This window comes from Rathayibacter sp. AC451, assembly GCF_979253095.1.
This window is the reverse complement of record NZ_CEEDBD010000001.1, coordinates 3406897-3462089: the sequence shown is the minus strand read 5'-3', so window position 1 is coordinate 3462089 and position 55193 is coordinate 3406897. Positions and strand designations below refer to the sequence as shown.

Genomic DNA, 55193 nt, shown 5'->3' with positions numbered 1-55193 from the left:
CGGTCGACACGGTCCGCCGCATCCTGAGCCCGTCGACCCCGACCCCCGGGACCTCGCGGCGCGCTGAGCTGCTCTCGGATCTGCTGGCGCCCGACGAGGCACGGCGCCGGGCGGCGTTCGCCGAGGCCGTCGAGCGCCACTGGCTGCGCCGCGATCAGCGCACCGTCGTCCGCGCCGTGCTGCTGGAGGGTGCGGGCGGAGCACTGCGGAGGGCGTCGCTCGCGCACCGTCTCGACGCCTCCCCCTCCACCGGCCTGGTGCTCCTGGGCGACGAGCGGGGGATGCTGCTGTTCGTCGGCACCGAGGAGCCGGGAGCGGGCCCGGCGGACGAGACGGACGCGGTGCTCCGCGCCGAGGCGCACCGCCACGGCGCGCGGGTCCTCGCCATCGGCTCGGCCCGCCATCGGCGGGAGGACGACGATCTCCGACCGACCGCCGACCACGCCTCGCTCGCGGCGAGCATCGTCAGCTCGCTGCCCGACGGCCGCGACCGCGGCGACATCGCCGACCTCGGCGCCTGGGTGCTCCTGTCCTCCGTCGCCGCCGACAGCTCCCAGCTCGCGGTGCTGTCGCCCGCCGCGGCGACGCTGCTCGAGAAGGGCGACGACGTCCAGCGGCAGACCGTCGAGGCCTACCTCGACGTGCGCGGCAGCGTGCGGGAGGCGTGCGCGATCCTGCACATCCACCGCACCACGCTCTACTACCGGCTGGACAACCTGCCGCCCACCGTCCGGGCCGCGCTCGACGACGGCCTCGCCCGCAGCGCGCTGCACCTGTGCCTGAAGCTGATGCGGTTCCGCGGCGGCCACGAGCGGCGGCGGGCCTCGTGACGACACCGGTTCCGGGCCGCTCGGCGCTCGATCCCAGGCTGCCGCAGGTCCGCCTGTACGGGCGGCGCGAGAGCCGGGACGCGTGGGAGATCCGCGACTTCCTCTCGCGCAGTGTCGTCTCGTTCACCTGGTCGCCGCTGGACACCGACGAGCAGTGCCTGGCCGTCGCGGGCAGGCCGCTCGCCGAGGCGGCCCTCCCCCTCGTCGTCTTCCCGGACGGGACGCGGGCGTGGGACCCGGGCATCGCCGAGGTGGCCGCCCGGCTCGGCTGGATCAGTGCACCGAGGCTCACCGAGTACGACCTCTCGATCTACGGAGCGGGGCCGTCGGGCCTCTCGGCCGCCGTCTACGCCGCCTCCGAGGGGCTGCGGGTGGTGGTCCTGGAGCGGTCCGCGATCGGCGGGCAGGCCGGCTACAGCAGCCTCATCGAGAACTACCTCGGCTTCCCCCACGGCATCGCGGGCGCGGACCTCGCCGAGCGCGCCCGGCAGCAGGCCGTCGACTTCGGCGCCGAGCTGCTGATGATGCGCGAGGGGATCCGGGCGCGCTTCGCCGACGACCGGATCCACGCCCGGCTCGCCGACGGGTCGACCGTCGTCGCCCGCTCGAACATCTGCGCCACCGGCATCGAGTGGCGCCGACTCGGCCTCGACCGCGAGGACGAGCTCCTCGGCGTCGGCGTCTACTACGGAGCCGGGACCAGCGAGGCGCCGCTCTGCGAGGGCGCGGACGTGGTCGTCGTCGGCGGCGGCAACTCGGCGGGCCAGGCGGTGATGAACCTCGCCGCCCACGCGCGGCACGTCACCATGCTCGTGCGCGGGCCCGATCTGGCCGACAGCCTCTCGTCGTACCTCGCCGACCGCGTCGTCCGGCAGCCGAACGTGACGGTCGCGCTCGACTCGCGGGTGAGCGCTCTGCACGGCGACGCGGCACTCGAGTCGATCGACGTCGAGAGCACCGCGACCGGTGCGCGCAGAGCCCTCGCCACCTCGCACCTGTTCGTCTGCATCGGCGGCGCGCCCGACACCTCCTGGGCCGAGGGGACCGGGATCGTCCGCGACGCCTCCGGGTACCTCGTCACGGGCCCCGACCTCACGGGTGACCACGCGGCGGCCGACTGGCCGCTCGAGCGGGCCCCGTTCTACCTCGAGACCAGCGTCCCCGGGTCGTTCGCGGCGGGAGACGTGCGCCGCAGCTCGGTCAAGCGCGTCGCCTCCGCGGTCGGCGAGGGCGCCATGGCCGTGACCTTCGCCCACCGCCACCTGCAGGAGACGTCGTGAACCGCGATTCGGGCGATCGCGTCGACGAGCCGCCGTCGGACCCGCTGTCCGAGGCGGCGGTGTCGGCCGCGTCGCTGCCCGACCGGCCCGCCGCGTTCCTCACCGCGCTGGTCACCGAGCACTTCGTCCTGGAGTCCGCCAGGGGCATCACCGTGACGGAGTCGAGCAGCAGGGCGTCCCTCTACCTGACGATGCTGTCGAGCTCGCTCGTCGCGTTCGGCTTCCTCGCGCCCACCCCGTACGCGCTCGGATTCCTGGCGGTGATCATCCCGGTCGTCGTCCTGCTGGGCGTCTTCACCTACGAGCGGCTCGTGCAGACCTCGATGGAGGACATCGCCGCGCTCACGGCGATCCAGCGCATCCGCCGCTACTACGGCACCCTGCTGCCGGGCGCCGGCAGCTACTTCACGATGCCGCGCGGCCCGCATGCTCCGAACGAGCTGCTCGAGATCGGCCGGAGGCGCAGCTGGCGCGGCATCTTCTTCACCATGTCGTCGGCGATCGGCGTCGTGAACTCGATCGTCGCCGGAGCGGGAGCGGCCCTGGCCCTGGCCGTCGGAGGCGGAGACGAGTCGCGCGCGATCGCGGCCGGGATCGCCGCCGCCCTCCTGCTGGCCGTGCTGCACGGCGTCTACCAGTTCCACCGCTACCGGCAGATGCGCCTGCGGATCGCCGAGGCGGAGGCTCTGGACGGCTTCGAGCAAGCGTGAGCCCGCGGCCCCGCGCACCCGGGCTCAGCCGCGCTCCGCGAGGCGCTCCTGCCAGTCGCGCGGCACGCGGTCGGCCGGCCCCGGAGTGCTCTGCCCCGCCGGACGGCTCTGCGGGTCGGCGAGGCGCGGACCCGCCGTCCAGTCGTCGGCGCCGAAGTCCCAGAACCAGTCCTCGCCGGGCTCGAAGCTCTGGATGACCGTGTGGCCGGTCGCACGCCAGTGGGCGGTGGCGTGCCGGTTCAGCGAGTCGTCGCAGCAGCCGATGTGCCCGCACCGCGCGCACCGGCGTAGGTGCAGCCACCACGAGCCGGTCCGCTCGCACTCGACGCAGCCCGGGCCGCTCGGGGGGACGGAGGGGTCGATCATCCGCGAGGTCATGCCCCCAGGGTGCCGCGGGGCGCCCGGTCCGTCCTCCTCGGATCGTCGGAACCCCTCCGGGGCACTCCGATTCCTGCGCCCGGCACGACTCGGAGCCGACCGCCCTGGCACGACTCGGGGCCGTCCGCAAGTGCCGACGCGAACGGCGGGACTGTGGTCGCATGAGAGTCCGGGTGAGCGAGCGGTCCGCCTCGGATCCCCCACCCCCTCCCACCCCACCAGGAGCCCCATGCCTTCGAGCGCAGCACTCGCGCGCGCCACCCTCTTCGTCGTGCTCGATCCGGGCGTCCCGGGAGTCGGCCGTCTCACGGAGGAGCTCGCCGCGGACGTCGACGTCGTCGCCCTCGAGGCGCCCGCGACCACTGCCGCGGTCATCCGCGCGATCCGCGAGCACGGCTCGCCCCGATGGATGATCGCGGGCGGGGGCCGAGCGGCGCGGACCGCCTCGGTCGTCGCCTCCCGCACGCTCTCGGGACGATCGGGGCTCTTCGGACTCGCCGGGCTCGTGCTGCTCCCCGGCGCCCGGGAGGACCCTGCGAACGCCGAGGACGACGTCCCGGCCGCCGTGCCGACGCTGACCCTCGAGGCGGGCACGCCGTCTGCCGGGGCGGCGATCCGGGCGTTCTGGCTCGAGCGGGCGGGCACCGGTCCCGCCGTGCCGACCGACGTCTCCCGCGTCATCGCCTCGGCCCGCACCAGCACCCGCGTGCGGGCCCTGCTCGCCCAGCGCCTGCTGGCCGACGATCCGGGGTACGCGCCCCGCTCCCTCTCGGACGACCGGCTCGCGACGCTGCGGGCGGTGGCCGACCGGGTGGTGCCGCAGGACGACCGGCCGGGCCGCATCGACCTCGCCGCCCGCGTCGACACGCAGCTGGCCGACGGTCTCGGCGACGGCTGGCGCAACGCCGCACTGCCCGCGGACCCGATCGCGTACGCGCACGGGCTCGACGCGCTCGCCTCCCTCGCGTCGCTCCCCGCTGCGGAGCAGGACGCTCTGCTGACCGCGGTCGCCGACGGCTCCGGCCCCACCGGCACCCTCACTCCGGAGCAGCTCGCCGCCTGGTTCGAGGACTGCCGCGTCGACCTCGTGCGCCAGTGGCTCGCCCACCCGGCGAGCATGGCGCGCGTCGGCTACGACGGCTACGCCTCCGGTGGCGACACCCTCCCCCTCACGGGCTTCCGCTCCCTCGGTGCGGATCAGCGCGACGACTGGGAGCCGACGGCGAGGAGCCCGCGATGAACACCACCGGCATGCGCCGCTTCGATCTCGACGAGACGGTCGACGTCGTCGTCGTCGGCACCGGCGCCGGAGGGGCCCCGCTGCTCGCGACCCTCGCCGCCCGGGGCCTGCGCGTCGTCGCCCTCGAGGCCGGCCCGAACCTCGACGCGACGAGTCACACGTCCGACGAGACCGTGGCGACCGAGATCAACTGGATGCAGGAGCGCCTGAGCGGGGGCGACGCTCCCACCGCCTTCGGCCCGAACAACAGCGGCCGCGGCGTGGGCGGATCGACGCTGCACTGGGGCGCCTTCACTCCGCGCCCCGACCCGCGCGACCTGCTGCTGCGGACGGAGTCGGGCCTCGGCCGCGACTGGCCGATCGCGCACGCCGAGCTCACCCCGTACCTCGAGCGGGTGGAGGCGACGATCGGAGTCTCGGGGCCCGCCGACTACCCGTGGGACCCGTCGCGGCGCTATCTGCAGGGTCCCGTCGACCGCAACGCGTCCGCCGACATGATGCTGCGCGGCTGCGCAGAGCTCGGGATGCGGGCGGTCGACGCCCCGGCGGCGGTCCTGAGCGAGAGCAGGCACCAGCAGGACCACGGCGAGCGTCCCGCATGCGTGGGCTGCGGCCAGTGCCACCAGGGCTGCCGCACGGGCGCCAAGGCGAGCATGGACACGACGTACCTGCCCGCGGCGGTGCGGGCCGGTGCCGAGATCCGGGCGGACTCGTTCGTGCACGGCATCGAGCTCGACGCCGCCGGTCGCGTGAGCGCTGTGCTCTACACCGCGGACGGGGTCGAGCGCCGGCAGCGCTGCTCCGCCCTCGTGCTGGCCGCCGGCGGCGTCGAGACGCCGCGCCTGCTGCTGCACACGGCAGTCGCGAACAGCAGCGGCCAGGTCGGCCGGAACTTCCTCGCGCACGGGGCGGTGCAGGTCTGGGGCACCTTCGAGAACGAGATGCGCAGCTACCGCGGCTACCCCTCCTCCGTCATCTCGGAGGACACCGTGCGGCCGGCCGACGCCGACTTCGCAGGCGGGTACCTCGTCCAGAGCCTGGGCGTGATGCCGCTCACCCTCGCCACGACCCTCGTGCGCGGCGGCGGGCTGTGGGGGCGCGACCTGATGGGCGCGCTCGACGATTACCGGTTCCTGGCGGGCGTCGGGATCAACGCCGAGTGCCTGCCGTCGGACGGCAACCGCCTCGAGCTGACCGGCGAACTCGACGAGCACGGCGTTCCCAAGGCGCTGATCTCGTTCTCACCGGGCACGAACGAGGAGGCGATCGACCGGCACGCGATCCGCACGCTCACCGCCATCGTCGAGGCGGCAGGAGCGACGAGCACGCGCGTGCTCGCCCGCACCGCGCACACCCTCGGCACGTGCCGGATGGGGTCCGATGCGGCCGACGCGGTGGTCGATCCGGACGGCCGCAGCTTCGACGTGCCGAACCTCTGGATCTGCGACAACTCGGTCTTCCCGAGCGCGCTGATCGCGAACCCGGCGCTGGCCACGATGGCGCTGTCGCTGCGCACGGCGGAGCGGATGCTCGCGGCCTGAGCGGGCGTCAGGTGCTGCTCGGGTCGGCTGTCGACATCAGCCGCTCGACCGCCGCCCGCAGGGCGGGGAGCTCGGAGTCGACCGTCGCCCGCACGACCGCGTGGGTCGTGTCGAAATAACGATGTGCGAGCCGGTCGCGCATTCCCGTGACCTCGCGCCAGGGCACTCCTGTCTCGGTGGCGAGGAGATCGGCGGGCAGATCCTTCACCGCCTCGCCGATCTCGACCAGGCGCATCCGCACAGCATCGAAGACGAGGCCGTCGTCCAGATCTCCGCGGGACAGATGGTCCTCGATCGCGGAGACGGCGACGAGGACGTCCTCGAGGCGGTGCAGCGGCTCCCGGCTCACAGCGGGATCGAATCAGTGTCCACCGCAGGACGCAGGTGCTCTTTGAGACCGTCGGTCGGCACGAGGTCGACCGGAGCCCTGACGATGTCTTCGAGCTCGTGCTGGAGCGACAGCAGCGCGAGGAGCCCCATCCCTGCCGGCACCTCGATCAGCAGGTCGACGTCGCTGTCCGAGCGGTCGTCGCCGCGGGCGGTCGAGCCGAAGATCCGCGCCCCGACGATGCCGCGGTCGCGCAGCACCCGCCTCATCTGCGCACGCCGCTGCCGCACCCGCCGACCGACGGGACCGGAGAGCGGCGCCGGGGAGGAGGGATCCTGCTCGAGGGCGAGGGCGAGCCCGAATCCGGCTGCGGAGAGGAGGCGGCGCAACGTCGGCAGCGTCGGCTCGCGCAGTCCGTTCTCGTAGGCGCTGATCATGCTCTGAGGGACTCCGGCCCGCGCCGCGAGCTCAGCCTGCTGCAGACCGGACCGCTGTCGCGCATCCTTCAGGACAGCAGCTGCTTCTGTCGTCATGAACGGATAATATCGACGATCGTGTGTGGGCAGGCCCCGCGTCACTCCGCTCAGGCCTGCGTCCACCGGAAGACGTCGACCACCCGCGCCGCGCCGAGCTCGTGCAGGGGTTCCTCCGACGCCCCGCGGAGGGCCTCGGCGTCGTCCGGGAGCCGCACCTCGGCGCCGCGCGCGAGGGGCAGGATCTCGACGACGACCTCCGAGTCGGGGCCGACGCCCAGGTCGTCCAGGTCGAGGACCCAGCCGTCGGCGTTCCAGAAGCGGTCGGCGCGCAGGACGCCGTCGACGAGCACCCGGGCGACGTCGCCCGCCCAGTCGATCTCGAGCTCCCGCCGGACGGCCCGCGCCGACGGGTCGGGCAGGACGAGGCGGTGAGCCGAGGCGTGGGCGGCGAAGTCGGAGTCGCGGGGCGCCGCGGCGCGGCCGTCGCGACCGCCGTAGGACGCGGGCGGCGAGCCCGCCGGGCGCAGCTCCTCGAGGACCACGGGTCGCACCGACGGCGCGTCCGCCGGGGCGTCGACGGAGCCGGTCGCCGCCACGAACGTCCCGTCGCGGTACTCGCGCGGTGCCGGGCGCACGGCGGCGCCGTCCGAGACCAGCCGCCCGTCGGCGTCCGTCCACAGCGGTTCCGCGCTGAGCACGAGCCGCACCCCCGAGTCGCCGTCGAGCGCCCAGGCCTCGGCGCCGATCGCGGCGGGCAGGACGAGGACGTCGAGTGCGCCGTCGGCGGTGACGAGCACCGGCTCGTCGCCGTCGAGACGGAGGAGCGGACCGTCGACCGCGGCACCGTCGACCGCGGTGCCGTCGACGATCAGGGCCGTCCCGTCCGCGAAGCGCAGCTCGGGGGCGACGCCTTCCTCGGCGACGAGCACCAGCGTCGGCCGCTCGCCCTCGAGCACCGTGAGCAGCGACGCGGTCGCCCACTCCAGCTCGACTCCGCCGAGCACGAGCCCGACGGGCCAGTGCGCGATCGTGCCGACCGGGATCCGCACGGGCTCGGCCGGGAAGAGCACGGTCCGCTCCTCCAGCACGACCTCGAAGCGCACCCCCGGGTGATCGGCGAGGGGCTCGTGCGGCTGGTGCCAGGTGATGAGGACGACACCGCTCGTGCCGTCGCTCCGCAGGGCCCAGCGCAGCGTCGTCGCATCGCGCACCCCCTCCGGCCGCACGTCGGGCAGGCTCGACGGCATCTCGGCGAGCGTCTCGCCGAAGGCCGCGAGCATCGCGTGCTGACGGCGCAGCAGGCCGAAGCTCGCGGACGTGCGGCCCGTCGCTCCGATCGGCGCGCGGAAGTCGTAGTCGAAGACGGCCATGTCGTTCGGGTAGCCCGTCGCCTGCGACTCCTGCAGGTCCGGCCCCGGATTCCGGCCGCCGGCGAACATGTAGTAGCCCTGCCAGGCGGAGCCGTTGCCGATCTTGTCGTGCGCCACCGCGGCGACGTCGAGCGCTTCGACCCGCGGGCGGCGCTGGTACGCGAGCGCCATGCCGCCGCCGAGCTCGCAGGTCGCGGCCGGATAGAGCTCCGACGGGGTGCGCGGCGCCTCGAGCGCGACGCCCTGCCGCAGATCGGCGCCGATGCCCGGGTCGTCCCAGACGTGCGAGAAGAAGAAGTGCTCGCGGAACGTGTCGTCCCACGGCTGGTCGTGATCGAGCCAGAAGCCGTCGGGGTAGCCGCCGAACACGGGCATGACCTCGTCGGTCGGCAGGTCCGCGGCGCCCCAGCCGGTCGCGGTCCAGATCGGAGCCGAGAGACCGGCAGCGCGCGCCATCCGCTTCAGAGTGCGCAAGTGCTCGGGCTGGTCGTAGAGCTCGTTCTCGAGCTGGATCGCGACGACCGGGCTGTCGGGACCGCAGCGGGAGGCGAGCTGCTCGCCGATCGCGGCGTACCAGGGCTCGACCAGCGCGAGGTACTCCGGGTCGTCGGTGCGGTGCGCGACCGGCGCCTCCTGCACCCAGTCGGGGAAGCCGCCGTTGCGGACCTCACCGTGCGCCCACGGCCCGATGCGCAGCACGACGTCGAGGCCGATCGCGGCGCAGAGGTCGACGAAGGCGGCCACGTCGCGGTCGCCGTCGAAGCGGCGCTCGCCGCGCACGCTCTCGTGGTGGATCCAGATGACGTAGAAGGCGACGACGCTCACGCCGCCCGCGCGCATCAGACGCAGGCGCTCCTCCCAGCGCTCGCGCGGCACGCGGGTGAGGTGGAACTCGCCCGAGACCGGGACGAAGGGGCGGCCGTCGCGGAGGACGGACCGATCGGTGAGGCGGTAGCGGGAGTGCGGGTCCTCGACGGTGCTCATCGGCGGCTCGTGCCGCTCGCGCTCCCACGGGACGTGCCGGACGGTGGCGGTCTCGGCGGGAGCCCCCGGAGCGGAGGCGGCGGTGCCGGTGCCGGCGGTGTCGGAACGGTCGGCGGTGTCGGCGCGGTCGGTCATCCCTGATGCTCCTTCGGATCGGCTCGCTGCCCGCGGTGAGCGGCGGGTGCCCGGTCAGGCTAGCTGTCATCGCTCCCAGTGTCGAAAGCCCGATTCGGTGGCGCCAGCCGTGCCGATGACTGCGCGGTGACTGTGATCGTTTCCAGGAGTGCGCCCGGTGCCTACACTGGGGCGATGACCCCCGTCGGCGATCCTCCGCGGCGCCCCACCATCGACGACGTCGCCGCCGCCGCCGGCGTCTCCCGCGGCACCGTCTCGCGCGCACTGAACGGCGGCAAGTGGGTGAGTCCCGACGCGCAGCGCGCCGTCGACGCGGCCGTGCGGCGCACGGGCTACCGGGCCAACGCCCATGCCCGAGGCCTGCGCCGCCGCCGCGCCGGAGCGATCGCCTTCGTGCTCGGCGAGGACGTCGAGCGCCTCTTCGCCGACCCCAACGTCGCCGTCCTGCTCACCCACGTCTCGAAGGCGCTGGCGGAGCAGGGCCACGCGATGGTCCTCCTCCTCGCCGCCGACGACGCCTCGAAGCGGCACGCCCTCGACTTCCTCGGCACCGGGCAGATCGACGGAGTGATGCTCGTGTCGTGGAGCCGCGACCTCACCCTCCTCGACGAGCTGCGCGCCGCGGGCATGCCCGTCGTCTGCTGCGGCACTCCCGACCGCCGCGGCGGCGGCGCGGGCTGGGTCGCGGCCGATGATCGCGAGGGCGCCCGCCGCATGACGGAGCACCTGCTGAGCCTCGGCCGCCGCAGCCCCGTCATGATCGCCGGGCCGGACGACCGCCTCGGCGCCTCCCTCCGGGTGGACGGCTACCGGGACGCGCTCGGCGAGGGGGCGGCGGGACGGGTGGAGTACGGCGACTGGTCCGAGCGCAGCGGCGCCGAGGCGATGACCCGGCTGCTCGACTCCTCCCCCGGCGTCGACGCCGTCTTCGCCGCGAACGACCGGATGGCCGCGGGCGCGATCGCCGTGCTGCTCGCGTCGGGCCGTCGCGTGCCCGAGGACGTGGCGGTCGGCGGCTTCGACGACAGCCCCGCGGCGAGCGCTGCGACTCCCGCGATCACGACGATGCGCCAGCCGTTCGAGCGGATCGCGCGCGAGATGACCCGGCTGCTGCTCGCCGAGATCGACGGCGAGCAGCCGGCCCACGTGCAGCTGGCGACGGAGTTCGTCCGACGCGAGTCGGCGTAGCGGCGCGGTCGCGGGCGTAGGGTGCGATCGCGACCCACGACGACGTGGCGAGGAGGGACGAGCATGAGCGACCAGCGCAGCAGGACGATCACCTGGCACGATCCGATGGCCACGGCGGAGGCGGCGAGGCGGATGAGCGGACTCGATCACCTCCGCGCGATGAAGGACGGCACGATCCCGCCCCCGCCGATCACCGCGCTGATGAACACCGATCTGGCCGAGGTCGAGGAGGGCCGCGTCGTCTTCCGCTGCCGACCGGACGAGTCGCACTACAACCCGATCGGGCTGGTGCACGGCGGCTTCGTCTGCACGGCCCTCGACTCCGCCGCGGGCTGCGCCGTGCAGTCGACGCTGCCCGCCGGAGTCGGCTACACCTCGCTCGACCTGACGGTCAGCTACCTCCGCGGCGTGCACCGCGACAGCGGCGAGCTGCTCGCGATCGGCACGGTCGTGAAGCCGGGCCGGCGCGTCGCGTTCGCCGAGGCGCGGGTCACCGACTCCCAGGGGCGCCTGGTCGCGACGGCCACCTCGACCCTGCTCGTCCTCCCCTTCTCGGAGGCGACGGGCTGACGGCTCTGCCGGCTCGGAGCCGCTGCTCCGTCAGTCGAAGTCGGTGCTCCGGCTCAGCTGCTCCCACTCGTCGGCGTCCGCGCGCAGCGCGTCGAGTGCGGCGCGGAACGCGTCCTGCGCATCGTTGCCGAGCAGGAGGAGCGACGGGGTCGACTCCGATCCGACGACCCGGATCAGCGCGGCCGCGGCCCGCTCCGGGTCGCCCGCCTGGGTGCCGTGCACGGTGTCGTGCTCCTTGCGGCGCTTGCCCGCCGTCTCGGCGTAGTCGGCGATCGGCTCGGCCGACTGCGTGAGCGAGCGCCCCGCGAAGTCGGTGCGGAAGCCGCCGGGCTCGACCGAGAAGGCGCGGATCCCCAGCGGCGCGACCTCCTTGCGGAGCGAGAGCGTCAGCGCCTCGATCGCCGCCTTGACGGCGGCGTAGTAGCCCGACCCCTCCGGCGAGATCCGCGCGCCGATCGACGAGAGGTTCACGATCGTGCCGGAGCGGCGCGAGCGCATCCCGGGCAGCACCGCCTTGATCGTGCGCACGGAGCCGAAGAGCTGCGTGTCGAAGAGGCGCTGCACGTCGTCCTCGTCGCCCTCCTCCACGGCCGCGCGGTAGCCGTAGCCGGCGTTGTTGACGAGCACGTCGACCTGCCCGAACCGCTCCTCGGCGGCACGGACCGCGGCGGCGACCTGCGCCTCGTCGGTGACGTCGAGGGCGACGGCGAGCGCGGTTCCGGGATACGGCTCGGCGATGTCCCGGACGGAGTCGACGTCGCGCGCGGTGACGACGACGCTGTCGCCGTGCGCCAGGACGGCCTGTGCGAGCGCGCGCCCGAGTCCAGTGGAGCAGCCGGTGATGAGCCAGGTGGTCATGCGGTCCTTCTTCCTCGCAGTGCCCGCGGAGCGCGAGCCGCAGCCAGTCGACCGCGTGCCCGCTCGCAGCGACAGGGGTGGACGGCGGATCCGATGCACCGGATCGTTACGGGATCCGATGCACCGGATCGTTACGGGATCCGGTGCCGACTTCTCCGCGACAGGACCGAGGATGAGGTCAGGGGGACGGTCCGCGCCTCCGTCGTCCGCTCCCGAGGGGTCCTCCGCCATGCACCTCCGCTCCCGCACGCTCCTGGGCGCTGCCGCACTCGCCGCTCTGACCGGCCTGACCGGCTGCACCCCCTCCGCCGATCCGGTGGCCGAGCCGACCGGCTCCGCCACGGGTGCGCCGGGATCGACCGCACCGGGATCGACCGCGACGCCCACCGCCGGCCCGACTGCATCTGCCACGCCGACCGCGATCCCGACGCCCACCGCTGCGGACGCCGCGAGCCTGCTGATCGGCCCCACCTCGTTCTCGCTGGTCGACGCCGACGGCACCGAGCTGGGCACGTGGGAGTACCGCGACGGCACGGGTGCGGTGGCCGCTCTCACCGAGGCCTTCGGCAGCGCCCCCGCGGAATCCGACGAGATCCCCTACGAGGGCTACCGCACCCGGAACTCGAGCTGGCCCGGCTTCGATTTCAAGGACACCGAGGTCTACGACGCCGGGGGTCCGGAGACGAAGTACCCCGAGCCGGACTTCCTCCTCGCCGCGAACGCCCCCGCGGTGGGCGACGTCGCGATCAGCACCCTCGCCGGAGTGGCGGTGGGCGACGCCGCCGAGGAGGTGCGCGCCGAGCACCCCGACAGCGTCCAGGAGGGCGCCCCCGGGCTGTTCGACTTCGACACCACACCGGTCGGCACGCTCGACGGCTTCGAGCTGACGCACACCGTGGGCGTGCTGGCGGAGGACGAGGTGACGGTGTCGGGCATCCGCGCGCCCTTCGTCAACTGGGGAGTCTGACCCGCGACGCCTCAGCCGGTGCCGGCGCCCGACCCGACGAGCGGATGCGTCGCCGCGACGACCACGATCACCGCGACCGCGGCGACGCAGATTCCCAGGCCCGCCCGCGAGAGCGGTCGCCGCGCGGCGAGCAGCGCGACGGCGAGGACGCCGAGCAGGGCCGACCACGCCAGCAGCGCCCAGCCGAGGATCCAGGACAGCGCGAACGCCTCGTCCGAGACGGCCTCGAGGGCATCGCCCAGACCGAACGCCAGTGCCGCGCCGGCCGCGAACACGAGCGCCGCGACGGGCAGAGCCACCACCTCGCCGCGCCGCGCCTGCTCCATGCCGCGACCGTAGCGCTGCGGAGGCCTCTCCCAGAAGGTCGGGGCGGTGACGAACGGGGGTGGCCTCGATGAACGCGGCCGGGTTTTACACATCCGAAACCCCTCAGAAACCCCCCAGCATCTGCGGGCGGTTGAGTAGGAGGCGACCCGGCCGCCCCGCCGACAGCACGGCGGGCCGCGCCATCCCCCACCTCGACGGAGCCCGCCCATGCGCCCGACCACCTCCCGCACCGCCGTCCGCGCCCTCGCGCTGGGCAGCGCCCTGGCCGCCACCCTCTCGCTCGTCGCCTGCTCCGGCGCGAGCGACGCCGGCACCGACTCGGGTGACGGAGGCGGCGAGAGCGTCACCGTGACGGTCGGCACCCTGCGCGGCCAGCCGCACTTCTACCAGCCCTTCCTCTACGAGCAGTTCGCCGAGGAGGGCGTCGAGTTCGAGGTGATCACCCTCGACACCACGCCCGCCCTCTCGGACGCCCTCGTCGCCGGGACCATCGACTTCGCGATCTCGGGTGTGACCCCGACCATCTCCTCCGTCGCCCAGGACCGCGACCTGACGATCGTCGCCTCCGCCGCCGACGGCGGGTCGGGCTTCCTCGGCGGCGAGGGCATCTCCTCCGTCGAGGACCTCGCGGGCAAGAAGGTCGGCTACATCCAGGGCAGCGCCCAGGAGGTCGCCCTGCGCTACTACCTCGAGGAGGCGGGCCTCACCGACTCCGACCTCGAGCTGACCACGATCCCCGTGCCCGAGATGGCGTCGGCCTACACGAGCGGCTCGATCGACGCCTTCTTCGGCGTCGAGATCGGCGTCTCGATCGCGGAGGCGGCCGGCGCGACCGAGATCGCCGACCCGTACGCGACTCCGATCGGCCGCGTCAACATCGGGCTCGTCACCACCGGCGCGATGATCGAGGAGCAGCCGGAGGTCGTGCAGAAGGTGGTCGACACGCACGCGGCGACCACCGAGTACATGAGCGAGAACGTCGACGAGTGGCTGCCCGACATGATCGCCGAGTTCGGCGGCGACCAGGACGTGCTCGAGTCGGCGCTCGAGAACTTCTGGCTCCGCTCCGATCTGACCGAGGAGTACCAGGGCCAGCTCGAGGCGCTCGCGGGCCAGATGCAGGAGCTCGGCTTCATCGACGAGGCGCCCGCGATCGAGGACGTCGTCGACACGACGTTCGCGCCGACGTCCTGATCGGCCGCGCGATGACCACGACCCTGGAGCCCTCGACCGCCACCGAGCGGCTTTCGACCACGAAGCGCCGGCGCCAGCCCGGGCGCGGCGGTCTGCGGACCTTCCTGCTCGGCCTGCCGGTGCCGATCCTGTTCGTCCTGCTCTGGCAGTTCGGGCGGGCCGGCGAGTGGGAGCTGCCGTTCGGCATCCGGATGGCGTTCCTGCCCTACCCGGGCGACGTCCTGGTCTCGCTGATCGACTACGCCTTCGGCGGGCTCCGGAACGACGCGTTCAGCGGGCTCCTGTGGACCGATCTGGGGGCGAGCGCCGGGCGCGTGTTCGGCGGCTTCGCGCTCGCGACGCTCCTCGCGATCCCGCTGGGCGTTCTGATGGGGCGCTACTACACGGTGAACTCGCTGTTCGATCCGTTCATCAACCTGTTCCGCCCGGTGCCCGCGACCGCGTGGGTGCCGCTCGTGGCGCTCCTGATCGGCTACGGCGACCAGGCGTCGATCTTCCTGATCACGCTGTCGGCGTTCTTCCCGATCGTGCTCGGCACCATCAGCGGCGCGCGCCAGGTGCCGCCCCGGCTGATCGAGGCGGCACGGATGCTGGGCACCGGGACCGCGGGCGTGCTCGCTCGGGTCGTGCTGCCGGCCTCCGCGGCCGCGATCGTCAACGGCATGCGCGTCGGGCTCGGGCTCGCGTGGGTGGTGCTCGTGCTGAGCGAGACCACGGGGGTGAGCACTGGGCTGGGCTCGACGATCTTCCTCGCCCGCGACGTGGTGCGCACCGATCTGATCGTGGTCGGGATGATCTGCATCGCGATCGCCGGATTCGCCTCGGACCGGCTGCTGCTGCTGGTGTTCCGCCTGCTGTTCGGCCGCCGGCCGCTGATCTCGTGAGGGGGCTGCCGACGGTGAGCGCGCTCCCGACGAGCCGTCCGACGGCCCGTCCGACGACCCGTTCGAAGAAGAGGAGTGCCCGATGACCGTCGCGACCCCCGCTGTCCGCACTGCGGACGTCCACGTGCTCGACCTCGTCAAGCGCTACGAGACGGCGAACGGCGGCGTGCTGGCTATGGCCGACGTGACGCTCGACATCCCCTCCGGCGAGTTCGTAGCCGTCGTCGGAGCGAGCGGCTGCGGCAAGTCCACGCTGCTGCGGATCCTCGCCGGGTTCGAGGAGGCGACCGAGGGCGTCGTCGAGGTCGGCGGCACCCCGGTCTCGGCGCCCGGACCCGATCGCGGCGTCGTGTTCCAGGACTACGGTCTCTTCCCCTGGCTGAGCGTGCGCGAGAACGTGGCGTACGGACCGCGGCGCAAGAAGCTGTCCAAGGCGGCCGTGCCGGAGGTGACCGACCGCTTCATCGAGGCGGTGGGGCTCACCCGCTTCGCCGACCGGTACCCGGGCGAGCTCTCCGGGGGCATGCAGCAGCGCGTCGCGATCGCCCGAGTCCTCGCCAACGAGCCCTCGGTGCTGCTGATGGACGAGCCGTTCGGCGCGTTGGACGCGCTCACCCGCTCCGACCTGCAGATCGAGCTCAAGCGCATCCACCGCGAGACGCGCACCACGGTCCTCTTCGTCACGCACTCGATCGAGGAGGCGGTCTACCTCGCCGACCGCGTCGTCGTGATGACGGGCGGCGCCTCGCACGGGGTCCCCGGGCACATCAGCGAGATCGTGCCCATCGACCTCACCGGCGAGCGCGACGTCACCGCACCGGAGTTCAACGAGTACAAGCGCCGGGTCTCGGAGCTGGTGCACGCGCCGGCGTGAGGCGCGAGCCGGAAACCGGCGGCAGACGGATCTCCACCCACGAGCACCCGCGGCCGGCTCGGCCCCGCGAGCAAGCAGGGGAGGACGCTTCCGCGCCTCGAGGCGCGTCAGAGAACCGGTGGGTCCTCACCGGCGAGCGACGGGCGCGACGCCGGCGGCGGAACGAGCGGCGCATCGCGGGCAGGGCGTAGCCCCGGCGGTCGGGTGACGACCCGCCGACCGGTCGGAGTGGTCCAGTCGGCGGTGCCGTCAGGATGCAGGACGTAGGTCCAGCGGTCGCCGTGACGGACGTGGTGGTGCGCGGTGCAGAGCGAGGCCAGGTTGTGCGGCCCGGTCTCACCCCCGTGGCGCCATTCGACGGTGTGGTCGGCCTCGGCCGATGAGGCGGGGCGAGTGCAGCCGGGGAACCGGCAGGTCTCGTCACGCAGCTGCACGAAGAGCCGCATGCGCTCGGGCGGGAGCCGATGGGTGCGCCCGACCGAGAGCACGGCGCCGGTGTCGGGCTCCGTCACCACCCGCGTGAGCGTCGAGACGAGCAGCGCACGAGCGGAGTCGGCGGGCACGGCCCCGTAGCCGTCCAGTTCGGCCGGCGCGTCGTCGAGGCCGAGGGCGGTGCTCGCCGCGACCGTGAGGCGCACCTGAGCACGGACCCCCGGCACGACGGCGCGCCGCCGGGTCTCGGGGTCGGGTGAGGGCGTGGTGTCGACGAGGTCTCCGTCGCAGACGAGGTCGGCGAGGGCATCGGCCCGCAGCTGCGCGAGGGTCCGCGGGTCGCCGGAGGCGCCGTCGGGATCGACGCCGTCGCGCAGGGTCCGGGCGATGCGGTCGAGTCTGCTGTGCATGCCCAGCGCGACCGTCGCGGGCAAGTGCGCGCACAGCATCGCCATGCCGTCGGTCTCCGGGGTGATCCACACGGCACGGTTCTCGCGCGCCCGAGCGTGACGCTCGGTGAGCGGCTCCGGGTGGAGCTCCTCGCGCAGACGGGCGAGCGCGCGTCGCAGCTGCGTCGGAGTGATTGCCACGGCCAGGTCGGCGGCGCTCTCGTCGAAGGTGGGCCGGGACTGCACGGGCAGCGTCGCCGCGATCGCGCAGATGATCTGCCCCGCCTCCCAGCGCATCCGGGCCGCCGCCAGTGCCGCCCGAGTGAGCGGGAGGTCCTCGATCAGAAGCGCCGCATGCTCGAGTTCCCGCGCGACCGCCCGCTCGGACACCCCGAGGGCGACAGCGAACTCGGCTCTGACCGATCGCTCGGCGAGATCGTCCGAGGCGGGATCGGCGAGCCCGCGGGCGAAGGACTCCGGCCGCGCCATCGCCGTCCGGTGCCCCGCGTACAGCTCCTCCGCGGAGGCGAGCAGGATCGGCGACGCCGCGCGCGCCAGTTCGGCCGCCCGATCCCCGCGCTCGCGCACCTCACCGAGCAGCGCCTCCGGCGCAGGGGTCTCTCCGTCCGATGTCATGCCCGCAGTGAAGCAGCGTCCGGCGATCCGGGCAGCCGGGTCCCCGAGATCAGTGGAGGCGGTCAGCGGCGAGCGGATGTGGAGGAGCAGCGCTCCTCCTCACGCGTACGCGCTCGCCGCCTCCTCCAGGCACTCCCGCACCACCCGCACCGCCGGTGTCGCCAGCCCCGCCTCGCGCTGCGCCGTGAAGATCGTGCGCCGGGGCGCTCCCGGCAGCTCGAGCAGGCGGCAGTCCGGCTCGCCGCCCGCCCACACCAGGTCCGGCATCAGCGCCACCGCGTTGCCCGAGGCGGCCAGGCGGATCTGCGCCTGCAGGTCGGCCGTCTCGAAGCGCACGTCGGGCTCGAAGCCGGCGACCCGGCAGAGCTGCTCGGCGAAGTGGCGGCTGGCGGTGCCGCGCGGCTCCATCACCCAGGCCTCGTCGCGAGCGTCGGCGAGGCTCCGCACGGCGGAGTCGCGGCTCACCGCGAGGCGGATCGCGTCGCTGGTCAGGTCGGCCCGCACCAGACCGGGCAGCCACGAGGTCGAGTGGCCGGGGTACTGCTCGGCGATCACGAGGTCGAACTCGCGCGCCCACGTCTCGTGCAGCGCCCCCTCCGGCTCGCGCTGCACCATCTCGACCCGCACCTCGGGGAACCGCTCGGCCGCGGAGCGCAGCGCCCGAGGCATCAGCGCCAGGGCGGCCGACTGGAAGACCGCGACCCGCACGCGTCCGGTGACCGACTCCCCCGACGCGGCGAGCGCCGCCTCCGCCCGCTCGAGCAGCGCCAGCACCTCCCCAGCCGCCTCGACGAGGATCTCGGCCTGCGGAGTGAGCTGCACCCGCCGCCCGACCTTGCGCAGGAGCTCCACTCCGGTCTCGCGCTCCAGCACGCTGAGCTGCTGCGAGACGGCGGACGGACTGTAGGCGAGGGCCTCGGCGGCGGCGGCGAGCGTGCCGCGGACGGCGACCTCGCGCAGCAGGACCAGGCGGCGGACGTCGAGCACGGCGACCCTCCAATTCATCAGCTCAGCTGACCGGTACCGGTCAGGAATGATCGCTTCTGCTCAACGGTACCCGGTCGAATACTGAGGGGAGACGCCGCCCACCCCTCGGCGCACGAGCCGAAGGGCACCACCGTGACCGACCTCGCCGCACGTCCCGCCGCGACCACCGCGCCGTCCGCCGACTCCGTGGATCCCCGGCTCGTCGACGCGAGCGTCGCGCTCGTGCGCCGGTGGCTCCGCGAGGCCGCCGGCATCCCCACCGACGCGTCCGGCGCGCAGCTCGCCGGCGTGCTGAAGGACCCCACCGGCCTCGACTTCACCGTCGGCTTCGTCGACGGGGTCGTCCGCCCCGAGGACACCCGGGTCGCCGCTGCGGCGCTGCGCTCGATCGCGGGCGGCGTGCCCCGGTTCCTGCCCGCCCCGATGCGCGGCGCGGTCGCCCTGGGCGGCGCGATGGCTCCGATCCTCCCCGACGTCGTCGTTCCGATCGCCCGCCGTGTGCTCCGGCAGATGGTCGGGCACCTCATCATCGACGCGACCGACGCGAAGCTCGGCCCCGCGATCGCGAAGATCCGCCGCGAGGGCGTCCGCCTCAACATGAACCTGCTCGGCGAGGCCGTGCTCGGCCGCAAGGAGGCGCAGCGCCGCCTCGAGGGCACGCACCGACTGCTCGCCCGCGACGACGTCGACTACGTCTCGATCAAGGTCTCCTCCACCGTCGCCCCGCACAACCCGTGGGCCTTCGACGCGGCGGTCGACGACATCGTCGACGAGCTGGCTCCGCTGTTCGCCCGCGCAGCAGCCGCGACTCCGGCGAAGTTCGTCAACCTCGACATGGAGGAGTACAAGGACCTCGACCTCACGATCGCGGTCTTCACCCGCCTGCTCGACCGCCCCGAGTTCCACGACCTCGAGGCCGGCATCGTGCTGCAGGCCTACCTGCCCGACGCGCTGTCGGCGATGATCCGGCTGCAGGAGTGGAGCGCCGGCCGTCGCGCCCGCGGCGGTGCGGGCATCAAGGTGCGCGTGGTCAAGGGCGCCAACCTGCCGATGGAGCAGGTCGAGGCCTCGGTGCACGGCTGGCCGCTCGCCACCTGGGGCACCAAGCAGGACTCGGACACGAACTACAAGCGCGTGCTCGACTACGCGCTGCACCCCGAGCGCATCCGCAATGTGCGGGTCGGCGTGGCCGGCCACAACCTCTTCGACGTCGCCTACTCGTGGCTGCTGGCGGGCGAGCGCGGGGTCCGCGACGGCGTCGAGTACGAGATGCTGCTCGGCATGGCGCAGGGCCAGGCCGAGGCGGTCCGCCGCACCGTGGGGTCGCTCCTGCTCTACACGCCGGTCGTCGCCCCGGCCGAGTTCGACGTCGCGATCGCGTACCTCATCCGCCGGCTGGAGGAGGGCGCGTCGAGCGAGAACTTCATGTCGGCGGTGTTCGAGCTCGAGGCGCAGCCCGAGCTGTTCGCCCGGGAGGAGGCGCGGTTCCGCGCCTCGGTCGCGGCGCTGGACGGAGCGGTCCCGCCGGCGCACCGCGTCCCCGACCGCTTCGCCGCGAGCGGCCGACCCGGCTTCGGCGACTTCCGCAGCACGCCCGACACCGACCCCTCCGTCGCCGCGAACCGCGACTGGGCCGACGCGATCCTCTCGCGCGTCCCCTCCTCCCGGCTCGGCATCGACAGCATCGAATCCGCCACGATCGGGGCCCTCCCCGAGCTGGAGTCGGCGCTCACCACGACGCGCGAGGCCGGGCTCGCCTGGGGTCGCGTCCCCGCCGACGAGCGCGCCCGGATCCTGCACCGCGCGGGCGACGAGCTCGAGGCGCGCCGGGCGGACCTGCTCGAGGTGATGGCGGCCGAGGCCGGCAAGACGCTCGACCAGGGCGACCCGGAGGTGTCGGAGGCGATCGACTTCGCGCACTACTACGCCGAGCGCGCCCGCGAGCTCGACGCTGTCGACGGCGCGGAGTTCCATCCGGCGCAGCTGACGCTCGTCGCGCCGCCCTGGAACTTCCCGGTCGCGATCCCGGCCGGCGGTGTGCTCGCCGCCCTGGCCGCGGGGTCGGCCGTGATGCTCAAGCCGGCCGGACCCACGGTGCGCTGCGGCGCGGTCGTCGCCGAGGCGCTCTGGGCCGCGGGGGTGCCGCGCGAGGCCCTGCTGCTGCTCCGGCTCCCGGAGGAGGAGCTCGGCGCGGATCTCGTCGCCTCGCCCGCCGTCGACCGCGTGATCCTCACCGGCGCGTACGAGACGGCGGAGCTGTTCCGCTCGTTCCGGCACGACCTCCCGCTGCTCGCCGAGACCAGCGGCAAGAACGCGATCATCGTCACTCCCTCGGCCGACCTCGACCTCGCGGTCAAGGACGTCGTCTCGAGCGCGTTCGGGCACGCCGGCCAGAAGTGCTCGGCCGCGTCGCTCGTCGTGCTGGTCGGCTCCGTGGCCCGCTCGAAGCGGTTCCGCGCGCAGCTGCTCGACGCCGTCGCCTCGCTGACCGTGGGCTACCCGACCGACCCGGCGACGCGGATGGGGCCGGTCATCGAGCCCGCCGCCGGAAAGCTGCTGCGCGGGCTGACCGAGCTGGGCGCCGGAGAGAGCTGGCTGCTCGAGCCGAGAAAGCTCGACGACTCCGGACGCCTGTGGAGCCCGGGGGTCCGCGACGGCGTGCGCCGCGGCTCCGAGTACCACCGCACCGAGTACTTCGGACCGGTGCTCGGCATCATGACCGCGCCGACGCTCGACGACGCGATCGCGCTCGTGAACGAGGTCGACTACGGACTGACCTCGGGCCTGCACGCGCTCGACCCCGCCGAGATCGGCACCTGGCTCGGCGGTATCCAGGCCGGCAACCTGTACGTGAACCGCGGCATCACCGGCGCGATCGTCGAGCGGCAGCCGTTCGGCGGCTGGAAGAAGTCGGCGGTCGGCCCCGGCACCAAGGCGGGCGGGCCGGACTACCTGCTCGGACTCGGCACGTGGACGCCCCGCGCGTCGAGGGCGACGGCGGAGGTGCCTGCTGCCGCGGCGAGACTCGTCGCGGCAGCCCGGGCGGAGCTGTCCGCGGCAGAGGCCGAGGCCGTCGAGCGGACGGCGCGCAGCGCGGCCGAGACGCTCGCGGAGCACGCGCCCCGCGACGTGACCGGGCTCGCGGCCGAGCGCAACGTGTTCCGGCGGCTCGCGTACGGCTCCCCCGTTCTGGTGCGCCTGGCCGAGGGCGAGCCGGTGGGCTCGCTCGTGCAGGTCGTCGCTGCGGCGGCGGGCGTCGGAGGAGCGGTGGTCGTGTCGAGCACGACGTCGCTGCCTCCGCAGGTCGCCGCCGCAACGGCTGCGGTCGCCGACGTGGTCGTGGAGGACGACGCCGCCTGGTCGCGGCGGGTCCGTGCGCACGGAGCGGGCCGGGTGCGCCTGCTCGGCGCGCCGGCCTCCACCGTGACCGCGGTCACCGGCGGCCGTCCGGACCTCGCCGTCTACGCGGGGGCGGTCACGGAGTCGGGACGCCTGGAGCTGCTGCCGTTCGTCCGCGAGCAGGCCGTCTCGATCACCGCCCACCGCTTCGGCACCCCGGACCACCTGACCGACGCCCTGCTCTGACGCGGCAGGTCTCGAGACGCCACTCCGCCGCTACTCGACCAGCGACTCTCCGCAGATTGAGTAGCCCTCGCAGGGGACCCTCCCTCTGCTGATCGAGTAGCCCTCGCAGAGGGCGTATCGAGATCCACCCTCCCGGTGACGGCGGGTCGCGATACGCCGCTCTGCGGCTACTCGACCAGCGACTCTCCGCAGATCGAGTAGCCCTCGCAGGGGACCCTCCCTCTGCTGATCGAGTAGCCCTCGCAGAGGGGCGTATCGAGATCCACCACAGCCGGACACGTCTCGGAACGCCGCTGCACGACCGGCTAGAACAGGCCGCGCGGCGACTCTACCGACGCGAGCACACCCGGCGCCGCCACCACCGTGAGCCGACCGACCTCCTCGGGCGTCAGCTCCGGCAGCCGCTGCGCGAGGTCGAGGAACCGCTCGATCTCGCGCTCCTCGAGCACGTCGGCCGCGAGCGTGCGGAACTTCGACACGTACTGCTCGCGCGAGAACGGGTGGGCGCCGAGCGGATGCGCATCCGCCACCGCGATCTCGTCGACGATCGTGGTGCCGTCGGTCAGCAGGATCTCGACGCGCGCTCCGAACGCCTTCTCGGCGGGGTCCTCGGAGTGGTAGCGGCGCGTCCACTCCGCGTCCTCCTCGGTCGTCGTGCGGTGCCAGAGCGCGATGGTGTCGGCCCGCGCCGCCCGCTCGGGGGCGTAGCTGCGAACGTGGTGCCAGGCGCCGTCCTGCAGGGCGACCGTGAAGATGTACGGCACGGAGTGGTCCAGCGTCTCGCGGGAGGCCGCCGGGTCGTACTTCTGCGGGTCGTTCGCACCCGAGCCGATGACGAAGTGGGTGTGGTGCGAGGTGTGGATCACGATGCGCTCGACGCGCTCGGGGTCGGCCGCCTCGGGGTGGGAGTGGTGCAGGCGGCGGGCGAGGTCGATCAGCGCCTGCGCCTGGTACTCGGCGGAGTGCTCCTTCGTGTAGGTGTCGAGGATCGCGCGCTTGGCCTCGCCGCGGTCGGGCAGCGGCACGTCGTACGACGCGTCGGCGCCGTCGAGCAGCCAGGCGATCACGCCGTCCTCGCCTTCGTAGATCGGCGACGGGCTGGTCTCGCCGCGCATCGCCCGGTCGACGGCCTCAATCGCCATCTTGCCCGCGAAGGCCGGCGCGTACGCCTTCCAGCTCGAGGATCTCGCCCTTGCGGGACTGCCGCGTGGCGGTGGTGGTGTGCAGCGCCTGCGCGATCGCCTGCTCCGTCGTCGCCACGTCGAGACCGAGCAGCGTGCCGAGCCCCGCGGCGGCCGACGGGCCGAGGTGCGCCACGTGGTCGATCTTGTGCCGGTGCAGGCTGATCGCCTTCACCAGGTCGACCTGCACCTCGTAGGCGGTCACGATGCCGCGCACGAGCTGCGCGCCGCCGATGCCGGCGTGCTGGGCGACCGCGACGAGCGGAGGGATGTTGTCGCCCGGATGCGAGTACTCGGCCGCGAGGAACGTGTCGTGGTAGTCGAGCTCGCGCACGGCGACGCCGTTGGCCCAGGCGGCCCACTCGGGCGAGACGCGGCGGGCGGGATCCACTCCGACGACGACCGCACCCTCTCCCCCGATGGAGGCGGGATGCGCGAGCGCCTGCGAGCGCGCGGCCACGACGGGGCGGCGCAGCAGGGAGGCGGTCGCGACGGCGGCGTTGTCGATGACCCGGTTGACGACCATCTCGGCCACCTCGTCGTCGACGGCGACGGGGTCGACCGCGAGGCCGGCGAGCGCGTGGGCCAGCTGACCCGTGCGTGCGAGGTTCTCCTCGCTGCGGTGGACGCGGACGTGGTGATCGTGCACGGGGGCTCCTTCGGCTCGTCCTCCCAGGCTAGCGGCGGTGCTCCCGGGTGCCCGAGCAGCGTCCGGGAGGATGGCGGCATGGCCTCCACGCGCGTCGCCGCCTTCGACTGCGGCACGAACTCCCTCCGCCTCCTGATCGCCGACGTCGAGGGCGGGCGCCTCGTCGACGTCCTCCGCCGCACCGAGCTCGTCCGCCTCGGGCACGGAGTCGACCGCACGGGCCGCTTCGACCCGGAGGCTCTCGAGCGCACCCTCGCCGTCACCCGCGACTACGCCGATCTCGTCCGCGACGCCGGAGCGACGCGGCTGCGCTTCGCTGCGACCTCCGCCACCCGCGACGCGGCCGACCGCGACGCCTTCCTCGACGCGGTCGAGCGGATCATCGGGGTGCGCCCCGAGACGATCACGGGCGAGGAGGAGGCCGCGCTCTCCTTCCGGGGCGCCACCGGCGCCGTCGACAGCGCGCGCCCGGTGCTCGTCGTCGACCTCGGCGGCGGATCGACGGAGCTGGTCCTGGGCGATGCGGCGCCCGAGCAGGCGCACTCGATGGACGTCGGCAGCGTCCGCCTCACCGAGCGCCACCGCCGGGCCGAGGCGCCGAGCGAGCAGGAGCGGGAGGCGATGCGGTCGGACGTCCGCACCGCGCTGGCCGCCTCGTCCGTCGACCTCTCGCAGGCTCGCAGCGTGGTCGGAGTCGCCGCCACGGTGCTGACCGTCACCGCGCACGCGCTCGGCCTCCGCGCGTACGACCGGGACGCGCTCGAGGCGACCCTGCCGCTCGAGGACGTGCTCGCCGCCTGCGACGGCCTCGCCCGGCTCTCCCCGGCCGAGGCCTCGGCGCTGCCCTACCTGCGCGCCGGCCGCGAGGACGTCATCGCCGCCGGCGCGCTGATCTGGGGCGAGGTCCTGCGCGCCGCGAGCAGCGCCTCGCCCGGTCTCGACTCCGTCACGTCGACCGCGCACGACCTCCTCGACGGCATGGCGCTCGGCCTCGGCGAGGGCACCGGTCCGGCGGAGTAGCCCGGCGGAGTAGCGTGGACGCTCCCGCCCCGCCCACCGTGAGGAACCCCGCCATGACCGCTCCCGTCGTCGTCCACGTCGTCTTCACCCCCGCCGAGGGCGCTCGCGAGCGCATGGTCGACGCCCTGCGCGCGGGCATCGCCGAGGTGCACGGCGAGCCGGGCTGCGAGCTCTACTCGATCCACGACGCGCCCGACGGCACCGTCGTGATGATCGAGAAGTGGACCAGCGCGGCCGAGCTCGACGCCCACGGCGCAGGCGAGCCGGTCGCGCGCCTGAACGCCTCGCTCGAGGGCCTGCTGCAGGAGCCGCCGCGCATCGTGCGCCTCGTCCCGATCCCCGCGGGCACACCGGAGCAGGGCGCCCTCTGACCCCCACCCGCCCGACCCTCCGCCGCAGGCGGCCCTCTCCGTCAGCGGGTCAGCTCGCTGCCGGAGTCGCGGGTCAGGCGCGCCGCCGCCACGAGCGGCACCAGGGTCAGCGCCGCGATCACCAGGAAGGCGAAGCGGTAGGGCACGAGGTCCGGGCCCAGCAGGGTGCCGACCGCGAGGGCGACGCCGCCCACCGCGACGCCGAAGCCCGCCGCGACCTGCTGCGTGGTCGCGCTCAGCGTGTTCGCGCCCGACATCCCCTCGGCCGGCACCTCGGCGAAGGTGACGGTGTTGTAGGCGGTGAAGCCGGCTGAGCGGGCGACGCCGCTGAGCACGAGCAGGGCGACGACCGCGGCGATCGGCACCTCCGGAGTGAGGAACGCCATCGCCGCCATGCACGCGACTCCGATCGCGTTCGAGACGACGAGCACGGTGCGGAACCCCAGCGTCCGCAGCAGCCACGTGGTGGCCGGCTTGATCGCCAGATTGCCGACGAACAGCGCGAGCACGACGGATCCCGCCTGCACCGGGCTCCAGCCGAACGCGTCCTGGAACAGCAGCGGCAGGAGGAACGGGACAGCGTTGATCGTCGCCCGGTACAGCGATCCGCTCGCGTTCGCCACCCGGAACGTCGCGAAGCGGAAGGCGTCGAGGCGGACGAGCGGATGCGGCGCGCGGCGCAGGTGCCGCACGGCCACCGCCGTCACCGCGAGGCCCGCGACGGCGAGCGTCAGCGCCCGCGGGTCCGAGACGGAGGCGGCGACCAGTCCCGAGGCACCGACGAGCGCGCCGAGTCCGACGGCGACGAGCACGAGGCCGACGACGTCCAGGGAGGCGGTGCCGCCTCCCTGCCACCGGGGACGATGCGCAGCGCCAGGACGAACGCGACCGCCCCGAGCGGCAGGTTGATCAGGAAGATCCAGTGCCACGAGGCGTACGTCGTGAGCAGCCCGCCGACGAACGGAGCGACGATCGGCGCCACCAGCCCCGGCCAGACCAGGATCGCGATGGCCTCGATGATGCGCTCGCGCGGCGTGACCTGCAGCACCGCGAGACGGCCGACCGGGACCATGAGCGCTCCGCCGACCCCCTGCAGCACCCGCGCGGCGATCAGCGCCGGCAGGGTCGGGCTGAGGGCGCACAGCAGGGACGCGAGCGTGAAGACCGCGATCGCCAGGGCGAAGACGCGGCGCACGCCGAAGCGCTCGCTCAGCCAGCCGGAGGCCGGGATCAGGACCGCGACGGTGAGCAGGAACGCGGTCACGGTGATCGCGATCGCGGCGGAGTCGACGCCCAGGTCGGCCGCGATGGCGGGAGCCGCCGTGGTCACGATGGTCGCGTCGAGGTTCTCCATGAAGAAGCAGCCGGCGACGAGGAGCGCGAGGGCGCGGTGGCGGCGGGGATCCAGGGGGTGCCTCCTCGGCGGTGGCGGGCGGGGTGCGGCGGGGTGCGGCCGGTCGGGTGGGAGTGCGGCGTAGACGTCGGGATGCGGCGACCCCGTGTCCGGTACCGTCGATCGCATGAGCGACGCCGCCGAGACCAGGACCATCCAACTCCGACGCTACGAGCTGGTCGACGGGGTGATCGACGACTTCCTTGCCTGGTTCCGGGCGAGGATCGTGCCGGCGCGCGAGGCGCTGGGCTTCCGGATCGAGTTCGCCTACGCCGACCGCGAGGTGAACGAGTTCGTCTGGGCGGTGAGCACCCCGGGCGACGCGGAGTCGTTCCTCGCGATCGAGAAGACGTACCTGGACTCGCCCGAGCGCGCGGCCGCCTTCGAGGGCGAGCCGACGCGTGTCGCCGTGCACCACGTGCGGCTCATCGAGCGCATCGTCTGACCCTAGGCGCGGGCGCGCCGCACGGCCGCCCGCACCGCGCGCAGCGCCAGGGAGCCCACGGCGACCGAGGCGACGGTGCCGAGCAGCCGCGGCACGAGGTGCTTCGGAGTGTCGACGCCCTCGCGGTCGCGCGGGGACGGCAGGGCGCTCGGGGCGAGCACGCGTCCGCCGGCACCCGCCTCCGCCATGTGCGCGAGGCGCTGCAGCGCCTCGATGTTGCGCACCCAGAGGAACGAGTGCAGCAGCGGCTTCGGGATGAGGGTGCCCGGCCCCTTCACGGCCGTCTCGTGCATGCGCACGCGGCAGCCGTCCTTGTGCGGCTCCACCTCGATCCGCACCCGCGCCTCGCCCATCGGCCAACCGGCCGCCTGGATGACGAAGCGGTGCGGCGGGTCCCACTCGAGCACCGTGGTGCGGTCGTCGATCACGAGCGGCCACAGCCCGAACGAGTGGTGCAGCTGCGAGCCCACGTGCGGGAAGTCCTGGTCGACCTTCCGCATCCGGGAGGCGCCCACGACCCACGAGGGGAAGAGCCACCCGGAGGACAGGGCGGCGAAGACGGACTCGGGCGGGCAGTGGAAGACGCGGGTGTTGCGGGACATCGCGGGCTCCTTCGTGGGCTCTCGGCGGGCGGTGGAGCGCGCCCGGCGGGGCCACTCCGTCCTTCAGGGTGCCAGATCGGGCGCCCGCGTGATCCCGAACTCGTGCCGCAGGGCGCTGTGGGCGGCGTGCCAGCCCGCCATGCCGTGCACACCGGGACCCGGAGGGGTCGAGGACGAGCAGAGGTAGAGCCCCTCGGCCGGCGTCCGCCACGGATCGGGGGACGGCACGGGGCGCGAGACCAGCTGCGCGACGCTCGCCGCTCCGGCCGCGATGTCGCCACCGAGGTAGTTGGGGTTGTACTGCTCCATGTCGCGCGCGGTCATCGAGGACACGCCGAGGATGCGGTCGCGGAAGCCCGGCGCGAACCGCTCGATCTGCGCGGTGATCGCCTCCTTCTGGTGCGCGGGCGAGTACCGGGGCACGTGCGTGTAGGCCCAGAGGACCTGCTTGCCCTCGGGCGCGCGACCCGGATCGGCGAGCGAGGGCTGCGCGACGAGCACGTAGGGGTTCTCGCTGTGGCGGCCCTGCGCCACGTCGCGCTCGGCTCGCGCGATCTCGGCCCGGGTGCCGCCCACGTGCAGCGTGCCCGCGCGGGCGAGCTCGGGGTTCGTCCACGGCACCGGTCCGTCGAGGGCGAAGTCGACCTTGGCCACGCCGTTGCCGTAGCGGAACATCCGCAGCGCCTTCGCGTAGGCCGCGGGCAGCCGGTCGCCGGCGAGGCGGAGCAGCGCCTCCGGAGTGAGGTCGAAGAGCGTCGCCCGGGCGCTCGGCAGCTGCTCGAGCGAGGTCACCTCGACGCCCGTCTCGATCGTGCCGCCGTGCGCGAGGAGATCCGCGGCCATCGCGTCGACGATCGACTGGCTGCCGCCGACCGGCACGGGCCAGCCTCGCGCGTGGGCGTAGGTGCCGAGGGCGAGCGCCGCCGCGGCCGTCGACGGGCTCGGCATCGGGCGGATCGAGTGCGCGGCGACGCCGGCGAGCATGGCCGGGGCCACGTCCTCTCTGAAGCGCAGGTTCCAGAACGGCGAGCCCTGCTCGAGCACCCGCAGGCCGAACCGCACGAGGACGCTCGGATCGGTGGGCACGCGCAGCAGCGCGTCGTTCGTGAAGCCGGCGACGCGGTCGGCCCGCTGGGCGAGCGGGCCCATCAGCGAGCGCCAGGCGGCCCCGTCGCGGCCGAGGGCCTCGACCGTGCGCTCGAGGTCGCGGTAGGCGATCCCCGCCCGCCCGCCGTCGAGCGGGTGCGCGTACGAGATCTCGGGGACGCGCAGGTCGATCCGCTCGTCGAGCCGGAAGCGCCGGAAGAACTCCGACGCGAGGGCCATCGGATGCACCGCCGAGCAGACGTCGTGGTGGAAGCCGGGCAGCGTCAGCTCGGCCGTCCGCGCGCCGCCGCCGATCCGCTCGTTGCGCTCGAACAGCGAGACCGAGAGGCCCGCCCGAGCCAGGGTGAGCGCCGCGGCGAGCCCGTTCGGACCCGCCCCGACGACGACCACGTCGACGTCGGTCACGGTCACCTCCTCCCGCAGAGCCGCGACGACGCCGACCACGCCGGCCGCCGCCGCGACGGCGGCCCCCGCGTAGCTCGCCGCGCGGTGGCGGATCATCCAGATCTGCGGGGTCATGGTGCGCGCGCGGTCGCTGAAGAGGCCGCGCGCGCCGTGGTCGCCGGGCACCGGCTCGTAGACGTTGTTCGGCAGCATCGGCTCCGTGACGTCGGGAGCCTGCTGCCCGTCGAAGGCGTTGCGCGCCAGGTACCAGTCGAGGAAGCCGCCCGCGAAGCGGTCGCCGAGGATCGTGCCCGCGGTCGGCTCGCCGACCCAGGTGCGCCGGCGCGGCCTGTCGGCCACGTCGGCGATGGCGATCGCCCCCACCTCGGGCTCGTAGATGGGCGGCACGGGCTGCGGGTGGTGCGGCAGCTGCGACTTCACCCAGTTGAACTGGATGGTGTTCAGCGCCGGCATGTCGACCTCGGACAGCCTGATCGCGCTCTTGGAGTGCAGGAGCTCGGCCGTGACCGCCTCGGTGAAGCCGCGCGCGCCGAACTTCGAGGCGCAGTACGCAGCCTGGAGCGGGATGCCGCGGTGCGCGAGGGCCGAGCCGACCTGGATCACGTGACCGCGGCCGCGCGGGGTCATCCGCGAGAGCGCCGCGCGCGTGCCGTTGACGAAGCCGAAGAAGTTGACGGCGACGGCGCGCTCGAAGTCGGCGGGCTCGGTCGACAGGAACTCGCCGAACACCCCCACCATCGCGTCGTTGACCCACAGCTCGATCGGACCGAGCTCGGCCTCGATGCGGTCGGCGGCGGCCTCGACGGCCTCGCGGTCGGCGACATCTGTCGGCACCCCGAGGGCCCGGCGACCCGCCTGCTCGATCTCGGAGACCGTCGCGGCGAGCCCGTCCTCGCCCCGGGCGAGCACCGCGACGTCCCATCCGCGCTTCGCGAGCTCGCGCACGGTGGCGCGACCGAGTCCGGCGGTGCCTCCGGTGACGACGGCGACGCCGCGGCTCATGCGCGGGCTCCTCGGCGTGCGCGGGCACCTCTGGCGGGCGTGGCGGTGGTGGGGATCTGCGTCATGGGTCGAGCTCCTTCGTGAGGGCGCGGTCTGCGTGTCCTTCTCCTTCCACGGTAGGCGCGTCGGAGCCCGTCCGCGCGGGCTTGCGCCGGTGCCGTGGAGCACTCGGAGCATCCCCGCCTGGGGAGGAGCGTTGCGGGAGGCGTCGGAGCCCTCCGCCTTCCCAGACGTCCAGGAGATCTCCAGTGACGGTCCAGATCACGGGTCGAGACTGGCGCCCGCCGCCGCACCCGGCGACCGGACGACCGGAACCACCCATGAACGCACTCCTCGGGCTGAGCCTCTCCTCGGGCCCCCTCGTCGTGACCGTGTACGCGGTCGCGGCCCTCGCCTTCGCCGGGCTCGCCGTCGGCTACCGCGCTCGCGCCCCGGAGGCCGGACCCGCCGATCCGCGGCCGTCGCGGCAGTGCTTCTCGTCGGCACGATCGGAGGAGCCGCCCTGGCCGCACTGCTCGACGGCACGGACGGCCCGTTCGGCGTCGACTTCACCGCCGTCACCCGCCTCTGGGCGGGACTCGCCCTCGGCGGGCTCGGCGTCGCCGCCCTCGTGCTCGTCCACGCCCTCGCCCGTCGACGCGCTCGACGCGCGCTCGCCTCGGTCGGCGTCGCACTCCTGGTCGCCGTGACCGCCGCGATGACGGTGAACATCGACTTCGGGCAGTACCCCACGCTCCGCAGCGCACTCGGGATCAGCGAGTACCCCGTCTCGGACTCCCCGCTCGCCTCGACCAGCGGCGCTCATCCCGCCCTCGCCGACTGGACCGCCCCCGCCGGCATGCCCACCGCCGGCCGCGTGTCCTCGGTGACGATCCCCGCGACCGCCTCCGGATTCCCCGCGCGCGACGCGGTGGTCTACCTGCCCCCGGCCGCCCTCACCGCCGCTCCCCCGCTGCTGCCGGTCATGGTGATGCTCTCGGGCCAGCCCGGCTCCCCGTCCGACCCGCTCTCGACCGAGAAACTGCAGCAGGCTCTCGACGCGTACGCCGCCGCGCACGCCGGACTCGCGCCGATCGTGGTCTCGCCCGACCAGCTGGGCGACCCGGACACGAACCCGATGTGCGTCGACTCGCCGCTGGGGAACTCGGCGACGTACCTCACCGTCGACGTGCCCGCGTGGATCCGCGCGAACCTGCCCGTCCTGCCCGACGCGCACGACTGGGCGATCGGCGGCCTCTCGCAGGGCGGCACCTGCGCGATCCAGCTGGGCGCCGCTCATCCGGAGCTCTTCGGCGCGATCGTCGACGCCTCGGGCGAGCTCGCGCCGACCCTGGGCGACGACGCGACGACGATCGAGAAGGGCTTCGGAGGCAGCGCGAGCGCCTACGAGGCCGCGAAGCCCGCGAGCATCCTCGCGGCGCACGCCCCCTACGCCGACACGGTCGCGGTGTTCGGAGTCGGCGCCGACGACACGACGTTCCTGGACGGCGTCAGGACCCTCCACGCCGACGCGGCAGCGGCGGGGATGCAGACCACCTACCTCGAGGTGCCGGACAGCGCGCACGACGCGACCGCCTGGACCGGAGTCTTCGATCAGGCGCTGCAGCTGCTCGCCGCGCGCTGGGAGCTCGTCCCGGCCTCCTGAGCGGCGTTCCGAGCGCTCGGCTCAGCCGCGGGCCGCCTCCTCGGCCGCCGACACCGCCGCGTCCACTCCCCCGCTCCACGGAGCGCCGTGCCCCGGGAGCACCCAGGCCGCCCGGGTCGGCACGAGGAGCCGCAGCGACGCGAGCGCCTGCTCCGGATCGTCGGTGAAGGGAGCGGGCTGCGGGCCCGAGCGCCCGGTGAGGACGTGGCGCGTGGTCAGCCCGTCCCCCACGAAGACGGCGTCGACGACGGGCACGTGCACCGCGATGCTGCCGGCGGAGTGGCCGGGCAGTCCGATGATCCGGGGCGACCCCGGCAGCTCGAGCACGTCGCCGTCGGCCACCTCGACGACCTCGGTCAGCGGAGGGATGCGGAGACCGCCCTTGCGCGCGAAGTAGGCGAGGAACCCCGCCATCGCGCCCAGCCGCATCGTCTGCTTGCCGTTCGCGGGCTTCTTCCCGCCCTTCGCGCGGTCCGCGTCCGCGGCGTGCACGAAGACGGGGACGCCGTGCTCGCGGCGCAAGCGCTCCGCGAAGCCGATGTGATCGGAGTCGCCGTGGGTGAGGACCACGCCCTTCACGTCCTCGATCGGGCGCCCGAGGGCGGACAGTGCGGCGAGGAGGTCGGACCAGTGGCCGGGGAGCCCGGCGTCGATGAGGGTGATGCCCTCGGGCACCGAGACGAGGTAGGAGGCGACGATGTCGGAGCCGAGGCGGTGGAGCGAGGGGGTGAGTTCCATGATGGCTACGCTAGTTAGCCATCATGGCTACTGTCAATAGCTATGCTGAGGGCATGCCCACTCCGGACCGCACCACCCACGACGCCATCGTCACCGCCGCCGCGGAGCTCCTCGAGCAGGAGGGGCTCGCGGGAGTCACGATGCAGGCCGTCGCGCAGCGGGTGGGCGTGCGCGCGCCCTCCCTCTACAAGCGGGTCGAGAGCAGGGAGGCGCTGATCCGCTCGGTGGCGGAGGCGACGCTGCGCGACTACGCCGACCGGCTGGGCGCGCAGAGCGATCCGGCGCGCATCGCGGACGAGCTGAGGCGCTTCGGGCACGAGCGGCCCGCCGCGTTCCAGCTCGTGATGACGCCGACAGCGGGGACGCCGGTGGCCGCGCAGGAGTACCGGGTCGCGGCGAGCACGTCGCTCCTGCGGGCGATGGAGGCGCTCGCAGGCCCCGAGCAGGCGCTCGAGGCCGCGCGGACCCTCACCGCCTGGGCCACGGGATTCATCAGCATGGAGATCAACGGCGGCTTCACCCTCGGCGGCGACGTCGAGGACGCGTGGACGTTCGGGCTGGAGCGCCTCCTCCGCGCCCTCAGCGCCGACTGAGCTCAGCCGCGCCGGGTCGACCAGAGCGCCCAGGCGACGAGCACCGGCTGGAAGAGCAGCCGCACCGCGCGCTTGCGATCGGTGTCGAGACCGAAGGCACTGGTCTTCGTGACGTACTGCGAGATGTTGCCGGGGAAGATCGCGGTGAAGAAGGCGGCCGCGGCGTTCCCGACGAGGGGCGAGGTCCGGCGCGAGACGACGAGCGCCGCTCCGAGGCCGATCTCGACCACGCCCGAGGCCAGCACGACCGTGTCCTCATCCAGCGGCACCCACTCCGGCACCTGCGCCTGGAACTCCTCGCGGGCGCGGGTCAGGTGGCTCACCCCCGCGAAGACGAGGGCGGAGCCGAGCAGCAGCTTGGCCCCGGTGCGGGCGGCGGACAGGGCGGAGACGCGTGACATCCCCCCATCGTGCCGCGGCGACCCGGTGCGCGCCGACCGCTCAGGAGCATCCGCACGGACGTGCGCCCGGCGCCGTGTCGGAGGACCGGCCTAGGGTGAAGGAGTGACAGATCGCATCCTCGTCCTCACCACCGGCGGCACGATCGACAAGGAGTACTCGCTCTCGGGCGAGCTCGTCATCGGAGCGCCGACCGTGCCGCGCCTGCTCGAGCCCGTGCTCTCGACGCTCGAGTTCCGCGTCGAGGAGGTGCTCGCGAAGGACAGCCTCGATCTCGACGACGACGACCGCGCCCTCATCCGGCGCCGCGTGCTCGAGGCCGAGGAGGACCGCATCGTCCTCACCCACGGCACCGACACGATGACCGCCACCGCCGAGGCCATCGGCACGGTGCGCGACCGCGTCGTCGTGCTCACGGGTGCCATGCAGCCCGCGCGGATGCGCGACAGCGACGCCTCCTTCAACCTCGGCGTGGCCGTGGCGGCCGTGCAGCTGCTGCCGCCGGGCGTCTACCTCGCCATGAGCGGCCGGGTGCTGCCCGCGGGAGCGGTCGTGAAGGACCGCGCCGCCGGGATCTTCCTCCCGGCCTGACGAGGAGCCTCAGCCCGCGGTCGCCCGCGTGCACTCCGCGCACAGGCCGAACACGTCCACCACATGGTGCGCGTCCGTGAAGCCGTGCTGCCCCGCGACCGAGTGCGCCCAGGTCTCGACCTCGTCGGCCGCGATCTCGACGGTCAGACCGCAGCGCCGGCAGATCAGGTGGTGGTGGTGCGTGCCGGGCGTGCAGGCGCGGTACAGGCTCTCGCCGTCGGGCGACTGCAGAGAGTCGGCCTCGCCCTCGACCGCGAGATCGGCCAGCGCCCGGTAGACCGTGGCGAGTCCGATCGGCGACCCGGAGGCGTGCAGTGCGCTGTGCAGCCCCTGCGCGCTGACGAAGTCGTCGCGACCGGTGAGCGCCTCGCGCACCGCTTCCCTCTGCCACGTGTTCCGCTTGATGACCGGACCACCTTCCCGTCTCACGACCCGGGCCACGCTATACCCCCGCCCCGACGAGCGCCGGGGAGCGCCGGCGGCGGACTCCCTTGCGGCCGATGATCCGGCAGACGACGTAGATCGTGAACGAGATCGTCGTGACGTAGGGGCTGATCGGCACGGAGCCGCCGAGCGCCAGCAGGATCCCGCCCACCAGCGCGCCGACCGCGAACAGCGTGCTCAGCAGCGGCACGATGACCGGCGACGCCGAGACCCGCAGCGCCGCGGCCGCCGGGGTGACGAGGATCGCGAGCACCAGCAGCGAGCCGACGACCTGCACCGAGACCGCGACGGCGAGCCCGAGCAGCAGCATGAAGACGATCGACAGCGCACGGGTCGGCACGCCGCGAGCGGCCGCCACGTCGGCGTCGACGCTCGCGAAGGTGAGCGGGCGCCAGATCAGCGCGAGGCCGATCACGACGACGACCGAGATCGCGATGAGCCAGCCCAGCTGGGGGTCGTCGACGGCGACGATCTGGCCGGTGAGCAGCCCGAACTTGTTGGCGCTGCGCCCCGGGTAGAGCGCGAGGCAGAGGATCCCGATGCCCAGGCCGAACGGCATGAGCACGGCGATGATCGAGTTGCGGTCGCGGGCTCGCGAGCCGAGCAGGCCGATCAGCAGCGCCGCGACGAGCGAGCCGATGATCGAGCCCTGCACCACGCCGATCCCTAGCAGGAGCCCCGCGGAGGCGCCCGCGAAGGACAGCTCGCTGATGCCGTGCACCGCGAACGCCATGTCGCGCGACATCACGAAGACGCCGATGAGGCCGCCCACGACGCCCAGCACCGCTCCCGCGATGACGGAGTTCATCAGCAGCGACAGCAGGGCGCCGTAGTCCGAGAAGTCGAAGATCTGCGACCAGACGTCGTCCATCAGGCTCGATCCTCCGAGTGCTCGTGGCGGTGCTCGTGCCGGTGCTCGCCCTCGTGCTCGTGCACGTGGGAGTGATCGGGGGCGCCGACGACGATGATCCTGCCGCGGGCGCGGATCACGTCGACCGGCGCGTCGTAGAGATCGCTCAGGACCTCCGAGCGCAGCACCTCGTCGGGGGTGCCGATGCGGAACCGGCCGCCGGCGAGGTAGAGCACGCGGTCGACCATCCGCAGCACCGGATTCACGTCGTGCGTCACGAAGAGCACGCCCAGGTTCCGCTCGCGCCGGTGCCGGTCGATCAGCTCGCTGACGGCGCGCTGGTGCGCGAGGTCGAGCGCGATCAGGGGCTCGTCGCAGAGCAGGAGCGCGGGATCGCCCGCGAGGGCCTGGCCCACGCGGACCCGCTGCTGCTCGCCGCCCGAGAGGCTGCCCAGCGGAGCGTCGGCGTAGTCGGTCGCTCCGACCGCCGCGAGCAGCGCGTCGACCTGGGCGCGGCGGGCGCGCGAGGGCAGCGGGAGCCCGAAGCGGTGGCCGTCGATCCCGAGGCCGATGAGGTCGCGGGCGCGCAGCGGCGTGCCGTCGTCGGCGAGCTTCTGCTGGGGTATGTAGCCGATGCGCGCATTGCCGATGCGGCGGTTGCCGCGGTGCACCGGCGACCCGAGCACCTGCAGCTCGCCCGTGCTGAGCGGCTGCTGGCCCAGCACCGCCTTCAGCAGGCTGGTCTTGCCGGAGCCGTTCGCGCCGAGCACGGCGACGAACTCGCCCGCCCGCACGTCGAGGTCGACGCCGCTCCACAGCTCGCGGGAGCCGAAGCGGAGGCTCGCGTCGCGCATCCGCAGCACGGCCGGAGACGCCGGAAGGCCCGCCTCCGGGGAGGCGGGCCGATCGATCGGGGACGGGGGCGTCACGACGAGAGCGCCCCCTCGATCGCGTCGAGGTTCGCGGTCATCCAGCCGACGTACCCGCCGTCACCGTCGGGCAGTGTCTCGGTGACCGCGACCTCGGGGATCCCGGCGGACTGCGCCGCCTCGAGCACGGCCTCGGTCTGCGCGTCGGAGGTCTGGGCGTTGTAGACGAGCGCGTCGACCGTGCCGTCCGAGAACAGGGCGAGCGTCTCCTGCAGCAGAGTGGCGGGCACGTCGGTGCCCTCCTCGATCGCCTCGCTGAACTCCTCCGGAGTCGCGTCGACGAGGCCGAGCGCCTCGGTCATGTACAGCGGGACGGGCTCGGTGATCGCGATGGAGCGGCCCTCGACGGTGCCCTTCAGCTCCTGCTCGCGCTCGATCAGCGCGTCGAGGTCGCCGGTGAGGGACTCGGCGTTCGACGCGTAGGTCGAGGCGTTGCCGGGGTCGATGCTCGAGAGCCGGTCGGCGATCTCGGTCGCCACGTCGCGGGCGACGGTGAGGTCGTACCAGACGTGCTCGTTGTAGGCGGCGTGGCCGTGGCCCTCCTCCTCGGCGTGCTCCTCCTCGGCGCCCTCCTCCTCGTGCGCGTGCTCGTCCTCGAGCCCGGCGACGACCGTCGCGGTGACGACGGGCGCCTCGGAACCGGATGCGTCGATCATCGTGTCGACGAACGGGTCGTAGCCGCCGCCGTTCTCGATCACGAGCTGCGCGTCCGAGACGGCGAGCTGGTCGCGCGCCGTGGCCTCGTACTCGTGCGGGTCCTTCTCGGGGCTGTCGATGATGCTCGTGACCTCGACGAGGTCCCCGCCCACGCTCTGCGCGAGGTCGCCGTAGACGTTCGTCGAGGCGACGACCGAGACGAGACCGGAGTCGCCGCTCGCGCCGGACGCGGCGCCGGAGCCGGAGCAGGCCGAGAGGGCGAGGGCCGCCGCGCCCACGAGGGCGGCGGCGGAGAGGGAGCGCGTGCGTGCGGTGCGGATCGTCACGGAGAGCCAATCTGAGTCCGGAGTCGGACGGTCGGAATGCTTCACCGTAGCGACTATTGATAACGATTGTCAAAGTCGACAGGAGGACCGGCGCGGCCGTGTCGCGGAGTCTCCTCGTCGACACGCGGAGTCACACGCCGTCACCCCTCGACGCACTCGAGGCGGGCGCCTGCTCGGGCTGCGAGAGTCGCCGGACCGTTCGAGAGAGGACCACCGTGAGCACCGCACCGCCCCCGTCCGCCGCCGCCCCGGCGACCCCGTCCGCCGCCGGCCACGAGCCGGCCGCCCGCGCCACCGCGCTCGGCGACCCGCTGACCGACCGCTGGTCGGGCGCCGCGCGCCCCTCCTCCCCGGCCGAGTGGATCGCCCGCGCCGAGGAGGTCGCCTCGGTCCTCGCCGTCGACGCCCTCGAGCGCGACCGCGCCGGTGCCGCGCCGTTCACCGAGGTCGCCCTGCTGAAGAACGCCGGGCTCGTCACGCTCCTCGGCCCCCTCGAGCACGGCGGCGGCGGGCAGGAGTGGACCACCGCCCTGCGCGTGATCCGCACCGTCGCCCGCGCCGACGGCTCGATCGGCCAGCTCCTGGGCTACCACTACCTCTGGGCGTGGGCGGCGCGCCTGGTCGGCACCCCCGAGCAGATCGCGGCGGTGGAGCAGCTCGCCACCGAGGGGGACCTGCTCTACGGCGGCGCCGTGAATCCGCGCGACAGCGATCTGTCGATCCGGGAGGAGGGCGACGAGCTCGTCTTCTCGGGCCGCAAGTCGTTCTCGACGGGAGGCGTGGTCAGCGACCTGACCGTGCTCGAGGGGATCCTCGAGGGCACGGACACGCACGTCTTCGCCATCGTGCCGACCGCGCAGGACGGCATCGTCTTCGGCCGCGACTGGGACAGCCTGGGGCAGCGGCTCACGGAGTCGGGCTCGGTCGAGATCCGCGACGTGCGCGTGCCGTGGGCCGCGGCCGCCGGCTTCGTCGACCGGGAGTTCCAGCCGCTCGTCTACAACTCCCTGAACGTGCCGACGATCCAGCAGGTCTTCGCCGAGTTCTACCTCGGCATCGCGCAGGGCGCGCTCGAGCACGCCGCCCGGTACACCCGCGAGCGCACCCGCGCCTGGCCGTACGGCGGGGACGACAAGGAGCGCGCCACCGACGAGTGGTACCTCCTCGAGGGCTACGGCGATCTGCAGGCGAAGCTGTGGGCGGCCGAGGCGCTGATCGATGCGACCGGAGCCGAGCTGTCGGCCGTGCTGCACGCCCCGCGCGAGGAGCTCACTCCCCGCCGACGCGGCGAGATCGCGGTGCGGATCGCGGCCGCCAAGGCCCGCATCGTCGAGGACGGCCTCGAAACGGCGACCCGCGTCTTCGAGCTGACCGGCGCGCGCGCCACCGGGAGCGCGGTCGGGCTCGACCTCTACTGGCGGAATCTGCGCACCCACTCGCTGCACGATCCGATCGCCTACAAGCGGCGCGAAGTGGGCGTCTTCGCCCTGCTGGGCGACGTGCCCGAGCCCTCCTGGTACACCTGATCGCCGTCGGCCCCGGTTCCGACGAGCCGGGGCCGGCTCAGATCAGGCCGTGACGGAGGAACGCCGTCCGCACCCCGTCCTCGTGCACCGAGGTCGTCACGTCGTCGGCGACCGCGAGGACGTCGTCGGTGGCGTTGCCCATCGCGATGCCGAGACCGGCGGCGGTGATCATCTCGACGTCGTTCGAGCTGTCGCCGATCGCGACCGTGTCCTCGACCGGGTGCCCGAGCCGCTCGGCGAGCGCGACGAGCGCCGCGCCCTTGTCGACACCGGGGATGCTCACCTCGCCGCCCGCGTGGCCGAGGTACGGGATGGTGCCGGTGACCACGTGGAAGCGCTCGCCCAGGCCGTCGCGCACCACGGCGAACGTGTCGTCGTGATCGCCGAAGAACGTCGCCTTCGCGATCCCCTCGGTCGGCGCAGGACCCCGGGGAGTCTCGACGACCGGCTCCACCGCCTCGCCCCGCCGCGCGTGCAGCTCGGCGACGCGGGCGGCGAGCCCCCCGCTCGTGAACACGGCGTCGTGCGACTGGAGCGTGTACTCGATCCGGTGCGCCTCGAAGAACGCGACGATCTCGCGGACGGCGTCGGCGGGCATGGTGCGCCGCGCGACGAGCTCGCCGTCGAGCTCGACGAATCCGCCGGCCGCCGAGACGACCCCGTCGAAGCCCAGGTCGAGGACCTTCTGCGGGATCTCGGGACGCGAGCGCCCGGTGGCGAGCAGCACGAGGTGGCCGTTGCGGCGGGCGCCGGCGACTGCCTCTGCGGCCGAGGGGGCGACGACGCCGTCGTCCATCAGCGTTCCGTCGATGTCGAGCAGGATCAGTCGGGAGCGGGTCACCCGCGGAGCCTACCGAGCCCCGCGGAGCACGCCCCGTGCAGCTTGGGATGCACGACCCCGGGCGGATCTCGGAAGGAAGGCTCCCTGACGGGATCCCGGGATTCCCGCTCGAATCGGCGCGCTCAGCCTTCGTTCTGCAGGCCGAGCCGTTCGCAACCGAGGTCAGGAGCCGCCCGGACGGCTCGAGAGGTCGCCGCACGCGCTCCCGACCTCGGTTGCAGACAGGACGACGGCCCCAGCAGCGAGCTGTGCCGCACCTCGTCGACAGGGGGTCAGCCCAGCGTCCGCGGCGCGCGGTACTCCCACTCGCGGTCGCCGTCGCCGATCGCCCGCAGCACGCGCGCGGGCACTCCTCCCGCGACGACCAGCGGAGGCACGCTCGCCGTCACCACCGCCCCCGCGGCCACCACCGACCCCGCGCCGACCACGACGCCCGGCAGCAGGATCGCGCCCGCCCCGATCCACACGTCGTCCTCGATCACGACCGGCGCCGAGAACTGCGTGCCGTCGCGGCGCAGCTCCGGATGCACCGGGTGCCCGGTCGTGCTGATCGTGACGTTCGGCGCGATCATCACCCGGTCGCCGATCACGACCTCGACGTCGTCGACGAGCGTCAGGCCGAAGTTCACGTAGACGTTCTCGCCGAGCCGCACCCGGTTGCCGTAGGCGACGTGCAGCGGCGGCTCCACCCAGACTCCCTCGCCGACCGCCTCGAACAGCTCGTGCAGCAGGCGGCGGCGCTCCTCCGCCTCGCGGGGCCCGGTCGCGTTGTAGGCGTGCGCGAGCTCCTTGCCGCGGATCCGCTCCTCTTCGAGCGCCTCGAGCCCGTCACCGGCGTCGGTGTACAGCTCGTGGGCGTCCATCCGCCGGCGGACCTCGTGCTCGCGCGCGTCCATCGCGGCTCCTCTCGTCGAGAGTCCAGGGTGGGGGATGAGGCGTTCCCTGATCGGGCGCGACACGACCGTCGGGGCCGGCGCCTCCTCCTGATCGGACGAGGCACCGGCAACGGTGATACAACGTTGTACGCCAGCCGTGAGCGGAGGAGGACCGATGGCCGTCACGCTGCACGACGTCGCCCGGGCCGCCGGGGTCTCGATCAAGACCGTCTCCAACGTCGTCAACGACTACCCGCACATCCGCCCCGAGACGCGCGCCCGGGTCGAGGCGGCGATCGCGCAGCTGGGGTACAGCCCGAACCTCTCGGCGCGCAGCCTCCGCCGCGGCCGCACCGGGGTGATCGGCCTCGCCCTGCCCGAGCTGAGCCTCCCGTACTTCGCCGAGCTCGCCGACAGCGTCATGCGCGCGGCCGACCGGCACGGCCTCACCGTGCTGATCGAGCAGACCGGAGCCGACCCCGCACGCGAGCGGGACGTCCTCCGCTCCCCCCGCCGCCAGCTCACGGACGGCCTGCTCTTCAGCCCGCTGGCGCTCAGCACCGACGACGAGTCGACGCTGGCGGTCGACTACCCCCTCGTCCTGCTGGGCGAGCGCATCTTCTCCGATCGCATCGATCACGTCACCATGCGCAACGTCGCCGCGGCTCGGGCCGCCACCGCGCACCTCCTCGACCGCGGCCGCCGCCGCATCGTCGCGCTCGGCGCGCACGAGGGCGAGACCATCGGATCGGCGACCCTCCGCCTGCAGGGCTACCGCGAGGCGCACGCCGAGGCGGGCGTCCCGGTCGACGAGCGCCTCGTCGTCCACTCCGGACCCTGGCGCCGGGTCGGGGGAGCCGAGGCGATGCGCGGTGCGATCGAGTCGGACGTCCCGTTCGACGCCGTCTTCGCCTTCAACGACACGCTCGCGCTCGGCGCCCTGCGCTCCCTCCAGGAGGCGGGGCTGCGCGTTCCGGCCGACGTCGCGGTCGTCGGCTTCGACGACGTCGACGACTCGCGCTACTCGGTCCCGAGCCTCTCGAGCATCGCGCCCGGCCGCGAGGAGATCGCGCGGACCGCGGTCGACGTGCTGCGCGGGCGGATCGACGGCACCCTCACGGACCCGCCCCGCGTGCACGAGGCCGAGTTCTCGCTGGTGGCGAGGGAGTCGAGCGAGGCCTGAGCAGACCGGATCAGCGGCAGTCGCAGATCTCGCGGCGGATCCACTCCCCCGCCTCCGCGACCGGCAGCCGGCCCCGACGCAGCTGTCGGCTCCACTCGATCGCCCGTCGGGTGAGCCGGTCGTCGGCGCTCCCCGCACGGTCCCGGCCCGCCGTGCGCATGAGCAGGTGCGCGACGTGGCCACCGAGGTAGAGCGTCGCGCCGGCGACCCCGGCGAAGTGCCGCGCCTGGCCGCGGGTGCCGTCGTCGTACGGCCCGTCGAATCCCCGACCGCGGATCCGGTTGCTGCCACCGCTCAGCAGATCGACCGGACCGAGCAGGCCACCGCGGATCCCGGCGACGTCGCGCGCGACGGCGCGCACGAGGGCCCGTGGGTCGGGGGACGAGGAGGCGAGGGCCTCCACCCGGTCGGCCAGCATCGCGCACGCATCGGTCGTCCCCACTCGACGATTCCATCACGGGGTTCTGGACGGGAGCCGCGGGCTCGTGCTTGACAGTGCGCTCGCCCGGTCCGCATGATCGTCTCTACAACGTTGTCTCCAACGTTGTAGACGGCGCTCCCGTTGCGAGCAGCCGAACCCTCTCCCCGGTACCGTCCTGCTCGAAAGGCCCGCCATGTCCGACTCCCCCACCTCCTCGGCACGGATCACCCTCGATCCCACCGCGGTCGTCGCCCCCGTGAATCCGCGGATCTTCGGCTCGTTCGTCGAGCACCTCGGCCGCTGCGTGTACGACGGCATCTACGAGCCCGGCCACCCCACGGCCAACGAGGACGGCTTCCGCCTCGACGTGGTCGATCTGGTGAAGGAGCTGGGCAGCACGACCATCCGCTACCCGGGCGGCAACTTCGTCTCGGGCTACCGCTGGGAGGACGGGGTGGGCCCGCGCTCCGAGCGCCCCCGCCGCCGCGACCTGGCCTGGCACTCGCTCGAGACCAACGAGGTCGGCCTCGACGAGTTCGCCCGCTGGGCCGAGCTCACCGGCAGCGAGATCATGTACGCGGTCAACCTCGGCACCCGCGGCGTGCTCGAGGCGCTCGACGTGCTCGAGTACGCGAACGGACCGGCCGGCACCGCCCTCGCCGACCAGCGCATCGCCAACGGCGGCACCGAGCCCTACGACATCCGCATGTGGTGCCTCGGCAACGAGATGGACGGCCCCTGGCAGGTCGGCCACATGAACGCCGAGGACTACGGCAAGCTCGCCTCCCGCACCGCCAAGGCGCTCAAGATCGCCGACCCGTCGCTCGAGCTCGTGGTCTGCGGCTCCTCCGGATCGGGCATGCCGACGTTCGGCGAGTGGGAGCGCGTCGTCCTCGAGCACACCTACGACGACGTCGAGTACGTGTCGTGCCACGCCTACTACCAGGAGTACGGCGGAGACCTGGGCTCGTTCCTGGCCTCCTCCCTCGACATGGAGTACTTCATCGCCACGGTCGTCGCGACGGCCGACCACGTGAAGTACAAGCTCAAGAAGACGAAGGACATCATGCTGTCCTTCGACGAGTGGAACATCTGGTACCTCGAGGAGTGGCAGGCCAAGGAGAAGGCCGACGCCGAGGGCGACCAGAGCACCCGCGAGTGGGCCTACGCCCCCCGCCTGCTCGAGGACGTCTACTCGGTCGCCGACGCGGTCGTGCTGGGCAACCTCATGATCACGCTGCTGAAGCACTCCGACCGGGTCACCTCGGCCTCGCTCGCGCAGCTCGTCAACGTGATCGCGCCGATCATGACCGAGCCGGGCGGAGCGGCGTGGCGCCAGACCACGTTCTTCCCGTTCTCCACGACCGCGCGTCTGGCCTCGGGCAGCGTGCTGAAGCCCCGGATCGAGGCGGGCACCTACTCCACCGCCCGCCACGGCGAGGCTCCGCTCGTCGACTCGGTCGCGACGCACGACGGCGACCGCTCGTCGGTGTTCCTCGTGAACCGCTCGCAGACGGAGTCGATCACGGTCACGGTCGACGTGTCCGGCCTGGGCGTCTCGAGCATCGCGGAGGCGGTGGCCCTCTTCGACGAGGACCCGTACGCGAAGAACACGAAGGACGACCAGGAGCGCGTGGGCCTGCGCGACGCGGTCGACCCCTCCCTCGAGGGCGGCACTCTCACGGTGACGCTGCCCCCGGTCTCGTGGACGGCGGTCGCGCTGACGGCGTAGCGCCGATTCCGGCGGCGGCGGTTCTCGAGACGCCGCCGCCGGCGGCCGCTCGACCAGCAGGCAGGAACCCTCAGCCGCCCGCCGGCCACTGCACCGGCACCGGCAGCCGCCGCCGCTCCGGCGCCGCGCTCCGGTCGGCCAGCCGCTCGATGAGCAGCTCGGCCGCCGCCCGCCCGAGCTGCTCGCCGTCGACGTCGACCGCGGGCACCCCGACCAGGCCGAGCGCGTCGACGATCGAGCGCTCGGAGCTCACCACCAGCCCCTCCGGCAGGCCGCCCGAGGACAGCAGGGCGTACTGCACGCCGAGGCCCAGCGCGGTCGCGTACGGCACGACGGCCGTCGCTCCGGAGTCGCGCACCGCGACCGCGGCGCCCACTCCCGCCGCGAACGTGGCGGGGAACGGGCCCAGCACGGTGAGCTCCACTCCCCCGCGGCGCGCCGCCTCGCGGACCGCGGCCGTGCGCTGCCCGTCCTGCCACGATCCGTCCGGCCCGCCGACGTAGAGCACGCGCTCGTGCCCGTCGGCCGCGAAGCGCTCGACGAGCGCGCCGAACGCCGAGGCGGTGTCGGCGACGACCGACGCCATCCCGTCGACCTCGCGGTCGACCAGCACGGTCGGCTTGTGCGAGCCGGCCGAGAGCAGCAGCTCGTCGCCGCCGCGCGGCGCGACCACGATGAAGCCGTCGACCTGGCGCGAGAGCCGGTCGAACGCTCCGAGCTCGCGCACCGCCTCGAGCGGGTGCACGGCCACTGTGAGCTGCAGGCCGTCCTCGTCGGCGCGGCGCTGCGCGCCTCCGATGATCGGCGTGAAGAAGGCGTTGTCGAGGGTGGGCACGACGAGCGCGACGACGCCCGTGCGGCCCCGCGCCAGCTGGCGGGCCGCCGAGTTGGGGATGAAGCCGAGCTTGGCCGCGGCGCTGAGCACCCGCGCGGCCGTATCGGGCGAGACGACCTCGGGGCGCGAGAGCGTGCGCGACGCGGTCGCCTTGGAGACGCCGGCGAGGGCGGCGACGTCGGCGAGCGTGGCCATGCGTACCCCCCTCCGACTCTCCCGTGATCATAGGGCCAGGTCTGCAACCGCTCGCATCGAGGACGTGCACCGACGCGGGATCACGAAACACAGTGTTTACACGCGCGAATCGAACGGAGTAGCGTCGCCGGTCTACTGTCGATGCAACCGGTTACATCCACTCCGCGGCCTCCCACGACGCCGCCCGACGCGTCCGATCGGAGGTTCTCGTGAGGTCGAGGACCGCTCCCCTCCTGCTCCTGCCCGGGCTGGGCTTCCTGCTGCTCTTCTTCGTCGTCCCCTCGCTGGTGATGCTCTTCGCCCCTCCCGGAACGGGGCCCTCGAGGTGATCGCCCGGGTCGGCGAGATGCTCACCGACCCCTACGAGCTGCGCATCATCGGCCGCACGGTCGGCATCGGGCTCGTGGTCACGCTGATCTGCGTCGTCCTGGGCTTCCCGATCGCCTACCTGCTGGCGCGCTCCTCGTCCCGCTGGTCGGGCGTCCTGCTGGCCCTCGCGATCTTCCCGCTGCTGCTCAGCAACGTCGTCCGCACCTTCGGCTGGCTCGTCGTGCTCGGCTCGAACGGCGCGATCGGCCAGCTGCTCGTGGGCCTGGGCGTCGTGTCCGAGGCCCCGCAGCTGCTCTACACGGAGCTCGCGATCGTGCTCGGCCTGACCCAGCTCTTCCTGCCGCTCGCGATCATCTCCTGCTACTCCGCCGTCTCGCAGGTCGACGCCGGCCTCGACGACGCCGCCCGCGGACTCGGCGCGAGCCCGACCCGCACCTTCTGGGACGTGGTCGTGCCGCTCTCGCTGCCCGGTGTCGTCGTCGCCGCGACGCTCGTCTTCGCCGGCTCCGTCACCGCGTACACCACGCCCTACCTGCTCGGCGGGTCCAGCCAGCGGATGCTGAGCACCCAGCTGTTCTCCTACTCCAGCGTCACGATCGACTGGGCCGGCGCCTCCGCCACCGCGATCGTCATGACGGTCCTCGTCTTCCTGGTCTCCGGGCTCTCCTCCCTCGTCGCCCGGAAGGGAGCCGTCTCATGAGGACCCGCCGCCCCGTCGCCGCGTCGCTCGCGGTCGCCGGTTACGTGATCATGATCGTGCCGATCCTGTTCGTCGTCGCCACGGCCTTCACCGCCGGATCCACGCTCCGCTTCCCGCCGGAGGGGCTCTCGTTCCGCTGGTTCGGCGAGGCGCTCTCGTACGACCCGTTCCTGGAGTCGCTGGCGACCAGCGCGCAGCTCGCCGTGCTCTCGACGGCGATCGCGCTGCTGATCGGCATCCCCGCCACCCTGGCGATCTACCGCGGCAGGATCCCCGGCCGCTCGCTGATCGAGGGGCTCTTCCTCTCGCCGCTGATCGTGCCCGAGCTCGTCGTCGGCCTGGCGCTGTTCCAGCAGCTCGTCGTCACGCTCGACGTCGACAACGCGGCCGTGCTGCTGATCGGCCACACGGCGCTCCTGCTCCCGTACGCCGTCCGCGTGACGGGCGCCTCGCTCGCCACCAGCGACCCGGCGCTCGAGGAGGCCGCCCGCGGCCTCGGGGCCGGACCATTGCGCACCTTCTTCACCGTCACGCTCCCGATCCTGCGCCCCGGGGTCTTCTCGGCCGCGCTGCTCGGATTCGTGACCTCGTTCAACAACGTCCCGCTGTCGCTCCTCCTGCAGAGCCGCGACGCCAGGACCCTCCCCGTGACGATGCTCGACTACGTCCAGCAGAGCTACGACCCCATGGTCGCCGCCACGTCCACCCTCATCCTCGCGGCGACCGTCGTCATCGCGATCATCGCCGAGCGCAGCGTCGGCTTCGCCCAGATCTTCGGAGGCATCAACCGATGAGCGCAGCAGCGGAATTCGTCGACGTCAGTCAGGTCTTCGGTGACTTCACCGCGGTCGACGGCATCGACCTGGCGATCCCGTCCGGGAAGCTGACCACCCTCCTCGGGCCCAGCGGATGCGGCAAGACCACGTCGCTGCGGATGCTCGCCGGGTACTCCACGCCGACCTCGGGCCGGATCCTGATCGACGGAGTCGACAGCACCCGGCTCGCTCCCGAGAAGCGCGGGCTGGGCATGGTGTTCCAGTCGTACGCGCTGTTCCCGCACCTCAGCGTGGCCGACAACGTGGGCTACGGCCTCAAGCTGCGCGGTCTCGGACGCGCCGAGCGGGCGCAGCGGGTGACCGAGAGCCTCGAGATGGTCGGGCTCGCGCACCTCGCAGCGAGCCGACCGCGACGCCTCTCGGGCGGACAGCAGCAGCGCGTCGCCCTCGCCCGCGCCGTCGCGATCCGCCCCCGGCTGCTCCTGCTCGACGAGCCGCTGTCGAACCTGGATGCGCGGCTCCGCGTGCAGATGCGCTCCGAGATCCGCCGCATCCAGTCCGAGACGGGGCTGACCGTCGTGCTGGTCACGCACGACCAGGACGAGGCACTCGAGATGAGCGACGAGATGGTGCTCATGCGCGCCGGGCGCATCATGCAGCAGGGCGCGCCGGCCGAGGTCTTCGGCGCTCCGGCGAACCGCTTCGTCGCCGACTTCCTCGGCTACGAGAACTTCCTCGGCCTCGCCGACGGGTCGCTCGTGACGGTGCGCCCCGAGCACCTCGCGGTGACGAGCGGGGCCGCCGCCCCCTCCGGCGCGCTGTCGCTGGACGCGGTCGTCGTCGACGTCGCGTACCGCGGGGTCGACGTGCTGGTGACGGTCGAGGCGACGGATCCCGCCGGCGATTCGGTGCGGCTGGTGTCGGACGTGCGCGCCGACTCCGCCGCGCGCGTGGCGCCCGGAGACGCGGTGGTCGTCTCGGCCGCGGCGTCGCGGATCGTCGCGCTCGCCCGCGACTGAGCGGCGCGCCTACTCCCGCTCCCCTTCTCTCCTCCCTCTCCTCCGCAGCTCCTCCCTCCTCCGCAGCTCCCCCTCGAAAGGAACCGCCATGTCCCGCACCCCTCCCCGGCGCGCCGTCGCCCTCACCGCCGGTGCCGTCATCGGCGCCCTCGCCCTCGCCGGCTGCTCCGGCGGCTCCGACTCCGAGAGCGCCGAGGGCGCCTCCGAGACGCTCGTCGTCAGCACCTTCCCCTTCGGCGTCGAGCAGTTCCAGGAGGCGGTCATCGACCCCTTCACCGAGGCGACCGGCATCGAGGTCGAGGTCGAGACCGGCTCCAACTCCGACCGGCTCTCGCAGCTGCAGCTCGCGGGCGGCGACGACCCCGGCGTCGACGTGATGCTGATCAGCGACTACTACGCCGCACTCGGCCAGGAGGACGACCTCTTCGAGCAGGTCGACGCGGACGCCGTGCCCGCGATCGCCGACATCGCCGACTTCGCGAAGGAGGACGTGTACCTCGGCCCGGCCTACAGCTACCAGCTCAACGGCACGCTCTACTCCACCGACGCGTTCTCGGCCGAGCAGGCCGCCGACTGGGAGCTCTACGGCGACTCCGCGAACGCCGGCCGGGTCGCACTGCCCGACATCTCGGTCACCGCGGGCCAGCTGATGATCAGCGGAGTCGCGGCGACTTACGGCGACGGACCCTACGACATCGACACGGCGCTCGACACCCTGTCCGGCTGGGCGCCCGGCGTGCTGCAGTTCTACAGCTCCTCGACCGAGGTCACGAACCTGCTGACGCAGGGCGAGATCACCGCGGCCGACGCCCTGAGCGGCTTCGCCACCGACCTCGTCGCCTCGGGCGAGCCGATCGCCTGGACCCCCCCGCCACGGGCCGCTACATGGCCACCAACCGCGCGATGATCCCGGCGGGCGCGGCGAACACCGACGCCGCCGAGCAGTTCATCGACTACCTCCTCTCGGTCGAGGCGCAGACCTCCTCCGCCGAGATCGTGGGCGACCTGCCCGTGAACCTCGCCGCGCAGGTCCCGGAGTCGATCACCGCCGTCGTCGGCGACATCGCCGCCGACCCGACCGCCGCGGGCTACGAGACCCTCGACCCGACCGAGCTCGTCCCCACCCGCTCGGAGTGGGTCGACCGCTTCGCCCGCGAGGTCACCGCCCAGTAGGCGGCCTCGCCCGTGCGCGGCCGACGCGCCGCGCACGGGCCCTCGACCCCCGCACCGCCCGCACCACCCGGAGAGACCGCCATGAGCACCGAGACCGCCGTCACCACGTCCGCGGGCGTCGTCCCCGACGAGTGGATCCGCCGGATCCCCAAGGTCGACCTGCACTGCCACCTGATCGGAACCGTGCGGGCGAGCACCTTCGCCGAGCTCGCCCGTCGCGAGGGCCTCGCCCTGCCCGCCGACCCCGAGCGGATCTTCGCCGACATCAACTCCCTCCCGCCCGACCCCGCGCTCTACCGCGACACGGTCGTGCCGGTGCCGCAGGGGCGCTCGGCGGGCGAGCCCGAGGTCTCGTACTCGCTCTTCCAGGTCTCGGAGTGGGTCGTGCAGGTGCTCCGCTCGGCCGAGGACCTGACGCGGATCGTCTACGAGGCCTTCGAGGACGCGCATCAGCGCAGCGGAACCCGTCACCTCGAGCTCTTCTTCGACGGCGTCCCCGAGCACCTCGCCGGCCTGGGGTACCGCGGCAGCGTCGAGGCCTACGCCGACGGCATCCGCGCGGCCGAGCGCGACTTCGGCATGACCGGGCGGATGATCGCCGGCATCGACCGCAGCCGCAGCGGCGAGGAGGCCCTCGCCCTCGTGCAGCAGGTCGTCGACTCCCCGCACGAATACGTCGCCGGCATCGGCCTCGACAACCTCGAGACCGCCGGTCCGCCCGAGCGCTTCGCCGAGGCCTACGCGCTCGCCGGCCGCGCGGGCCTGGGCCGCACCGCGCACTCCTCCGAGCACGCGCCCACCGCCGCCAACACGATCACCTGCCTCGACCTCCTGGGCTGCGACCGCATCGACCACGGCTACTTCGTGCTCGAGGATCCCACCGTCGTCGAGCGGATGCGCGAGGACGCCGTGGTCTTCACGGTCGCGTCGACCACCTCCCGCCGCTCCTGGCGCCCGTGGCGCCGCGCCTCGATCCGCGCCATGCTCGACGCCGGTCTGCGGGTCACCCCCTGCTCCGACGACCCGGGCATGTTCCCGACGACGCTCGCCGACGAGTACCGGATCGCCGCGGGACCGATCGGAGCGACGCACGCGCAGCTGCGCGAGATGGCGCTGACCGGGGTGGACGCGTCGTGGCTGCCCGCGGGCGAGAAGGCGCGGCTGCGCGCGGCGGCGGTGGCGGAGCTCGACGCGCTGGACGCGGAGTTCGGGCTGGGGGCGTAGCCCGGGGCGCGCCACCTCCGCGCCTCGAAGTCGAGGGAATGTCAGTGGTCGCCGGTTCACTTCTCGCATGACGGAGATCGGTACGACGGAGGCGGTGCTCGCGGAGGTCCGCGGGCGCGGCGACCGCGCCGCCGTGCTCGCCCGCTCGGCCGCTCCGCTCCACCTCGCCGCGGCCGAGGAGCTGTACGCGGGCTACCGCGCGGCCCTCGAACGCCCCGAGGCGTTCGCCCGCGGCCGGTCGCGCAGCGAGTCGAGCGACCTCGTGGAGCGCTCGGTCCGCGCGGAGTTCGCGGTCGCCCTCGGAGTCTCGGAGGCGTCCGCTTCGCGCTCGCTGGAGCAGGCGCAGCTGCTCGTCGAAGACCTGCCGCAGACCCGGGCGGCGCTGGCCGGCGCTCGCATCCTCTGGGAGTCGGGACGCATCGTCTGCGCCGTCGCCGCCACGCTGCCCGTCGCCTCCCGGGCCGCGTTCGACGAGCGCGCCGCGCACCTCGCCGCCTCCCTGACCCCCACGCAGCTGCGGCGAGCCCTGGCGCGGCTCCGCGAGGAGCTGCACGAGCAGCCTCTCGCCGAGCGGCACCGGCGAGCCCGCGAGGACCGAGCCGTGTGGATCACGCCGGAGGTCGACGGCATGGCGACCCTGTCCGCGCTCCTCCCCGCTCCCGTCGCGATCGGAGCGTTCGCCCGGCTCGACCGCATCGCCCGCACCCTCCGCGAGGGCCGTGCCGACAGCGACGGATGCGGTGCCGAGCCGCGCGACGACCGCACCCTCGCGCAGCTGCGAGCCGACGCCCTGGCCGACCTGCTGTGCGACGGCGACGTGTCGGGCACCTCGCCCGGCCGGCCCGGTGAGCGCGGGGCCGCCACGTTCGTCCCCGGAGTGCAGGCCGAGATCCGCCTGACCCTGCCCGCCACGACCGCCGCCGGTCTCGACGACGGCCCCGCCCACCTCGACGGCTACGGCCCTCTGCCGGCCGACGTCGCCCGCGAGCTGGTCGACCGCGGCGCCTCCTTCACTCGAGTCCTCACCGATCCGGAAGCCGGCACGGTGGTCTCCGTCGGACGCACGCTGCGCGTCCCACCCCCGCGGATGCGCCTCCACCTGCAGCTGCGCGACCAGACCTGCCGCTTCCCCGGCTGCACCCGCTCCGCGTCGGGCACCGAGGCCGACCACACCGTCGAGTGGCGCCACGGCGGCGAGACCGCCCTGCACAACCTCGCGTCGCTCTGCGTCGCCCACCACCACGTCCGCCACGGCGACCGCTGGACCTACGTCCTCCACCCCGACGGCACCGCCGACTGGACCACCCCCACCGGGCGCCGCGTCACCACCCGCCCGGCCCCGGTCCCGGGCGCCCCACCCCGCCCGCGCCCGGCCCCGCGCCCGCGATTCACCGACCCGCCGCCCCCGTTCTGACGCCGACCCCACTCCTCGGTCCTCGGATCTCGAGAATCTCGCGGAGGACATCCGCGCGCTGCAGGACCACACTGTTCCGATGGGGACCGATCCGCTCGCTCACGACGACTCCGAACGTCTCTCCGCCTTTCTCCGTCGGCGGGCTCGCTCCCGCGGTGACGCCGTCGAGGCGGGGCGGGAACGAGGAGGGCGGATCGCAGGACAGGACGACCTCTTGATCTCCGCGGTTCGACTCGGTGGACCGGCCGAGGAGACGGGCGATCGGGTGCCGGGTGCTCGGCTGCGCGCCGGCGTGCTCCTGGCGCTGTCGGGGTCGCTCCTCGCGGTGGTGCCGTTCTCGCTCGGCCGATTGATCGAGGCGGTGAACGGACGGGGTCCGACACCGCTCGCGGCGGACCCGGGCTTCACGGTGATCGCCATCGGCGTACTCGTGTCCGCTGCCGCGATCGCGAGCGTGCCCGTCGCGGTGATCACGTATCTCCTCGACCGTGTCGTCGAGCGGGTGTGGCTCGGTCCAGGCGGGCGCCTCGCTGCCGGAGCTGTGGCCCACGCCCTGATCGGCGGCGCCGCCGGGCTGGTGCTCGGCGGACTGGTCGCACCGATGTGGCGACCGGTCGGGCTGGCGCTGGTGTTCACCGGACCCTGGGCTGCGGCCGCAGCGACGCTGTTCCTCCTCGCATCGACGACGAGAAGACCCGGCCGTCGGCTCCGCCGCCGCGGGTGAGCACCAGCAGGAGCACCGGCCCTCGTCGTCCGCACGAGCCGAGCGAACCAGCGGTCGACCACCCGAGCACCGCCCAACGAACCGGTGATCCGCGTGCCAGCGGATCGCCGTAGCGGAACGCTCCCCGCTCTGCGGACAGCGACCCCCTGCGAGAGCCGACCGCGGAGCGGACGACGACGAAGGAGGAGTCCGCTCAATCGAGCAGCAGCGCCGGCTCCTCCAGCACGCTCGCCACGTCGGCGACGAAGCGGCTGACGACGTCGCCGTCGACGACGCGGTGGTCGAAGGACCCGCCGACCGTGGTCACGTAGCGCGGGCGGACCTCGCCGTCGACGACCCACGGCTTCTGCTTGATCGTGCCCAGCGCGATGATCGCGACCTCGCCCGGGTTGAGGATCGGGGTGCCCGTGTCCATCCCGAACACGCCGATGTTGGTGATCGTGATGGTGCCGTTCTGCATGTCGGCGGGCGCCGTCTTGCCGTCGCGGGCGTCGAGGGTGAGCTTCTCGAGGGCCTGCGCCAGCTCGAGCAGGCTCATCGACTGCGCGTCCTTCACATTGGGCACGATGAGGCCGCGGGGCGTGGCCGCGGCGATGCCGAGGTTCACGTAGTGGCGCACGATGATCTCGGAGTCGGTCCACGCCGAGTTGACGGTGGGGTTCCTCCGGACCGCCCAGATGATGGCCTTCGCCATGATGAGCAGCGGCGACACCTTCGTGCCGGCGAAGTCGGGCGAGTTCTTCAGGCGCTTGACGAACTCCATCGTGCGGGTCGCGTCGACGTCGACGAAGACGCTGACGTGCGGCGCGGTGAACGCGCTCTGCGACATGGCCGCGGCGATGGCCTTGCGGACGCCGCGCACCGGGATCCGCTCCTCGCGAGAATCGGCCCAGGCAGGCGTCTGGATGTTGCGGAAGACGCTGGCCTGCGAGGCGTGGCGGATGACGTCGTCGCGGGTGACCTCGCCGGCGAGTCCGGTGGCCTGCACCTCGAGGAGGTCGACGTCGAGGTCCTTCGCGAGCTTGCGGATGGGCGGCTTGGCGATCACGGGCAGCGCGGCGGAGGCGGGCACCGAGGTGGGGCGCGCAGGGGCGGTGCGCGCGGGCGCGGCCGCCGGGGTGGCGGGAGCGCCCTGCGACCGGCGGCGGCGGGTGGCGACCTGGCCGCCCGCGGTGCCGTAGCCGACCAGTGCGGCGCCCGAGCCCTCTCCGGGCTCGGTCGTGGACGGGGCGGGCGGAGCCGCCTGCGCGGGGTGGGCGGGGATCGCCGGCACCTCGGAGCCGACCGTGCCGGCTCCGGCCTGCACGGTGATGATCGGGGTGCCCACGTCGACCGTCTGGCCCTCGTCGACGAGGACGTCGACGACGGTGCCGCTGAACGGCGAGGGCAGCTCGACGAGGGACTTCGCGGTCTCGATCTCGACGAGGACCTGGTTCACGGCCACCTCGTCGCCGACCTTGACCTTCCACGCCACGATCTCGGCCTCGGTGAGGCCTTCGCCGACGTCGGGGAGGAGGAACTGCTCGGTCATCGTCTGGTTCTGCTTTCTGACGCTGGGGGACGCGGGGCGTCCTGACGCTGGAGGACGCGGATGCGTCAGTACGCGAGGGAGCGGTCGACGGCCTCGAGCACGCGGTCGACGTCGGGGAGGAAGAGCTTCTCGACCTTGGCGGGCGGGAACGGGGTGTCGAAGCCGGCGACCCGCAGCACGGGCGCCTCGAGGGAGTAGAACGCCTTCTCGGTGACGGTCGCCGCGATCTCGGAGCCGAGGCTCACGTTCGCCGAGGCCTCCTGGGCCACGATCAGGCGGCCCGTGCGGCGCACGGACTCGAGCAGCGGCGCCCAGTCGATGGGCGAGAGCGAGCGGAGGTCGACGACCTCGATGCTCGTCCCCTCCTCCGCGGCGACCTCGGCGGCCTGCAGGAGCACCGCCACCATCGGGCCCCAGCCGACGACGGTCACCTCGGTGCCCGGGCGCACGACGCGCGTGGCGTGCAGCGGGGCGGCGGGAGCACGGAGGTCGACGTCGCCCTTGGGCCAGTAGCGGCTCTTGGGCTCGAAGAACATCACGGGGTCGTCCGAGGCGATCGCCTCCTGGATCATCCAGTACGCGTCGTTCGGAGTGGAGGGGCTGACGGCGCGGAGGCCCGCGGTGTGCGCGAAGTACGCCTCGTTGCTCTCCTGGTGGTGCTCGACCGCGCCGATGTGCCCGCCGTACGGCACGCGGATCACGACGGGCATGCTCAGCAGGCCCTCGTGCCGGTTGGTCATCTTGGCCAGCTGCGACGTGATCTGGTCGAAGGCCGGGTAGATGAAGCCGTCGAACTGGATCTCGCAGACGGGCCGGAACCCGCGCATCGCGAGGCCGATCGCGGTGCCGACGATGCCGGACTCGGCGAGCGGGGTGTCGAGCACGCGCTTCGGCCCGAACTCGGCGTGCAGGCCCTCGGTGATGCGGAACACGCCGCCCAGCGGACCGATGTCCTCGCCCATCATCAGGACGCGGTCGTTCTCGGTCATCGCGCGGCGGAGGCCGGCGTTCAGCGCCTTGGCCATGGACATCGACTGCAGCTGCTCCTCGGAGAGGTGCGGCTGCGCAGCCGTGGTGCTCGTGTCGATCGTCATCGCGGGTCGCCTCCGAACGAGTCCTCGTAGCTCTGCAGCCACGCCTTCTGCTCCGTCACCAGCGGATGCGGCTCGGAGTACACGTGATCG

At 73.5% G+C, this 55193-nt stretch carries 54 protein-coding genes and 2 pseudogenes (2 of these 56 only partly in view); 29 read left to right on the top strand and 27 right to left on the bottom strand.

The features are described from left to right. The 3 genes in view from AC0CID_RS16505 to AC0CID_RS16495 are tightly spaced (each overlapping or abutting the next) and all read left to right on the top strand, a layout consistent with a single transcriptional unit that may run on beyond the window. Window positions 1–830: the 3' portion of a PucR family transcriptional regulator gene (locus AC0CID_RS16505; RefSeq protein ID WP_207406891.1), read on the top strand. The gene continues 280 nt to the left of window position 1, outside the view; the window shows 830 of its 1110 coding nt (coding positions 281–1110); the start codon falls outside the window, past its left edge; the stop codon is at window positions 828–830. Further along, on the top strand, window positions 827–2110 hold the full coding sequence (locus AC0CID_RS16500; protein ID WP_465227679.1) for an NAD(P)/FAD-dependent oxidoreductase: 1284 nt from the start codon (window positions 827–829) through the stop codon (window positions 2108–2110). Before AC0CID_RS16505 ends, AC0CID_RS16500 begins: the two co-directional genes overlap by 4 nt. Beyond that, a complete protein-coding gene (locus AC0CID_RS16495; protein WP_465227678.1) occupies window positions 2107–2820 on the top strand; it encodes a hypothetical protein in 714 nt (237 codons plus the stop codon). Before AC0CID_RS16500 ends, AC0CID_RS16495 begins: the two co-directional genes overlap by 4 nt. A gap of 24 nt (window positions 2821–2844) precedes the next feature. On the opposite strand, the gene AC0CID_RS16490 is transcribed toward AC0CID_RS16495, so the two are convergent. Continuing rightward, window positions 2845–3198: a UBP-type zinc finger domain-containing protein gene (locus AC0CID_RS16490; RefSeq protein WP_465227677.1), complete on the bottom strand. Its 354-nt coding sequence runs from the start codon at window positions 3196–3198 to the stop codon at window positions 2845–2847. 229 nt (window positions 3199–3427) lie between these two features. Between AC0CID_RS16490 and AC0CID_RS16485 the strand changes: the two genes are divergently transcribed. Together AC0CID_RS16485 and AC0CID_RS16480 are read left to right on the top strand one after the other, a co-directional pair. Further along, the gene (locus AC0CID_RS16485) at window positions 3428–4438 is read left to right on the top strand and encodes a gluconate 2-dehydrogenase subunit 3 family protein (RefSeq protein ID WP_465227676.1); all 1011 of its coding nucleotides are present in this window, start codon (window positions 3428–3430) and stop codon (window positions 4436–4438) included. Next, entirely contained in the window at window positions 4435–5979 is a 1545-nt protein-coding gene (locus tag AC0CID_RS16480; RefSeq protein WP_465227675.1) for a GMC family oxidoreductase, read from the top strand. The genes AC0CID_RS16485 and AC0CID_RS16480 overlap by 4 nt, the downstream gene beginning before the upstream one ends. 7 nt (window positions 5980–5986) lie before the next feature. Here AC0CID_RS16480 and AC0CID_RS16475 read toward each other — a convergent pair whose 3' ends face one another. The 3 genes from AC0CID_RS16475 to AC0CID_RS16465 are packed head-to-tail and all read right to left on the bottom strand — an operon-like array spanning window position 5987 to window position 9272. Then, complete coding sequence (locus AC0CID_RS16475) at window positions 5987–6328, bottom strand: HepT-like ribonuclease domain-containing protein (protein WP_465227674.1); 342 nt, start codon at window positions 6326–6328, stop codon at window positions 5987–5989. Beyond that, window positions 6325–6840, bottom strand: coding sequence for an XRE family transcriptional regulator (locus tag AC0CID_RS16470; RefSeq protein ID WP_207407430.1), 516 nt, complete (start codon window positions 6838–6840; stop codon window positions 6325–6327). The genes AC0CID_RS16475 and AC0CID_RS16470 overlap by 4 nt, the downstream gene beginning before the upstream one ends. A 50-nt stretch (window positions 6841–6890) precedes the next feature. Beyond that, window positions 6891–9272: a beta-galactosidase gene (locus tag AC0CID_RS16465; protein WP_465227673.1), complete on the bottom strand. Its 2382-nt coding sequence runs from the start codon at window positions 9270–9272 to the stop codon at window positions 6891–6893. Between the two features lie 174 nt (window positions 9273–9446). Here AC0CID_RS16465 and AC0CID_RS16460 point away from each other — a divergent pair, with 174 nt between their 5' ends. Together AC0CID_RS16460 and AC0CID_RS16455 are read left to right on the top strand one after the other, a co-directional pair. Continuing rightward, entirely contained in the window at window positions 9447–10460 is a 1014-nt protein-coding gene (locus AC0CID_RS16460) for a LacI family DNA-binding transcriptional regulator (RefSeq protein ID WP_465227672.1), read from the top strand. A gap of 63 nt (window positions 10461–10523) precedes the next feature. Then, the gene (locus AC0CID_RS16455; RefSeq protein ID WP_465227671.1) at window positions 10524–11030 is read left to right on the top strand and encodes a PaaI family thioesterase; all 507 of its coding nucleotides are present in this window, start codon (window positions 10524–10526) and stop codon (window positions 11028–11030) included. A gap of 30 nt (window positions 11031–11060) precedes the next feature. Here AC0CID_RS16455 and AC0CID_RS16450 read toward each other — a convergent pair whose 3' ends face one another. Further along, window positions 11061–11888, bottom strand: a complete 828-nt coding sequence (locus AC0CID_RS16450) for an oxidoreductase (RefSeq protein WP_465227670.1) — start codon at window positions 11886–11888, stop codon at window positions 11061–11063. Between the two features lie 229 nt (window positions 11889–12117). On the opposite strand from AC0CID_RS16450, the gene AC0CID_RS16445 reads away from it, so the two are divergent. Then, on the top strand, window positions 12118–12855 hold the full coding sequence (locus tag AC0CID_RS16445; protein ID WP_465227669.1) for a hypothetical protein: 738 nt from the start codon (window positions 12118–12120) through the stop codon (window positions 12853–12855). An 11-nt stretch (window positions 12856–12866) separates the two neighbouring features. Here the strand turns inward: AC0CID_RS16445 and AC0CID_RS16440 are convergent, their stop codons facing one another. Then, window positions 12867–13181: a hypothetical protein gene (locus AC0CID_RS16440; protein WP_465227668.1), complete on the bottom strand. Its 315-nt coding sequence runs from the start codon at window positions 13179–13181 to the stop codon at window positions 12867–12869. A 208-nt stretch (window positions 13182–13389) separates the two neighbouring features. Between AC0CID_RS16440 and AC0CID_RS16435 the strand changes: the two genes are divergently transcribed. The 3 genes from AC0CID_RS16435 to AC0CID_RS16425 all read left to right on the top strand — a co-directional run bounded on the left by AC0CID_RS16435 (window position 13390) and on the right by AC0CID_RS16425 (window position 16134). After that, window positions 13390–14376, top strand: a complete 987-nt coding sequence (locus tag AC0CID_RS16435) for an ABC transporter substrate-binding protein (RefSeq protein ID WP_207407421.1) — start codon at window positions 13390–13392, stop codon at window positions 14374–14376. A gap of 11 nt (window positions 14377–14387) precedes the next feature. Beyond that, window positions 14388–15260 carry an ABC transporter permease gene (locus AC0CID_RS16430; RefSeq protein WP_465227667.1) on the top strand — a complete coding sequence of 291 codons (873 nt, stop codon included), beginning with the start codon at window positions 14388–14390 and terminating at the stop codon, window positions 15258–15260. A gap of 82 nt (window positions 15261–15342) precedes the next feature. Beyond that, window positions 15343–16134, top strand: a complete 792-nt coding sequence (locus AC0CID_RS16425; RefSeq protein WP_465227666.1) for an ABC transporter ATP-binding protein — start codon at window positions 15343–15345, stop codon at window positions 16132–16134. 107 nt (window positions 16135–16241) lie between these two features. Here the strand turns inward: AC0CID_RS16425 and AC0CID_RS16420 are convergent, their stop codons facing one another. Both AC0CID_RS16420 and AC0CID_RS16415 read right to left on the bottom strand, forming a co-directional pair. Then, window positions 16242–17591 (bottom strand): HNH endonuclease signature motif containing protein, encoded by a 1350-nt coding sequence (locus AC0CID_RS16420; protein ID WP_465227665.1) that lies wholly within the window; start codon window positions 17589–17591, stop codon window positions 16242–16244. Window positions 17592–17690: 99 nt separating this feature from the next. Beyond that, window positions 17691–18578: a LysR family transcriptional regulator gene (locus AC0CID_RS16415; RefSeq protein WP_207407438.1), complete on the bottom strand. Its 888-nt coding sequence runs from the start codon at window positions 18576–18578 to the stop codon at window positions 17691–17693. A 132-nt stretch (window positions 18579–18710) separates the two neighbouring features. Here AC0CID_RS16415 and AC0CID_RS16410 point away from each other — a divergent pair, with 132 nt between their 5' ends. Next, window positions 18711–22163, top strand: a complete 3453-nt coding sequence (locus tag AC0CID_RS16410) for a bifunctional proline dehydrogenase/L-glutamate gamma-semialdehyde dehydrogenase (RefSeq protein WP_465227664.1) — start codon at window positions 18711–18713, stop codon at window positions 22161–22163. A gap of 305 nt (window positions 22164–22468) precedes the next feature. On the opposite strand, the pseudogene AC0CID_RS16405 reads toward AC0CID_RS16410, so the two are convergent. Further along, a pseudogene (locus AC0CID_RS16405) lies at window positions 22469–23993 on the bottom strand (MmgE/PrpD family protein). Between the two features lie 78 nt (window positions 23994–24071). Between AC0CID_RS16405 and AC0CID_RS16400 the strand changes: the two are divergent. Further along, window positions 24072–25013, top strand: coding sequence for a Ppx/GppA phosphatase family protein (locus AC0CID_RS16400; protein WP_465227663.1), 942 nt, complete (start codon window positions 24072–24074; stop codon window positions 25011–25013). A gap of 53 nt (window positions 25014–25066) precedes the next feature. Next, a complete protein-coding gene (locus AC0CID_RS16395) occupies window positions 25067–25384 on the top strand; it encodes a putative quinol monooxygenase (protein WP_207407413.1) in 318 nt (105 codons plus the stop codon). A 41-nt stretch (window positions 25385–25425) separates the two neighbouring features. Here the strand turns inward: AC0CID_RS16395 and AC0CID_RS16390 are convergent, their stop codons facing one another. Further along, the gene (locus AC0CID_RS16390) at window positions 25426–26196 is read right to left on the bottom strand and encodes an MFS transporter (RefSeq protein WP_465227662.1); all 771 of its coding nucleotides are present in this window, start codon (window positions 26194–26196) and stop codon (window positions 25426–25428) included. Further along, a complete protein-coding gene (locus AC0CID_RS16385; protein WP_465227661.1) occupies window positions 26115–26906 on the bottom strand; it encodes an MFS transporter in 792 nt (263 codons plus the stop codon). Before AC0CID_RS16385 ends, AC0CID_RS16390 begins: the two co-directional genes overlap by 82 nt. Here AC0CID_RS16385 and AC0CID_RS16380 point away from each other — a divergent pair. After that, entirely contained in the window at window positions 26905–27222 is a 318-nt protein-coding gene (locus AC0CID_RS16380; RefSeq protein ID WP_207407118.1) for a hypothetical protein, read from the top strand. The two genes, AC0CID_RS16385 and AC0CID_RS16380, sit on opposite strands and share 2 nt — an antisense overlap. Window positions 27223–27224: 2 nt before the next feature. On the opposite strand, the gene AC0CID_RS16375 is transcribed toward AC0CID_RS16380, so the two are convergent. The 3 genes and pseudogenes from AC0CID_RS16375 to AC0CID_RS16365 all read right to left on the bottom strand — a co-directional run. Next, a complete protein-coding gene (locus AC0CID_RS16375; protein WP_465227660.1) occupies window positions 27225–27824 on the bottom strand; it encodes an SRPBCC family protein in 600 nt (199 codons plus the stop codon). A gap of 63 nt (window positions 27825–27887) precedes the next feature. Next, the gene (locus tag AC0CID_RS16370; protein WP_465228123.1) at window positions 27888–29336 is read right to left on the bottom strand and encodes a phytoene desaturase family protein; all 1449 of its coding nucleotides are present in this window, start codon (window positions 29334–29336) and stop codon (window positions 27888–27890) included. Window positions 29337–29378: 42 nt separating this feature from the next. Beyond that, window positions 29379–30338: pseudogene (locus AC0CID_RS16365) on the bottom strand (SDR family oxidoreductase); the annotation flags it as partial. A gap of 469 nt (window positions 30339–30807) precedes the next feature. Here AC0CID_RS16365 and AC0CID_RS16360 point away from each other — a divergent pair. Further along, entirely contained in the window at window positions 30808–31983 is a 1176-nt protein-coding gene (locus AC0CID_RS16360; protein ID WP_465227659.1) for an alpha/beta hydrolase, read from the top strand. 21 nt (window positions 31984–32004) lie between these two features. Here AC0CID_RS16360 and AC0CID_RS16355 read toward each other — a convergent pair whose 3' ends face one another. Beyond that, entirely contained in the window at window positions 32005–32721 is a 717-nt protein-coding gene (locus AC0CID_RS16355; RefSeq protein WP_465227658.1) for an MBL fold metallo-hydrolase, read from the bottom strand. Window positions 32722–32774: 53 nt separating this feature from the next. Here AC0CID_RS16355 and AC0CID_RS16350 point away from each other — a divergent pair, with 53 nt between their 5' ends. After that, window positions 32775–33314 (top strand): TetR/AcrR family transcriptional regulator, encoded by a 540-nt coding sequence (locus tag AC0CID_RS16350; protein ID WP_465227657.1) that lies wholly within the window; start codon window positions 32775–32777, stop codon window positions 33312–33314. Window positions 33315–33316: 2 nt separating this feature from the next. Here the strand turns inward: AC0CID_RS16350 and AC0CID_RS16345 are convergent, their stop codons facing one another. Next, complete coding sequence (locus tag AC0CID_RS16345; protein WP_465227656.1) at window positions 33317–33715, bottom strand: DoxX family protein; 399 nt, start codon at window positions 33713–33715, stop codon at window positions 33317–33319. 103 nt (window positions 33716–33818) lie between these two features. On the opposite strand from AC0CID_RS16345, the gene AC0CID_RS16340 reads away from it, so the two are divergent. Further along, on the top strand, window positions 33819–34304 hold the full coding sequence (locus AC0CID_RS16340; RefSeq protein ID WP_207407092.1) for an asparaginase domain-containing protein: 486 nt from the start codon (window positions 33819–33821) through the stop codon (window positions 34302–34304). A 9-nt stretch (window positions 34305–34313) separates the two neighbouring features. Here AC0CID_RS16340 and AC0CID_RS16335 read toward each other — a convergent pair whose 3' ends face one another. From AC0CID_RS16335 to AC0CID_RS16320, 4 genes are all read right to left on the bottom strand, one after another. Beyond that, window positions 34314–34709: a Fur family transcriptional regulator gene (locus AC0CID_RS16335; RefSeq protein WP_207407116.1), complete on the bottom strand. Its 396-nt coding sequence runs from the start codon at window positions 34707–34709 to the stop codon at window positions 34314–34316. Window positions 34710–34746: 37 nt separating this feature from the next. Next, on the bottom strand, window positions 34747–35619 hold the full coding sequence (locus AC0CID_RS16330; protein ID WP_465227655.1) for a metal ABC transporter permease: 873 nt from the start codon (window positions 35617–35619) through the stop codon (window positions 34747–34749). Continuing rightward, window positions 35619–36452, bottom strand: a complete 834-nt coding sequence (locus AC0CID_RS16325; protein WP_465228122.1) for a metal ABC transporter ATP-binding protein — start codon at window positions 36450–36452, stop codon at window positions 35619–35621. The genes AC0CID_RS16330 and AC0CID_RS16325 overlap by 1 nt, the downstream gene beginning before the upstream one ends. Before the next feature lie 71 nt (window positions 36453–36523). Beyond that, complete coding sequence (locus AC0CID_RS16320) at window positions 36524–37510, bottom strand: metal ABC transporter solute-binding protein, Zn/Mn family (RefSeq protein WP_465227654.1); 987 nt, start codon at window positions 37508–37510, stop codon at window positions 36524–36526. A 215-nt stretch (window positions 37511–37725) separates the two neighbouring features. Here AC0CID_RS16320 and AC0CID_RS16315 point away from each other — a divergent pair, with 215 nt between their 5' ends. Beyond that, window positions 37726–39036 carry an acyl-CoA dehydrogenase family protein gene (locus AC0CID_RS16315; RefSeq protein WP_465227653.1) on the top strand — a complete coding sequence of 437 codons (1311 nt, stop codon included), beginning with the start codon at window positions 37726–37728 and terminating at the stop codon, window positions 39034–39036. A gap of 37 nt (window positions 39037–39073) precedes the next feature. Here the strand turns inward: AC0CID_RS16315 and AC0CID_RS16310 are convergent, their stop codons facing one another. Together AC0CID_RS16310 and AC0CID_RS16305 are read right to left on the bottom strand one after the other, a co-directional pair. Continuing rightward, complete coding sequence (locus AC0CID_RS16310; protein WP_465227652.1) at window positions 39074–39877, bottom strand: HAD family hydrolase; 804 nt, start codon at window positions 39875–39877, stop codon at window positions 39074–39076. 272 nt (window positions 39878–40149) lie between these two features. Continuing rightward, window positions 40150–40773, bottom strand: a complete 624-nt coding sequence (locus AC0CID_RS16305; protein WP_207407085.1) for a maltose acetyltransferase domain-containing protein — start codon at window positions 40771–40773, stop codon at window positions 40150–40152. A 154-nt stretch (window positions 40774–40927) separates the two neighbouring features. On the opposite strand from AC0CID_RS16305, the gene AC0CID_RS16300 reads away from it, so the two are divergent. Next, complete coding sequence (locus AC0CID_RS16300; RefSeq protein WP_465227651.1) at window positions 40928–41935, top strand: LacI family DNA-binding transcriptional regulator; 1008 nt, start codon at window positions 40928–40930, stop codon at window positions 41933–41935. Window positions 41936–41945: 10 nt separating this feature from the next. Here the strand turns inward: AC0CID_RS16300 and AC0CID_RS16295 are convergent, their stop codons facing one another. After that, window positions 41946–42377, bottom strand: coding sequence for a hypothetical protein (locus AC0CID_RS16295; protein WP_465227650.1), 432 nt, complete (start codon window positions 42375–42377; stop codon window positions 41946–41948). A 172-nt stretch (window positions 42378–42549) separates the two neighbouring features. Here AC0CID_RS16295 and arfA point away from each other — a divergent pair, with 172 nt between their 5' ends. Continuing rightward, complete coding sequence (gene arfA / locus AC0CID_RS16290) at window positions 42550–44088, top strand: arabinosylfuranosidase ArfA (RefSeq protein ID WP_465227649.1); 1539 nt, start codon at window positions 42550–42552, stop codon at window positions 44086–44088. A 70-nt stretch (window positions 44089–44158) separates the two neighbouring features. Here the strand turns inward: arfA and AC0CID_RS16285 are convergent, their stop codons facing one another. Continuing rightward, on the bottom strand, window positions 44159–45118 hold the full coding sequence (locus tag AC0CID_RS16285) for a LacI family DNA-binding transcriptional regulator (protein WP_465227648.1): 960 nt from the start codon (window positions 45116–45118) through the stop codon (window positions 44159–44161). Between the two features lie 325 nt (window positions 45119–45443). Between AC0CID_RS16285 and AC0CID_RS16280 the strand changes: the two genes are divergently transcribed. From AC0CID_RS16280 to AC0CID_RS16245, 8 genes are all read left to right on the top strand, one after another. After that, on the top strand, window positions 45444–46148 hold the full coding sequence (locus AC0CID_RS16280) for an ABC transporter permease (protein ID WP_465227647.1): 705 nt from the start codon (window positions 45444–45446) through the stop codon (window positions 46146–46148). Next, on the top strand, window positions 46145–46942 hold the full coding sequence (locus AC0CID_RS16275; protein WP_207407070.1) for an ABC transporter permease: 798 nt from the start codon (window positions 46145–46147) through the stop codon (window positions 46940–46942). The genes AC0CID_RS16280 and AC0CID_RS16275 overlap by 4 nt, the downstream gene beginning before the upstream one ends. Continuing rightward, entirely contained in the window at window positions 46939–47943 is a 1005-nt protein-coding gene (locus AC0CID_RS16270) for an ABC transporter ATP-binding protein (RefSeq protein ID WP_465227646.1), read from the top strand. Before AC0CID_RS16275 ends, AC0CID_RS16270 begins: the two co-directional genes overlap by 4 nt. Before the next feature lie 88 nt (window positions 47944–48031). Then, complete coding sequence (locus tag AC0CID_RS16265; RefSeq protein ID WP_465227645.1) at window positions 48032–48850, top strand: extracellular solute-binding protein; 819 nt, start codon at window positions 48032–48034, stop codon at window positions 48848–48850. Then, window positions 48829–49116: a hypothetical protein gene (locus AC0CID_RS16260; protein ID WP_465227644.1), complete on the top strand. Its 288-nt coding sequence runs from the start codon at window positions 48829–48831 to the stop codon at window positions 49114–49116. Before AC0CID_RS16265 ends, AC0CID_RS16260 begins: the two co-directional genes overlap by 22 nt. 81 nt (window positions 49117–49197) lie before the next feature. Continuing rightward, window positions 49198–50340 carry an adenosine deaminase family protein gene (locus AC0CID_RS16255; protein ID WP_465227643.1) on the top strand — a complete coding sequence of 381 codons (1143 nt, stop codon included), beginning with the start codon at window positions 49198–49200 and terminating at the stop codon, window positions 50338–50340. Between the two features lie 67 nt (window positions 50341–50407). Then, window positions 50408–51754, top strand: a complete 1347-nt coding sequence (locus AC0CID_RS16250) for an HNH endonuclease signature motif containing protein (RefSeq protein ID WP_465227642.1) — start codon at window positions 50408–50410, stop codon at window positions 51752–51754. A 214-nt stretch (window positions 51755–51968) separates the two neighbouring features. Beyond that, window positions 51969–52478, top strand: a complete 510-nt coding sequence (locus tag AC0CID_RS16245; protein ID WP_465227641.1) for a hypothetical protein — start codon at window positions 51969–51971, stop codon at window positions 52476–52478. 193 nt (window positions 52479–52671) lie between these two features. On the opposite strand, the gene AC0CID_RS16240 is transcribed toward AC0CID_RS16245, so the two are convergent. The 3 genes from AC0CID_RS16240 to AC0CID_RS16230 all read right to left on the bottom strand — a co-directional run. After that, window positions 52672–54009 (bottom strand): dihydrolipoamide acetyltransferase family protein, encoded by a 1338-nt coding sequence (locus tag AC0CID_RS16240; protein WP_465227640.1) that lies wholly within the window; start codon window positions 54007–54009, stop codon window positions 52672–52674. A gap of 65 nt (window positions 54010–54074) precedes the next feature. Next, a complete protein-coding gene (locus AC0CID_RS16235; protein WP_465228121.1) occupies window positions 54075–55040 on the bottom strand; it encodes an alpha-ketoacid dehydrogenase subunit beta in 966 nt (321 codons plus the stop codon). A gap of 59 nt (window positions 55041–55099) precedes the next feature. Continuing rightward, window positions 55100–55193, bottom strand: the 3' end of a protein-coding gene (locus AC0CID_RS16230) for a thiamine pyrophosphate-dependent dehydrogenase E1 component subunit alpha (RefSeq protein WP_465227639.1). The gene runs 1040 nt beyond the window's last position; the window shows 94 of its 1134 coding nt (coding positions 1041–1134); its start codon lies off the right edge, out of view; the stop codon is at window positions 55100–55102.

Coding starts and splice junctions, on each gene's coding strand:
- AC0CID_RS16470 (WP_207407430.1), bottom strand. CDS start 6,840: ATGACGACAGAAGCAGCTGCTGTCCTGAAGGATGCGCGACAGCGGTCC.
- arfA (WP_465227649.1), top strand. CDS start 42,550: ATGTCCGACTCCCCCACCTCCTCGGCACGGATCACCCTCGATCCCACC.
- AC0CID_RS16400 (WP_465227663.1), top strand. CDS start 24,072: ATGGCCTCCACGCGCGTCGCCGCCTTCGACTGCGGCACGAACTCCCTC.
- AC0CID_RS16380 (WP_207407118.1), top strand. CDS start 26,905: ATGAGCGACGCCGCCGAGACCAGGACCATCCAACTCCGACGCTACGAG.
- AC0CID_RS16435 (WP_207407421.1), top strand. CDS start 13,390: ATGCGCCCGACCACCTCCCGCACCGCCGTCCGCGCCCTCGCGCTGGGC.
- AC0CID_RS16430 (WP_465227667.1), top strand. CDS start 14,388: ATGACCACGACCCTGGAGCCCTCGACCGCCACCGAGCGGCTTTCGACC.
- AC0CID_RS16425 (WP_465227666.1), top strand. CDS start 15,343: ATGACCGTCGCGACCCCCGCTGTCCGCACTGCGGACGTCCACGTGCTC.
- AC0CID_RS16375 (WP_465227660.1), bottom strand. CDS start 27,824: ATGTCCCGCAACACCCGCGTCTTCCACTGCCCGCCCGAGTCCGTCTTC.
- AC0CID_RS16490 (WP_465227677.1), bottom strand. CDS start 3,198: ATGACCTCGCGGATGATCGACCCCTCCGTCCCCCCGAGCGGCCCGGGC.
- AC0CID_RS16255 (WP_465227643.1), top strand. CDS start 49,198: ATGAGCACCGAGACCGCCGTCACCACGTCCGCGGGCGTCGTCCCCGAC.
- AC0CID_RS16260 (WP_465227644.1), top strand. CDS start 48,829: ATGGCCACCAACCGCGCGATGATCCCGGCGGGCGCGGCGAACACCGAC.
- AC0CID_RS16445 (WP_465227669.1), top strand. CDS start 12,118: ATGCACCTCCGCTCCCGCACGCTCCTGGGCGCTGCCGCACTCGCCGCT.
- AC0CID_RS16250 (WP_465227642.1), top strand. CDS start 50,408: ATGACGGAGATCGGTACGACGGAGGCGGTGCTCGCGGAGGTCCGCGGG.
- AC0CID_RS16300 (WP_465227651.1), top strand. CDS start 40,928: ATGGCCGTCACGCTGCACGACGTCGCCCGGGCCGCCGGGGTCTCGATC.
- AC0CID_RS16270 (WP_465227646.1), top strand. CDS start 46,939: ATGAGCGCAGCAGCGGAATTCGTCGACGTCAGTCAGGTCTTCGGTGAC.
- AC0CID_RS16350 (WP_465227657.1), top strand. CDS start 32,775: ATGCCCACTCCGGACCGCACCACCCACGACGCCATCGTCACCGCCGCC.
- AC0CID_RS16450 (WP_465227670.1), bottom strand. CDS start 11,888: ATGACCACCTGGCTCATCACCGGCTGCTCCACTGGACTCGGGCGCGCG.
- AC0CID_RS16455 (WP_465227671.1), top strand. CDS start 10,524: ATGAGCGACCAGCGCAGCAGGACGATCACCTGGCACGATCCGATGGCC.
- AC0CID_RS16285 (WP_465227648.1), bottom strand. CDS start 45,118: ATGGCCACGCTCGCCGACGTCGCCGCCCTCGCCGGCGTCTCCAAGGCG.
- AC0CID_RS16325 (WP_465228122.1), bottom strand. CDS start 36,452: ATGCGCGACGCGAGCCTCCGCTTCGGCTCCCGCGAGCTGTGGAGCGGC.
- AC0CID_RS16235 (WP_465228121.1), bottom strand. CDS start 55,040: ATGTCCATGGCCAAGGCGCTGAACGCCGGCCTCCGCCGCGCGATGACC.
- AC0CID_RS16355 (WP_465227658.1), bottom strand. CDS start 32,721: ATGGAACTCACCCCCTCGCTCCACCGCCTCGGCTCCGACATCGTCGCC.
- AC0CID_RS16345 (WP_465227656.1), bottom strand. CDS start 33,715: ATGTCACGCGTCTCCGCCCTGTCCGCCGCCCGCACCGGGGCCAAGCTG.
- AC0CID_RS16265 (WP_465227645.1), top strand. CDS start 48,032: ATGTCCCGCACCCCTCCCCGGCGCGCCGTCGCCCTCACCGCCGGTGCC.
- AC0CID_RS16385 (WP_465227661.1), bottom strand. CDS start 26,906: ATGCGATCGACGGTACCGGACACGGGGTCGCCGCATCCCGACGTCTAC.
- AC0CID_RS16275 (WP_207407070.1), top strand. CDS start 46,145: ATGAGGACCCGCCGCCCCGTCGCCGCGTCGCTCGCGGTCGCCGGTTAC.
- AC0CID_RS16395 (WP_207407413.1), top strand. CDS start 25,067: ATGACCGCTCCCGTCGTCGTCCACGTCGTCTTCACCCCCGCCGAGGGC.
- AC0CID_RS16240 (WP_465227640.1), bottom strand. CDS start 54,009: ATGACCGAGCAGTTCCTCCTCCCCGACGTCGGCGAAGGCCTCACCGAG.
- AC0CID_RS16330 (WP_465227655.1), bottom strand. CDS start 35,619: ATGGACGACGTCTGGTCGCAGATCTTCGACTTCTCGGACTACGGCGCC.
- AC0CID_RS16305 (WP_207407085.1), bottom strand. CDS start 40,773: ATGGACGCGCGCGAGCACGAGGTCCGCCGGCGGATGGACGCCCACGAG.
- AC0CID_RS16485 (WP_465227676.1), top strand. CDS start 3,428: ATGCCTTCGAGCGCAGCACTCGCGCGCGCCACCCTCTTCGTCGTGCTC.
- AC0CID_RS16480 (WP_465227675.1), top strand. CDS start 4,435: ATGAACACCACCGGCATGCGCCGCTTCGATCTCGACGAGACGGTCGAC.
- AC0CID_RS16465 (WP_465227673.1), bottom strand. CDS start 9,272: ATGACCGACCGCGCCGACACCGCCGACCGTTCCGACACCGCCGGCACC.
- AC0CID_RS16440 (WP_465227668.1), bottom strand. CDS start 13,181: ATGGAGCAGGCGCGGCGCGGCGAGGTGGTGGCTCTGCCCGTCGCGGCG.
- AC0CID_RS16460 (WP_465227672.1), top strand. CDS start 9,447: ATGACCCCCGTCGGCGATCCTCCGCGGCGCCCCACCATCGACGACGTC.
- AC0CID_RS16420 (WP_465227665.1), bottom strand. CDS start 17,591: ATGACATCGGACGGAGAGACCCCTGCGCCGGAGGCGCTGCTCGGTGAG.